Source organism: Tateyamaria sp. (genome assembly GCF_059783535.1).
In genome coordinates, this window is sequence record NZ_JBYNDP010000020.1 from 1 (window position 1) to 41,480 (window position 41,480).

Sequence of the window (41,480 nt, forward strand, 5' to 3'; positions counted from 1 at the left end):
AACCCGGCCAGATAACCGGGGCGGTAGGGGCGTAGCCGGCGCGGCTCAAAGTCATGCAGGATGCCGTCGCGGATCAAGGGTGTGATGTGAGGCGATGCGGGGACCAGCAGATCGTCAAATGTGATGCGTAGAGCACCCGAGGTTTTTCGCACAACGGTTCGCTTGTTCCTGCGTATCTTGTACTTGGCCCAATAGTTCACGGCCTCTTCGCTGTCGAAGGTCCAGAACGGCACATAGAGGCCAGCCACGCGGGCCTTGGCGACAACTGCTTTCAGATCAGATGGCGCAGCCCAACGTCGTGCAACCCAATCCACGGCCGCCACTTGGGCATCGCGTTCGGGCACGCGAAACGGGATCAACGCCTTGGTTTGATAGCCGGTGTCGCTGGTGGCGAGCACCACCGGCCCGTCACAATAGGCGCAGCGCTCGGATAGGGTCTGGGCAACAAAAATCACGTCCCCGCCGCAGGTTTCGCAATGATGGACACGGGTTTCGGCCAGCACGGGCGGGTCGTCCTCTGGCATACCTGGATCAAAATCGAACTCTTGTGCCGCGCTGTCATCATCTTCGGTTTCTAAGCCGTAGCGTGTGGCGCAACTTGTGCAGACCAGCGCCTGTTGCGCCGGGTCATAAACACATTGCCCCGCGCAATTGCTGCATTGCAGTTCAGACTGCGCGGCGCTGATGTCATCCATCAGTCGGACTCCATGATGGCCATGGCAATCTCAAGCAGGATTCGCAGGCGCAGCCAGCCGCGATCAATCGCCGCCTCAAGGTCTCCGTTTACCGCCCAGTCGCCAATGATGCTCGCAACGAACCACGTGGTCATCACCCAGAATGCAACCATAGACCACCCTCGGATCGATCGCAGCCAGCCAGCAGACCCATGCTTCAGCTCATGTTTGGCTTCGTAGACGGTGATTAGCTTGCGCATGGCAGGCGCGCCGATGGCTGTGGCACAGGCCAATAGTGCCAAAGCCGCGAGAGCAGGGGTGGCCAATTCCATCAGCATGAGGCACGGAATCCGGATTGCAAGGTGGGGTAATATAATACCTTAATTGCAAGCATATGGTTTTGCAAGATTAAAACTGCTTTCATGCCGTTGACGCAGGTTTGCCCTGCTGTATAACCACGCAATCTGAAATTCCACCCTTCAAGGGATTCACTCATATGAAAACCTATACCGCAACACCTGCGGACATCGACAAGAAATGGATCCTGATCGACGCCGAGGGCGTTGTTCTGGGCCGTCTTGCCTCGATCGTCGCCATGCGTCTGCGTGGCAAGCACAAGCCGTCGTTCACACCCCACATGGACTGTGGCGACAACGTGATCATCATCAACGCGGACAAGATCCAGCTGACCGGCAACAAGCGCCAGGAACATCACTACTGGCACACCGGCCACCCTGGTGGGATCAAGTCGCGCACCAAGGAACAGATCCTTGAAGGCGCACATCCCGAGCGCGTTGTGACCCTGGCCGTCAAGCGGATGCTGCCCGGCAACCGTCTGAGCCGCCAGATCATGACCAACCTGCGTGTCTATGCCGGGGCAGAGCACCCGCATGAAGCACAAAGCCCCGAAGTTCTGGATGTGAAGTCCATGAACAAGAAAAACACCCGGAGCGCATGAGCATGGCTGACGAAATCAACACACTCGAAGACCTGCAAGCCGTCGCTGGCGACGTTGCCCCGGTCGAAGTCGAAATGACCCCGCGCGAGCCCGTCCGTGACGAGTTCGGCCGTTCCTATGCCACCGGCAAACGGAAAGACGCGGTTGCCCGTGTCTGGATCAAGCCCGGTTCCGGCAAGGTTACCGTGAACGGCAAGGAGCTGAACACCTATTTTGCGCGCCCAGTGCTGCAGATGATCCTGCGCCAACCGTTCCAGGTTGCAGGTGTCGAAGATCAGTTCGACGTCACAGCCACCGTCAAGGGCGGGGGCCTGTCCGGTCAAGCGGGTGCGGTCAAGCACGGCATCTCGAAAGCCCTGCAGCTGTACGACCCCAGCCTGCGCGGCGCTTTGAAAGCCGCAGGCTTCCTGACGCGTGACAGCCGTGTGGTTGAACGTAAGAAATACGGTAAGGCCAAAGCGCGTAAGAGCTTCCAGTTCTCTAAGCGTTAAGCGCCATTTCATATTATCGAAAAGCCGCCCTTCCGTGGGGCGGCTTTTTTGTTTGGTGGCGTCCTGCTTTTGCTTTGCGCGTCTTGCCTCAGCAGTGCAGGTTTTTGTCGTCATTTCGAGGCGATGCCGTCCGGGCTTTACACAACTGGCTCCGTTCGCGAAGTTCGGCCTACAACCCAGAATTGGTTTTGTGAATACGGTACCCTGCCGTACGCTGACCTAACGTCATCTAAAAACTTTCTGGGAGGAAACACCATGGACAGGATTCGCTTTGGCATCTTTCTCGCCCCGTTTCACAAACCGGGGATCAATCCGACTCTTGCGTTGGAACAGGATCTTGAACTCGTTCAATGGCTCGACCGATGTGACTATGACGAGGTCTGGTTCGGTGAGCACCACTCTGCCGGGTCCGAGATTTCGGCCAGCCCCGAGATTATGATTGCGACAGCTGCGGCGCGTACACGGCGGATCAAGCTGGGCACTGGTGTTGTTTCTGTCAGCTATCACAATCCGCTTTGGGTGGCCGAAAAGATCGTGCAACTCGACCATCTGACGCGGGGCAGGGCCATGTTGGGCCTTGGGCCCGGATCACTGCCAACCGATGCGGCGATGATCGGATTGAGCCAAAAAGACACGCGCGGCCTTCTTGCCGATGGTCTTGACGTGATCACGCGACTGCTGCGCTCGGACGAGCCTGTCAACTTCGAGAATGATCGTTGGGTGCTCAAGGACGCACGTTTGCATCTGCGACCCTACTCTAATTTTGACCTTGCGACGGCCGCCGTAGCCTCACCGACAGGACCCAAACTGGCTGGTAAATACGGCACCGGGTTGATCTCGATCGGGGCGACAACAGCTGCCGGGTTTGATGCGTTGGCGCTGCATTGGGACGTGATTGAGGAAGAGGCCAAACACCATGGCCACACGCCTGACCGATCGAAATGGCGCTTGGTGGGGCTTTGCCACATTGCTGAAACAGCGGAACAGGCGCGGCGTGACGTGGAATATGGGATTGAACACTGGTTCAACTATTTCCAGGAAATTGCGGCATTCCCGCAGATGTCGATGCCTGGACAGAACGCCAAAGAGATGATCGACTTCATCAATGACAGCGGATTTGGCGCCATCGGGACACCGGAAATGTGCAAGGCGCAGATTGACCGTCTTTGGAAGCAGTCGAATGGTGGCTTTGGTGCGTATCTGACTCTTGCGCATAACTGGGCCAACTTCGAAGCAACCAAGAAGTCTTATGAACTGATTGCGCGCGAAGTGTTCCCACATTTCCAAGGCCAGCATTTGTCGACCATGAATGCGGCTGTGCGCGCTCAAAAAATGCGTCCCGAGTTGGCAGATATTCACATGAAGGCGGTTGAAACGGCACAAGCCACATACGCGGCAGAGAAAGAGGCGCGGCATACAAGCGAGCCTGCCGAATAGCCTGCACGACAGCGTTGCGCGCACTCCGAGTGTGGGCAACGCACTAGTTGTCAGGACGGATCAGGCCAAGGCCACGCAAATAGATCCCGATCCCCGTTTCCAGAAGATCCTCGGGCGGGAAGGGGGATGTCGTGCCGGGTGAATTGCGTGCAAACAACTCAACTACCCCATGGCTTAGCGCCCAGATATGGGCCGAGAACATGGATGCGGGGGGGCGTTTGTCCTCAGGAATATGCTGAGACAAATCTCCTGCTGCCTTTTCCAGAACAGCATTTGCGCGTGTCACGACATCAGCCAGCTCAGGCGTGCGGTTGGTCGAAATGCCACTCTCGAACATTGCAATGTAGTGACCGGGAAAACGGCGCGCAAAGGCAAGATAGGCGCGGCCTGTGGCTTCAAATGCAGCAAGGGCCGAGGGCTGACCGGATTGATAGGCATGATCCATCAGGTCTGCAAAGATGCCATAGCCCTGGCGCGCGCATTCCGCGATCAGGTCCTCACGCCCTTCGTAGTGGCGATAGACGGCGGCGGGCGTCACACCCGCCTGCTTGGCCGCTTCGGATAGGGTGAACCCGGTGGGGCCCTTTTCTTCGATCAGCTTCAACGCTGCTTCGATAAGGGCCTGACGCAGATTACCGTGATGGTACCCGCGTTTAGGCATCCCAGACATCCGGTCCGCCGCAAATCTCTTTTTCTATTTTTCCAATGGCTTGCGGGTCTTTGTTTGTGTAGTCGAGCCCATGCAGAACCGTGCGGATCGCATTGAGGCGTGCGCGTTTCTTGTCATCGGATCGTACGATTGTCCACGGGGCGTGACTGGTATGAGAGCGGTCTAGCGTTTCACGGATTGCATCTGTGTAGACGTCCCATTTCTTCAGCCCCTCAACATCAATCCAGCTGAGTTTCCATTGCTTCAGTGGATCCCGCTCTCGCGCGAGAATACGGCGCAACTGTTCGGCGCGGCAGACGTTCAGCCAGAATTTGAAGACGTGGATGCCCTCATCGACCAACATCTCTTCAAACGGATTGACCTGAACAAAAAAGTGCTGGCGCTGCTTGGTGGTGCAGAAGTCAAAAACCTTCTCGACCACAGCGCGGTTGTACCAGCTCCGGTCAAAGAACGCGATTTCGCCGCCTGCGGGCAACCGCCTGATGTAGCGTTGAAAATACCATTCAGAGGCTTCGGTCTCCGTGGGTTTGGATAGCGCCACAACATGGGCACCACGCGGATTCAGGTTTTCTCGGAACCGCTTGATCGTGCCGCCCTTACCGGCGGCGTCCCGGCCTTCAAAGACGCATGTGACGCGCGCGCCGGTGCTCGATACCCAGTTCTGCATCTTGACCAGTTCGATCTGCAGGGCATCCATTTCGCGCTCGTATGCCTTTTTGCCCATCCTTTCGTCGTGCGGATAAGTGGGCGTCAGGATGTCATCCTTGTCCGCTGTGCGGATCTTGTCCCGAATGTCATCGGGCGCACCGGTCTCGAAGAATTCGGTGATCGCGCCGTCGAAGGGAAGGCTCATGGTTCGAGACCCCAAGTTACTGCTCTTAACATGTAATATGGGCGAGAGAGGCGTCTAACGCAAACCCGCACGCTTTGCGACGCGGTCAATTGCTCTAATTACGTCGCTGGCATGTGTGTGATGCGGCATATGTCCCACACCGGGCAGGACTGTAAGGTTGGCGCTTGCAATCTGATCGGGCAGTTTGATCGAGTGCACGTCCAGCGGCACAATTGTATCGGCATCACCGTGCACGATTTCCACAGGTTCGATGATCTCTTCGTAACGCGCGGACAGGTCTACGACGTGCGGGCGCAACCAGTTCACCTGTCGCGTATTGGCACGCATGGTATTCCGGCGCAGGGTCATCGCTGACCCAACGTGATCCAGGTACCCGTCCGGTGCCTTCTGGGGCTTGAAGATGCCCGCAACAATCGTATCGACATAGGTTTGCGGCACGAATGCCGACAGGAGGGGGATGACCAAGGCGCCGCCCCATGCAGTGCCCCCAACGGTATAGGTCCAGTCGAGCGTTCCGGGCCATGGATTTGCGACACCAGCGACGGACACGATGCCTGCCAGGTCATCAAACTCGACCGCCCATGCCAGGGCGACGATGCCCCCAAAGGAATGGCCCAGAACGATCGGGTTCTCCACACCCAGTTTCCGTGTCGCGGCACGCAGCAGGCGCGCTTGTGTGATCGGGTCCTCGTGCGCGTTGGTCCAGACCCTTTCATATTGCGGTCCGGCGCGGTCACTCCAGCCCAGGCCAGGGCGATCAAGGATCGTTATCCTGTATCGGTCCTTGAGCAAATCGGCGAAGGCGAAGGTGAAATCGCGGGTGTTTCCCGAGGCTCCATGGATCAGCACGAGGTCCGGACCTTGGCCCATTTGTTCAGCGTGGACAGTCACGCCGTTCACGTCGATCAGTGTCCCTTGGGGCGGGTAGTGAACCGCTGCATTGCGTTCACGCTTCTGCGCGAGGACTTGCACCGTTCCAACGCCGACAATGGCCAGTACGGCTAAAACAACCAACATCGTTTTCATATCCTTACCCACGCAGATCGGTGCGGTCCTGGCCGATCCGGCTCATGTCATACGGGGTTGTGAGATAAATCTCGGACAGCCAATTGCCATACAGAAGATGCGCATGACTGCGCCAACGGTTGGTGGGCATCTGCGAGGGATCGTCGCCAGGGAAGTAGTCGACCGGCAGGGCAATCTGCGCGCCTTCAACCTGCACATTTTCCAGATCGCGATCATATTCCTGTTTCAGCGTGTCGCTGTCATACTCCAGGTGGTTCATGATATAGAGCGCGCGATGATCCGGATCTTCGATCAGGCAAGGGCCGGTGACGTCAGACCCCAATAGGATGGGCAAGCCGGCGGCGTCCACTTCCGGTGCACGCACCTCGGTCCAGCGGGACACGGGCACAATGCAATCGTCAGAGAACCCACGCAGATAGGGTGACGCCGGCGCCAGGTTGGTGTGCCGATAGGCCCCAAACAGCTTCGACCCCAGCAGGTGTTTGGGCACCCTGTGGAAGTGATGCAGCATGGCCATCCCGCCCCAACATACACCAAATGTGGAGTGCACATTGGTCTGGGTCCAATCCATGACCTCTTCCAACTCGGCCCAGTAATCCACGTCCTCGTAGTCCAGATGCTCAATGGGGGCACCGGTGATGATCAGCCCGTCAAACTTCTGATCCTTCACCTCCTGGAACGGGCGGTAAAAACTCTCCATATGCGCGGCGGCCGTGTTTTTTGCCTCGTGATCGGACATACGGATCAGTGACAGCTCGATCTGCAACGGTGTCGCCCCGATGAGGCGCGCGAATTGTGTCTCTGTCTGGATCTTCTTGGGCATCAGGTTCAGCAACCCAATCTTGAGAGGGCGAATATCCTGATGGCTTGCCAACTCTTCGTCCATCACCATAACGCCCTCGTTCGTCAGAACGTCATAGGCGGGCAGGGAGGATGGAAGTTTGATGGGCATTGTCTCTGTCTTTCACGTTGGTCGCGATCAGATAGCGGTTGCCGGCCCGGGTTTCCAGATGTGTAGGCATCGGTAAACAAACCTTGACATCGGCGTGACGTCCAACCCATGGTTGACGCTATTTTAAAAAGTTCGATTTCAGGAGGTCTGCGATGGCACGTTTTTGCCTGATTGCCCTTTGTTCAGTTGCATTGTCTGCCTGCAGCGCGCCGGATGCTGGCCCCGGGGTCAAGGCGTTCGGAGAAACTGTTGCTGCAGCATCCAAGTCCGCTGAACCGGAGATTGATAGTGCCGTCGCCCAACAAACACGTGCGGCTGTTGCCGCAGCGGCCCGCAGCGGGCGCGACATCTACGCCGCACCACTCGGCTGTCAGGATGTGGCGCTGTCACTTGATCTGAGCACTGTGCCGGATGATCAGGCGGTTGCGCCCTGTGATCTGAGGCCAAAGGTCACCCTGTCGAAAAAGAGAGGCGATGCGAAGTTTGCGCAAGAAGGGCTGCAAACCTTGCAGGACTATGCAGCCACACTGTCCGCAATTTCCGGGTCTTCGGTGGCCGGTGACGTGACCACCAACTTCAATGCCTTCAACAAAAGCCTGACCGAGTTTGCCGCAACAGTGAATGTGGCGCCCAAGAATGCACCCCTAAATGCTGACCAAGTTGGCGCATTGGGCAACCTGCTTGGAACGGCGGTTGAGGCGCGTCGACGCGCCATTCTGGAGCGTTTGGTCTCAACCGCGCATCCCGAAATCCGCACTATTGTTTATGAGTTGATCGCACATTTTGAGATCAAGGGTGATGATGACATGCTGGGTGCTTTCGACCGTTTGGATGCTGCCTATGGGCGCATGACGGACGTACAGGGTACATCCGTATATCTGCCGGCTGTGCGGGCGTATGAACAAGAGTTCAAGCGCTTCGAAAAGCAGAAGGCCAAGGCGCAGTCCGTCAAACTGCTGGCCATTTGGCGCCAGCACCAATTGTTGTTGGAGCAGGTGAAATCTCGACCGGATGCGTCCGAGATTGGCAAACTGGTCAAACAAGTTCAGGCCCTTAAAGGCTAAGTATTTGAATAGGTGATTTATGGGAAAAAATGTCATTGGAATGGCAACTTACGAAGAGTTGTTGATTGTAGGTCGCGCGGCATCGGCCGAGTTGGAAGAGCGCGCGGATGAAGAAACTGATCTGAGCCAGAAAAAGGCACTGCGGCGGACGGCCCGGGATATCCGAAGCGGCATGACCAAGCTGCGGCGCGCGCAGTATGTTGAGTTGACAACGCCGCGCCCCGGCGAGCCGTCCAGTGCGGGTGCCCGTCTACGTGCCGCGGTCAAGGCTGCCAAGGCGGACCTTCGAAAACTGGAGAAAGCGGCCAATGCGCTCAAGATCGCTGCGAATTGGCTGGATCGCGCGACGAAGCTCTTCCGGATCGTCGCCTAGCTGTTGCGCAGTTTGGAATTCAGCGCGTCTGCGATGAGATCGACAAAGTCGGCCTCGCCGGTCAGGTTGCCCACGCCGTCTGCGGTCACCGTCACGCCCCAGCGCGACATCGCTTCGTATCGTGGTTGGCGGTGTGCCAGCGCGCGGGCATAGGTCCAGCGGACAAAGGCATTGGGATCGACCTTGTCCTCGGCGTCGCCCGTTTCGGCAAGGTATTCTGACCAGCAGCCCAGCAGAAAGTCAGGCTGATACGCCATGGGTTTCGGCGCTTTATCAAAGCGGGCAATCAGAGCTGCGGTGTGCGCGTCGTCTCCTTTGATCCAGATCGGAAGCGCAACAGAGCTGAGCGTGGTCATCAAGGGGTCGTTGTCATCGCTGGGATCGACCCATTCGCAGATCGATCCGCCGGTGTCACAGATAAAATTGGGGTATCCATAAAGCTGCTGCGCTCGCTCAGCGAAATACCCGGTGTCGTTGAGTGCGGCGATTTCCGACTGGCGGAACTGCTCTTGCCGACGGCGGTACTCTGCGATGGGCAGGCCACCCTTGGATGGGTCTCCGGGCTTCCCAAGATAGGTGGAGACAGGGCTGAGGTTATGGAAGGTTATATTCGAGCCGATATAGATGCTGTCGGACATCAGAAGGTCGCGCAGAAACGGCACCTTCATTGCTTCCGCTTTGGCATTGTCGGTAATGCGCTCACCCATGTAGCGCGTGCCGATCCGGTAATCGATGGAGTAGTGGAACCAGTTCCCGCTGTCGCGCAATGTCGTGGACATGTGTGTCTTGCCCAGGCCGGACATGCCAAAAACAAGCACACGTCTCGACGGAGCGGCCCGCCAGCTGTCCGCATCGCGATAAAGCATTGTCGTCAAGGTCCCCGCGCCGTTTTCCGGTTTGGGTTGTCCTAGCTGCGAGGGGTGGGGCGGTCAACGCTCCTGCGTCGCAGAAGGGTGAGGATGCGACCATCGATGATGGCCAATCCAAGCGCCAGCAGCGCGAAACCGGCAAACGCGTTTGGGTTCAGCGTCTCGTCGCGCACTATTGAACCCAAGATGATTGCGACCGGCGGAATGACCAATGTGACCAGCATCAGATTGCCCGATCCTGCCATGGCCAGAACACGGTAATAGAGCAGATAGGCACCAGCCGTGGCGATGATCGCATAATAGGCAATGGCTAGAACCGTATCGGTTTGCAGGTTCAGGCTGATTGGCCCATCGACCAGCCAAGCCAAGGGAACTGTCAGAAGGCTGGATCCCGTCAACATACCGGCTGCCGCGACCTGCGGGCGCAGCCCACTCAGGAAGTGCCGCCCCCAAACGCTGGCCAATGCGTAACTGACCGTGCCAGCCACAATCGCCAATTGGGCAAGGCTGCGCAGATCGAAGGATTTGAAGTTCTCAAGTCCGATTGCGGTTGTCACCCCGAAAAACCCAAGGACAACACCAACTGCCTTGCGGGCACTGATCCGTTCATCCGCGAAGAAGAGCGCTGCCGCAATCACGCCAAAGATGGCCGTGGCCGCGTTCAGGATCGAGGTAAGACCGGTTTCAATATAAAGCTGCCCCCAGGCCATGAGGCCGAAGGGGATGACGTTGTTCAAAACACCCATGCCCAGAAACGTGACCCAGACGCGCGGATCGCGCGGCACAGGCAGGCGCATGGACCAGACCACAAGCCACAGCGCGCACATGGCCCAGAACGTGCGGTGTGCAATGCTGGTCAGTGGGGCAATCTCGTCTAAAGCGATGCGTATGGACAGAAATGATGCGCCCCAGATGAGACCAAGAAGCAATAGCTCGGACCATGCGCGTCCTGAGAGGGTTTTTTGTGGCGTCATGGACGTACCCTGTCAGCCCAAGTTGCTCTCCGCCACCCGGAACCTGCGCAAAGAAAAACCCGCCCGGAAGGGCGGGGTTTGGTCGTTTTTCAGAAATAGCCGTTAGAAGCTATACTGTATTCTCAGGCCCGCCGAAATGGCTGAGTCACCGGAAAAGGACCCGACGGGGATCCCGCCGACATTTGGAGTTGCGTTTCCAAAGTCTGTGTATCGAATACCGCCACTGATTTCGATTTGGTCGGTTGCCTGAAATGACGCGCCGACAGCCAGATACACTGCCCCGTTCGTGGAACCCAGCGGCGACACCAGATCATCCTCACCTTTTTGTTCCCAACCAACGGACAAGCTTCCCGCCCATTTGTCATTGAAACGCCGACCGACACCAATTGCGGCATCCCATGCATTCTCAAGGTCGGTCAAAGAGGCGTCGGGGTTGCCGGTCAGTTGCTGCAAAGCAGTAGGCGAAACCCTCGTAGCGCTGTAGTGGGAAAAGCGTACGTGCCCGAACACCAAGGTATTTGGTGCAACACCGCTTTGGAAATCCAAACGAACAGTTTCAGGCGTGGTAACCTGTGTGACGGATTCAACGCTGTCAGCACCTAAGCCAAATGGGAATGGCGCAGAGATTGCCGGGCCAGTTTCAGAGGTGTCCAGATCGTGGTCAATCTCGGAGTGGTAAGTAAGTGCAACGCGCAGCGCAATATCTGGGATTTCGAACGCAGCGCCAATCATGTAGCCAAGTGCGCTGTCATTGCTGAAACTCGCATTGTAGCCGCTCAACCCACCGTATCCGGACCCGCTTAGCGTCACGTTCGCGTTGACGCTCTGGTACACGAGACCGCCATGAGCAGAGAAGCGGTCGTTGAATTTGTACCGAGCAAAAGCAGTGATTGCATTCGAGTCCACTGTTGCCGCAGTGCCGCCCAGAACAGCCGACTCAGGGCCGTAAAGGATATCGGCGCCGTAGGGTTCGTCTACCATGAGGCCGAATGACAATCTGTCGTTCAGCTCGTACCTGATGGCAACGCCCCAAATAGTGAAGTCGTCACCGATGTTGCCTGTCTGAACGTTTGCGACATCCGTTCCCTCGATGCTCGGGTTGCCGAAACCCGCTGAGAACTGCAGTTTGTTTCCATCCTCGAAGATGAAGGCCGTTGGACGACCGGACCGGTCAAGGCCAACGGCGTGTGCGGATGCGGTGGACGCTAGAAGCGCCGCAACCGTCAAAAGACGGGTTTTCATACTATTTCCTCCCAAATGGCGCACAGAGTGGATGTCGAGTGGGTGCGCTTTGGTAGACTATAAGCCGTTTTCAAGGGGTGTGCGTCAATATTGACGCTAGGGCAGATGAGCGCTCGTGACGGAGCGTCATAAGTTTGTGACATTCGGGTCACATCGCTTTGGATTGCCGCGATTCGACCAGAATGTTCACGTAATTGCCTGCAAAGATGATGGCAGCGCCAACAAATACCCAAACATCAATGACTTCGCCATATGCGAGCATTCCGATCACGGCAATCGTGGGCAGGCGGATAAAGTCTATCGGCACCACGACCGTTGCTGGCGCGATCGACAATGCGTTGGTTAGGCAATAATGCGCCAACAGACCCGCACAGCCGATCAGAAACACCCAAGGCCCGGTTTGCAGGTCGGGCAGGGCAATGTCTCCGTCATAGCCAGCCATGGCGATGCCCATGACAAGCTGCATCGACGTGAGCCAGAACAGGATCGAGGTAATGCCTTCATGTCGGGTCAGGCGTTTGGTCAACATGATCGTCAGCGCAAAGAAGATGGCCGATGAGGCGGCGGTGATCACGCCTGCGTTGATTCCAGCCATGTCAGGCCGCGCGACAATAAGGATACCGATAAAGCCCATGATGGCTGCCAGTGCCCGCACCCGTGTCAGCCGCTCACCCAAGATCAGCGGGCTCAGCACGATCACCCAAATGGGCGAGGTGAATTCAAGCGCAAAGACCTGTGCGAGGGGGATGACTGTTACGGCATAGAACCACAGGTTCTGGCCGGTGAAATGCGCCACGTTGCGAAAGAGATGTGTGCCCAGGCGGTCCGTCTTGATGTTGCGCCACGCACCCGTCGCCACGGCGAACGCACAGACGACCACAACCCCGACGACACTGCGGTACATCATGATCTCGAACGTATCGAGGCTGTCAGAAACCTCGCGTCCGGCGACGGCCATGGTCGAAAAGGACGCGATGGACCCTGTCATCCAAAGCGCCGCCCTAAGAACCGGGCTCATGGCATGCCCTTGATGGTGTAGTCGCGGGCGATACCTGCGGTCTCCTTGGCCCAATCCGAGTTTGAGGCGCGGGATTGATGTGCCTCAAAGGCAGCGGGATCGGTGAATTCTTCCGAGACGGTCCAAACCAATGGATCGTCCGTGGGTAATACGTCAAATCGAATGCAGCCGGGTTCGACGCGGGTCAGGCGCACGTGCTCGGGCAATGCCGCACGTACGCGTGCCGCCTCCGCCTCTGTCGCACAGCGCAGAACCCCGTCCAGTGTCACTCCCATTCAATGGTGCCTGGAGGTTTGGAGGTAATGTCGTAGGTGACGCGGTTGATGCCCGGTACTTCGTTGATGATCCGGGTGGCGGTTTCGCCAAGGAAGTCGTGGCTGAACGGGTAGTAGTCGGCCGTCATCCCGTCGACAGATGTGACCGCACGCAGCGCGCACGCATAGTCATAGGTGCGTCCGTCGCCCATCACTCCAACGGTGCGGACGGGCAGAATGGCGCAGAACGCCTGCCAGATCTCATCATAAAGCCCGTGTTTGCGAATCTGGTCGATATAGACGGCGTCCGCTTCGCGCAGGATGTCTAGCTTGGCGCGCGTGATCTCTCCAGGGCAGCGGATGGCAAGGCCGGGACCGGGGAAGGGGTGGCGACCGATGAAGTGGTCAGGCAGACCCAGTTCGCGACCCAGGGCGCGTACTTCGTCCTTGAACAGTTCACGCAGCGGTTCGACCAGTTTCAGCCCCATCTTTTCCGGCAGACCGCCGACATTGTGGTGCGACTTGATCGTGACCGACGGACCGCCTGAGAAGCTGACGCTTTCGATGACGTCCGGGTAGAGCGTGCCTTGGGCCAGGAACTCGGCCCCCTCGATCTGGTCCGCGTATTTCTGGAACACGTCGATAAACAGGCGGCCAATGATCTTGCGCTTCGTCTCGGGATCGGACTGGCCTTCAAGTTCACCAAGAAACAGCTCTGTCTCATCCGCGTGTATGACCTGCAGGTTCATGTGGTCACGGAACATGCCAACGACCTCTTCGGCCTCGTTCTTGCGCAGAAGTCCGTGGTCAACAAACACGCAAGTGAGCTGATCGCCTACAGCCTCGTGGATTAACGCCGCAGCGACGGAGCTGTCGACGCCACCTGAAAGGGCGCAGATCACCTTCTTGTTGCCAACTTGCTCGCGAATACGCTGCATTGCTTCTTCGCGGTAGGCACCCATCGTCCAATCGCCGGTAAAGCCAGCAAGTCGTACGAAGTTTTCGTAAAGCTTTGCGCCCTTGGGCGTATGATGCACCTCGGGGTGGAACTGCACGGCGTAGAAATTGCGCGACGTGTCGGCTGTGATGGCATAGGGTGCATTGGGCGATGTGCCGTAGACCTCGAAACCCGGGGCAAGCTTGGACACATGGTCCCCATGGCTCATCCACACCTGTTCTTTGCCATCTCCGAACCAGCCGTCCAGCAGGTTAAGCTGCCCTTCCGGCGTGACAAATGCGCGGCCAAACTCTGCCGTGCCGCCGCCGCCAGAGATCTTGCCGCCTTCAACCAAACCACCCAGCTGGTGCATCATCACCTGCTGGCCGTAGCAGATGCCCAGAACCGGAATGCCCATGTCGAACAAAGCATCGGGCGCGCGGGGGGAGCCTTCGCGCGTGACACTGTCTGGACCGCCAGACAGAATGACCGCCTTTGGCGCCATTTTCTGAATGAGATCGGCGTCAACGTTCTGATAGGGGTGAATTTCGCAATAGACATCAAGCTCGCGCAAACGCCGTGCGATGAGTTGCGTCACCTGGCTGCCGAAGTCGATGATGAGGAGGCGGTCGTGGATCTGGTCGGTCATGTGCGTGCAATAGGCATGTGCGCGCAGGGTGGCAAGCGCAGGACAGGGGCTCTGACCCAGACCCCGAGGTATTTTTTGCCAGAAGAAGGGGGGATGTCGCTTTTTTCCCTTGATGGACGCTAACCGCGCGCCGTTGGGTTTGGGATAGGGTAATCACCTTGGCATCAATTCACATGAAAAGGGGATGCGGCATGGAACAGGCACCGACACGCAGACGGGGACGCGGCGGCGGGGGCGCTGCACGGCGTGCGGAGCGCAGTGCTGTATCCTTCGAAACTGCGAAATTCATCGAACGGAATATCCCGAATTTCGAGGTGTTGACGGAGGAGGCACTCGAAATTATCGAAAACAACGCTGAAAAGGTGTTGGAAGAGATTGGGGTGAACTTCCCAGACAATCCGGCCGCTTTGCAGCGTTGGCGCGATGCGGGCGCAGATGTCGATGGTGAACGGGTGCGCATCCCTTGCGGTCTGGCACGCAAGCTGTGCGAAACGGCACCGCCGTCCTACACCCAGCACGCCCGCAACCCGGCCCGCACGGTCGAGGTTGGGGGTAAGAACCTTGTCCTTGCCCCGGTCTATGGCCCACCTTTTGTTCGGGATGCCAGTGGCGGTCGGCGCTATGCGACGATGGAGGATTTCCGCAATTTCGTGAAGCTGGGCTACATGTCGAAATGGCTGCACCATTCGGGTGGCACGGTCTGTGAGCCCACGGATGTGGCGGTGAACAAGCGTCATTTGGACATGCTCCACGCGCACATGACGCTGTCGGACAAGCCCTATATGGGGTCGGTGACTGAGCCCAGCCGAGCCCGCGATTCGGTCGAGATGTCAGAGATTCTGTTCGGTAAAGACTTCGTGGCCGAGAACACGGTGATGACATCGCTTATCAACATCAACTCTCCCATGACCTTCGATGACGTGATGATGGGCGCGCTTGAGGTCTATGCGCAGGCAAATCAGGCCTGCATCATCTCGCCCTTCATCGTGGGCGGGGCCATGGCGCCGGTGTCTGTGGCGGGGACTCTCACACAGGTGCTGGCCGAGGTGCTGGCCGGCATAGCATATTCCCAGCTTTGCAGGGCAGGAGCACCCGTGATCATGGGGGCGTTTGTCACCTCGATCGACATGAATTCGGGTGCCCCCACCTTTGGCACGCCGGAGGCTTCGCACATCACATATGGCGCTGGGCAATTGGCGCGGCGGCTCGGGCTTCCCTTCCGGTCGGCGGGTTCTTTCTGCGGCTCGAAGCTGCCCGACGCACAGGCGGCTTATGAAACTGCGAATTCGCTGAATATGGGACTGCTGTCAGGCGTGAACTTCATGCTGCACTCATGTGGTTGGCTTGAGGGCGGGCTGGTCAGCTCTTACGAGAAATTCGTCATGGATGCAGATCAACTTGGGACGCTGCACCATCTGGCTGCCGGTGTGCAGGTGGATGAGAATGCGCAGGCGATGGACGCCATTCGTGAGGTGGGCCCGGGCGGGCACTACCTTGGCTGTGCCCATACGCAAGCGAACTTCAAGTCCGCGTTCTGGAAGTCAGACCTACTGGACTACAAGCCGTTCGAAACCTGGGAAGACGAGGGCGCGCGGGATACGGCCGCGCTGGCCACGCTTCGGGTGCAAAAGCTTCTGTCGGACTACCAGCAGCCTGCCATGGACCCTGCCATGCGCGAGGCGCTGGACGCCTATGTCGCCGAAAAAAAAGCAGCAGAGCCTGACGCCTTCATGTGATCAGATTGCCGGGTCGCTTTGCGCGGCCCGCAGCGTGCGGGCCTCGCCCACAATGGCGATCAGGATGTCGATGTGGCGCAGCAGACTGTAGGACGAATCGTCACTGATGCGCTGGGCATTCAGTTCGCCTTCGATCTCCATCAGGCGCATGAGTGCGGCGCCATGGCGTGGCAACTGTCCGTAGCCCAGAAGACGCGGCAGATGCGCGTTTCTGCGATAGTCTTCAGCTCCGATTCGTGCGGCGCGCATCAGCAGGCGTGGACGACGAAGTGCGCTGAGCATGGACAGAATATCTTGCATTTCCGGTCTCCTTGAGTGGTGTCGACCCGATCCCCGTCGGGTGAAAACAAGCGGAGCATTGCACAACCTGAGCGGGTGCTGCGTGCGTTCGGTTGAGCGCGCACGTTCGTTTAGCAACTGTTTATCTTTTGGAAACAATGCTGCGGATATCGATGAATGTTAACGATCCAGTAATCAGCGCAGCTCTAGGTTGTGTGGATGTTTTTGTGGATAACCCGATGCGAACAAAGACATTCGGGGCCCAAAAGGGAAGAAGGACGGAAAACAGCTATGCGCCACAGCGATGTACTCTGCTCGACGGACCTGAACCTGCCTGCCTGGGTTCCAGACGGGGCCGTACACTACCTTGCACACACCGAAGTCGGTTTGCCGATCCGCGAACTGGCGCGCAATTCGGGCTGTCATGCCTCGACCGTACTGCGCCAGATCCGGCGGTTTGAAACCCGTCGCGACGATCCTTTGGTGGATGCAGTGCTGCGCAAATTGGGGAAGTCTCTGGGGCGGAAACGTTCGTCGGCTGCACCTCAGCCCATGAAGGATGATCCGGAAATGCAAAATGCTCTTGCGCGGGACCACGGTCCAGACACCACCGTGATGACACAGGATTCTGTTCGTATTCTGCGGCGCCTCTGCGAAACGGGGGCAGTTCTGGCGGTCGCGGTTGATATGGAAAAAGCAGTCGTCGTACGCGACGGTGTGACCGGCAGCAGCACGCGCACCGCCGTGGTTGATCGCAAGATTGCCGAAGCGATGGCGCTTCAGGAATGGATCAGCGCGGAAAGCACGGGGCGGATTACGCGGTATCGCATCACTCCTGCAGGTCGCACGGCCCTTGCCGAGATGATGGGAGAGGTTGAAGACGCGCAACCGGGCTTTGCCGAGGCTGCAACCCCCTTTGCTGATCAGCACCGTCAATGGGGCGAGCGTACGGTGCGCGACACCGACACGGGCCAGCCACGCAAGGTGCGCTACAACCTCGCGGAATCGCCACTGACAGCCTTGGCGCGCCGCCGCGACAAGGCCGGGCAGCCTTTTCTTTCAGATGACCTCGTCACGGCGGGTGAGCGTCTGCGCGAGGATTTCGAACTTGCCCAGATGGGGCCTCGTGTGGCCCAGAACTGGGACCGATTCCTGACTGGCGGCGGGCGCGGTGGGTTCGCCATTGACAGCGGTGTCGGCAACGGACCGGAAGGGGCCCGCACGCGTGTTGCGGCCGCTCTGCGCGATCTCGGTCCCGGCTTGTCGGACGTTGTTCTGCGCTGTTGTTGCTACCTGGAAGGGCTCGAGAGTGCTGAAAAGCAACTTGGCTGGTCCGCTCGGTCCGGCAAGATCGTACTGCGCATCGCCCTTATGCGCCTGAAGCAGCACTACGATGAGACGATGGGACCAGGCGGCGGTTTGATCGGCTGAAAACCGCGCCTGTTCCGCCAAATGGCGCTGCGTCCTCCCCGCAGCGCCATTTTTTTGGTTTCTGTTCCCGTGTGACTCGCTGGCCTCGAAGGTACGGTTGGGCGCAGGACGGTGAGGTATGATGGCATCGTCAAAACTTTGAACGTATTTGCGGTGGAGGTTTTGAATGCATCAATCACCAAGGACGCTGTGTGCCTACGCTCGTGTGACAATGGTGATTTTGCTTGTCTTCCTCTGCGACGTGTCTGCCGCGCAGGCCGAGAGGCAGACATATTTTTCTGGCCTGATTGGCACCATGACCGAAAACAGATGGCATGACGCATTTGTCCCGGGGCGGGTGCAGTTTGCGGATTCGCACATTGTGGGCGGTGCGCTGGGATGGGATCGCCAAATCGGTGACAGCCGCTTCCGCTATGGGGTCGAGGCGCAGTTGGCCGTGCATTTTGGGCTTCAGGATCTGCTCGAGTTAACGGTGCCGGTTGTCCTGCGATATGTTCCGGAAGAGCAGACAGCGGTGCGTTCGATCGCCGCCGGTCTTGGGCTGTCGTACGCCTCGGAGGTTCCGCAGGTCGAGATCGACCGCAATGGCGCGTCTCAGCGCTTGTTTGTCCATTGGATGGCTGAGGTTGAGTTTGGCCTGTCTGACCCGAAAAAATCTGCGTTTGTCCGATTGCATCACCGCTCTGACGGATATGGCATATTCGAAGTTGACGCAGGATCGACGGGCTTTGTACTGGGCCTGCGACATCGCTTTTAAAGCGTGCCAAGCAACGCTTCTTTCGCACTATGTGCATAGCGGCCATGCGCCACGTGGTATTCAGCGGGAAACTCTTTATGTTAGAACAAGTTTAACGCTGAACCATTTGGCAGAGATCCATGCGCGACCTGAAAATCCCCGAACAGCGGCACCCGGAAAAAGCGCGGCGGCCTGATAACCCGCAGCCCAAGAAACCGGATTGGATCCGGGTCAAGGCACCGGTTAGCCAGGGATACAAAGACACGCACAAGATTATGCGTGACAACGGCCTTGTGACAGTCTGCGAAGAAGCAGGTTGTCCGAATGTCGGCGAGTGCTGGAGCCAAGGGCACGCGACCATGATGATTATGGGCGAGGTCTGTACCCGCGCCTGCACCTTCTGCAACATCGCGACGGGTAAGCCGCCCGAGGCGCTGGATGCGTTTGAACCCGGCCGTGTGGCACATGCGGTTGAAAAGCTGGGTCTGAACCACGTGGTCGTCACCTCCGTCGACCGTGATGACATCGAAGACGGCGGAGCAGATCATTTTGCCCAGACGATCCGCGCCATCCGTCATCGCAGCCCAGACACGACCATCGAAATTCTGACGCCGGATTTCATTCGCTGCGATCCGTCGGTGCTAGAAGTGGTGGTCGAAGCACGGCCTGACGTCTTCAATCATAACCTTGAAACGGTGCCGGGCCTGTACCCGGAGGTGCGCCCAGGCGCGCGCTATTTCCACAGTCTGCGCTTGCTGCAACGGGTCAAAGAACTGGACCCGTCCATGTTCACAAAGTCGGGGATCATGGTGGGGCTGGGTGAAGACCGGCAATCGGTCATCCAGGTGATGGAAGACATGCGCGCCGCCGATATCGACTTCCTGACCATCGGCCAGTACCTGCAGCCAACCCCAAAACACCACCGCGTGGACCGCTTCGTGCATCCGGACGAATTCGCGTCCTACGAAAAGGCGGCCTATGGCAAAGGGTTCCTGATGGTGTCTGCAACGCCGCTGACCCGTTCATCCTACCACGCAGGCGATGATTTTGCGCGCTTGCGCGCGGCTCGGCAGGCCAAACTCGCCTGACGCTCAGTACTTCGTAGGCACACCCGTCAGGTGAAGCGCACCTTCCCGATATAGGGCAGGTTGCGGTTGCGTTGCGCGTAGTCGATCCCGTACCCCACGACAAATTCATCTGGGATTTCGAAACCGGTCCAGTCCGCCTTCACCTCAACCTCGCGCTTGCTTGGCTTGTCGAGCAGGGCAATGGTGCGCAGCTTTGACGGCTTGCGTCCTTTCAGCAGGCGGATCACATGCTGCATGGTATAGCCGGTGTCGACAATGTCCTCGACAACCAGCACATCACGCCCTTCAATTGCGCCGCGCAAGTCCTTGAGAATGCGTACTTCTCGACTGCTTTCCATCCCGTCACCATAGGATGACGCTTCCAGGAAATCGACTTCGATGGGCAAGTCCAGTTCGCGCACCAGATCGGCAATGAACACGAAGGATCCGCGCAAGAGCCCAACAACCACCAGCTTGTCGGTGCCCGCAAACTCGGCCTGTATCTCACCACAAAGCGCTTCGATCCGTGCGGCAATCGCCTTGGCCGAGATCATTCTGTCTATGACATATGGCCGCTCTGACATGCGCTTCCCCTTGATTTTGCATGACAACCGCGACACATCCCTGCGCAACGCTCGTCCAAGGTCACCTTTACCGCAATGCCCACCCATTCCGAAACCCGCTTCCTGCCTTACACCGCACAACAGATGTACGATCTCGTGGCAGATGTGGGTGAATATCCTCAGTTCCTGCCGTGGTGCGCCGCAGCGCGCGTGCGGACCGTCACACCGCAAGGGGACAGCCAGGTGATGGATGCGGATCTTGTCATAAGTTTCAAGGTGTTCCGCGAGCGTTTTGGGTCCCGGGTCGTGCTGCATCCCGGCGAAAAGAAGATTGATACGGAATACCTTGATGGTCCCTTTCGCTACATGAAATCAAACTGGGCATTCTCGGACACCGAAGGCGGGTGCGATGTGTCGTTCTTCGTGGACTTCGAATTCAAGAACGCGATCCTCCAGGGGATCATTGGCGTGGTGTTCAACGAGGCGATGCAGCGCATTGTCAGGGCGTTCGAACGGCGCGCGGCCGAGCTTTATGGATAGCGCCGGCCTGGTTGAACCCGGTCCTTCGGGGAGGATGGCTTGAAACAGGGAAACATGGACATCACGGCGCTGCTTCTGGCCTATGCGCTGGCTGACCCGCCTGACGATGCGCGGGCCGTGATGTGCCTGTCCCTTTTGGATTGGGCCGCTTGTGGCATGGCTGGGCATCGCGATGGGGCGTTTGATGCTTGGGCTGCAACACTGGACACGGATGGGCCTGCCACACGGCTTGATGGGCGTGGTGGTGCGGTGGCGGAGGCCGCGCTTGTCAACGGCACATTGTCCCATGCGCTGGACTATGACGACACCCATTTTGCGCATATCGGCCATCCTTCCGTTGCGGTGATCCCGGCGGCGCTTGCCGTGGCGCAGATGCAGGGCGCACGGCTGAATGACATGGTCGATGCAGCGCTTGTCGGGGCCGAGGCGTCGGTTGCAACCGGGCTATGGTTGGGGCGGGGGCACTATCAGGTCGGATTTCATCAGACCGCCACGGCAGGGGCCTTTGGTGCGACGATCGCAGCGGTGCGGCTTCTTGGCCTGGATGGCGAAAAGATGCGGCAAGCGCCTGGTCTATGCTCGACAATGGCGTCCGGTTTGAAGTCCCAATTCGGGACAATGGGCAAACCGCTGAATGCAGGTCTTGCGGCACGCACAGGAGTCGAGGCGGCGCTATGGGCGCAAGCGGGCATGACCGCGGCCCCTGACGGTTTGGCAGGCACGCTTGGTTTTGGCGACACGCATCACGGGGAAGGGGCTGAGGTGCGGTTCGCGTGGCGCATGGGCGCTGTCAGCCACAAGTTTCATGCCTGTTGCCATGGGCTGCACGCCACTCTCGAAGCTGTTCGTGACGTCCCGCTGTGTGGTGCGTCGCGGGTTGAGGTGCATACCCACCCAAGGTGGATGACCGTCTGCAACCAAGCAGCACCCGATACCGGTCTCGGGGCCAAGTTTTCCTATGCTCATGTTCTGGCCATGGCAGCGCATGGCATGGACACGGGCAACATCAGCGCCTTCACCGACGCTTGCGCGCAAAATCCTCAACTTGGCTCATGGCGTGGTCGCGTGACCGTGTCGCCTGCCGATGACCTGACAGAGATGCAGGCGCGTGTGATCGTGGATGGGGTGGAGTGTTTCCATGACCTCGACATCCCTCTCCCGTTTGAGACCCGTGCCACCCGTATCCACAAAAAAGCCCGCGCGCTTGTGGGCGCACGGGCGGATCAGATAGTGCAGGCCATCCAGACGGATGACCTGCCAGCTTTCACTCAGCTGCTGACGTCGTAGGCACGCTCGCCATGCACGGCGAGGTCGAGGCCGTTGACCTCCGTTTCCTCATCCACGCGCAGCGGTGTGATGGCGCGCACCACAAAGATCAGCACAACCGTCACCACAAGCGTGAAGACACCGACAATGACCAGCGATCCCAGCTGTGCAGCCCAGCTGCCCGCGCCAAAGACGGCGATCATGATGGTGCCAAAAATGCCGCCGACACCGTGAACGGCGAACACGTCCAGCGTATCGTCGATCTTCAACACGTTACGGATCATGTTCACGGCTTCCTGACAGAGAATGCCCGCAACCGCACCGATAATCATTGCCTCGACGGGACCGACGAATCCGGATGCCGGTGTGATCGACGCAAGACCTGCAATGGTCCCTGTGACCATCCCAACCAGGGATGCTTTACCGAACTTGATCCGTTCCCACAGCGCCCAAGTCAACGAAGCCATCGCGGCCGAGATATGGGTTACGGTCAGCGCCATGGCGGCACCACCGTCAGCGGCCAGTTGCGACCCGCCATTGAAGCCGAACCAGCCGACCCACAGCAGGGCCGCCCCCATCATCACCATGCCCGGGTTGTGTGGCGGTGTGGTCTGGTTCTTGCGTGCGCCGAGGAACACGGCGAGCACGAGGGCCGCGATGCCGGCGGTTTCGTGCACCACGATGCCACCGGCAAAGTCCTTGACCCCAACCTCGCCAAAGATGCCGCCATCTGCCAGCATACCGCCGCCCCAAACCCAGTGCACGACCGGCGCATAGCACAACAGCATCCACAGGGCCGAGAACAACAGGACAAAGCCAAAGCCGATACGCTCGACATAGGCACCCACGATCAGGGCGGGTGTTATGATGGCAAATGTCATCTGGAAGGCAAAGAACAGCACCTCGGGCAGGGTGCCCGACAGGCTGTCAGCATCCACACCGCTAAGCAGCAGCTTGCCCAGGCCACCCCAGTAACCGGATCCGCCCTCGCCAAATGCGATGGAGTAACCGGCCACAAACCAAAGAATGCTCATCAGGCAGGCAATGGCATAGCAGTGCATGAAAACGCTCAGCACGTTGCGGGCGCGCACAAGGCCCCCGTAGAATAGCGCAAGGCCCGGCAACGTCATCAGCAGCACCAGTGCGGTTGCCACGATGATCCAGGCGGTATCGGCTCCGTTCATTGTCCCCTCCGGAATTTTTGTATGCGGGGTCCTCTGGCCGACAGCGCCTGCGGAAAAAAGAGGCGCGTGGGGTCAGGTCTGCTGATTTTAGGGGCATTTGTGAGAGTGCAAACATTTTGTGCGGCTTTCTGGCGAATTCGCACAAAAATAGGGCAAAGAGAAAAGTGGCGCCTAGGTCGGTATTAATGCGACTTTTAAAAGCCCAAGCGCATGGTCGCGGGCCGCGATCCGCACCTTGTCGCGCCCTTGCGCGCCGAACTCTACCGTTTCTGTGCGGACGCCACTAGCACCGGCGATGCCGAAACACACACGCCCTTCGGGTTTGAACTCTGATCCGCCCGGTCCTGCGATTCCAGTGATCGAAACAGCGAGCTGAACGGGCGCATGTTTCAAAGCACCCTCTGCCATTTCGGCCGCAACCTCTTCGCTGACAGCGCCGTGGGCTTCAAGAGTTGCTGCCGCTACACCCAACATGTCCATCTTTGCCTGGTTGGTGTAAGTGACAAACGCACGCTCGACCACGGCAGACGACCCCGGAATGTCGGTCAACGCAGCCGAGACCAAGCCACCGGTACAACTCTCTGCCGTGGCAATCATAACGCCATGATCTTTCGCTAATTCAAGGACTTCGGCGGCAAGGCTCATGCCATCAGAACCCTGTGCGCGAGGGCCGCCAACGCCAGCACGCCAATAGCCGCAAACACACCGGCAATCACGTCATCCAGCATGACGCCAAGCGCATCACCACGCCGATCGGCCCAGCCGACAAGCCACGGCTTCCAGATGTCGAACAGGCGGAACAACACAAAGGCGGCAATCCAACCAGGCCACATCACAAGTACGTCCAAACCACGATCCCACGCCGCGTAGCTCAGCGGAAACAGGGCGATCCACTGGCCGACCACTTCGTCCGCCACGATCTCGGAAGGATCATGGTCGCCACCGCCCGATGTCATCTGTGCAGTGGCCCACCAAGCGGCAACAAAATAGACGGCTGTGGCGGCAGCAAGCAGCGGGAAGCCACCCAGTTGATGCAACAACCAAGCCAGCGGCAATGCGACAAGGGACCCCCAAGTGCCGGGGGCGGGCCGCATATAGCCCACGAAACATGCCGTGCCCAAAATCCGTGCAATCATGTCTTGATCAACGCTGCTGTGGCGATGCAGGCAATGCCTTCACCACGCCCGGTGAAGCCCAAACGTTCGGACGTGGTCGCCTTGACCGACACGCGGTCAATGTCGAGGTCCATGATCTCGGCCATTACGGCGCGCATCTTTGCCGCATGTGGCCCGACCTTCGGCTCTTCGCAGATCAAGGTGCAGTCGACATTCGATATCTCGAACCCCATCTCGCGGGCCATACCCACCGCATGGCGCAGGAATATGTCGCTCGCAGCGCCTTTCCACTGCGGATCGCTGGGGGGAAAGTGCTGACCAATATCACCGCGCGCCAAGGCGCCATAGATTGCATCGGTCACAGTGTGCATACCGACATCGGCATCAGAGTGACCGACAAGGCCGCGATCATGCGGCACCTGTACGCCGCACAACGTTACATGATCACCGGGGCCAAAGGCATGCACATCGAATCCATTGCCAAGTCTAATGTCCATCGCGCCCTCGCAAGATCCGTTCAGCCCGCTCAAAGTCCGCTGGGTGTGTGATTTTTAGATTGTCCTCGTCACCCGGCACAATGGCAATTGCCAAACCGTGGGCGCGGGCCACCTCCACGTCATCCGCAGCACCGCCCGGATGGGCCGCGTGCGCCGCGCGGATGGCGTCAAGGTGAAAGCCTTGTGGGGTCTGTGCCCGGTACAAGCCGTCGCGGTTCTGCGTGCCGGTCACCCGACCTTCAGCGCCCGTCCACAACGCATCCGTGACGGGCAGGGCCGGTGCAGCACCGACACTGTCCTCAAGTGCATCCAGAACGGCCGATATGGTCCGGGCGGTGACCAATGGACGCGCCACATCATGGATCAAAACGACATCCGCGTCCTCTACCACTGCCAATCCCTTGTCGACTGAAGCGGCCCGATCCGCACCGCCATACACAACTGTTATGTCCTTGCTCGCAATCTGCGCGACACGCGTATCATCATCCGGATGCACAACCATAACGACCTTAGAAACCCGCGAGTGACCGGCAAAGGCATCCAGCGTGTGGGCCACAATCGGTCGCCCCCCAAGGTGCTGCCACTGTTTGGGCAAATCCCCTCCGGCGCGCGTTCCGCGTCCGGCAGCGACGATCACGGCGGCGGCGCGCTTCATTCTTGGGTTCTCCAATTCATACTTGATCTCTAGGCCGTGCGGTGCGGCCTGTCCATGACCAGAAGTTCTGCCTAAATTTTGGGCAACACACTACCCTTGCGCACGGAAACAGCGTTGCAGTGATTGAGAAAACCCCGCATGTGAAATACCAGACAGTATCGCACAAGGATTAGGCAAACCGGATGGCCACTGGCCCCCTCGACATGACAGCCCCCGTGATGTTGGCCCCAATGGCCGGAATCACCGATCTTCCATTCCGGTCTCTCGTGGCCCGGTTTGGGGCCGGTATGGTGGTGTCTGAAATGGTGGCCAGCCACGACATGCTCAATGCGCGTCCGGGCAGTCGGGAAAAAGCCGAACTGGGTTTGGGCGCAGCCGGAACCGCCGTCCAACTGGCTGGGCGCGAAGCTGCGCCAATGGCCGAAGCGGCGCGTATGGTCGCCGGGCAGGGTGCACGCGTCATCGACATCAACATGGGGTGTCCGGCCAAGAAGGTGGTGAACGGGTATTCCGGTTCCGCCCTGATGCGTGACCCGGATCACGCGTTGACGCTGATCGAGGCGGTTGTGAATGCGGTCGATATTCCGGTGACCCTCAAAACCCGCTTGGGCTGGGACGACGCCTTGATGAATGCGCCAGAGATTGCCGCGCGGGCCGAAGCTGCGGGCATCCGGCAAATCGTGATCCATGGCCGCACACGGTGCCAATTCTACAAAGGCAGCGCCAATTGGGCTGCAATCCGCGCGGTGGTCGATGCCGTAAACATCCCCGTGATTGCCAATGGTGATATCGTGGGTGCCGCCACGGCGACACAGGCTTTGGTCCAGTCTGGCGCACATGGCGTGATGATCGGGCGGGGTGCACAGGGCAAACCGTGGCTGTTGGCCGAGGTTGCCCATGCGCTTTACGGCGCAACTGCACCGGATGTGCCAAAAGGGGACGCCTTCGCCGAGATGGTGATGGCTCATTATGACGACATGCTGCGCTTCTACGGCGACCTCTTGGGTCTTCGCGTGGCCCGCAAGCATCTGGGCTGGTTCATGGACACCGCTGGCACGCCGACGGATCTGCGCCGCGCGGTTCTGACGGCCAAGACGCCCAAGGCGACGATGGACTTGCTGCCCCGTGCGCTGTGTCCTGAAACAGGGATGGCAGCAGCATGACCGGGGCAGGGGATCTCTGGGCCTCGTTGCCAGTGCCGGTCATCATCATCGGGCCGCAGGATGACATTGTCGACATCAACTCGGCCGCCGAAGGGTTCTTCAATGCGTCGGCCAAGACCATGAAGGGCCTGCCGCTGTGGGATGAGCTGGCCGTGGATGCGCCGTTGGAAGAAAGCCTGGCACGGGCGCGCAAGAACGGCACGCCGCTTTTCGTCAACGATGTGGATGTGGGCCACGGAGGTCGCGCACCCCTGCAATGCGCGCTGCAAATCGCCCCCCTCATCGACGCGCCCGATCACATGGTGCTGATGATCTCTCCCCGCGAGCTTTCGGGGCGGATGACGCAGAACCATTCGGTCAAGTCCGCCGCCAAGTCTGCCATCGGCATGGCCGAAATGCTGGCCCATGAAATCAAGAACCCGCTAGCTGGTATCACCGGGGCCGCCCAACTGCTCAGTATGAACCTCAAACCAGAGGATCTGGAACTGACCGACCTGATTGTCGAAGAGGGGCGGCGCATCGTGAAGCTGCTTGAACAGGTCGAGCAATTTGGAAATCTCTCTCCTCCCGATCTCAAGCCCGTGAACATCCACGACGTGCTGGACCGCGCGCGGCGGTCTGCACTGCTGGGTTTCGGCGCCCAAATGAAGATCATCGAGGACTACGACCCTTCGCTGCCCTTGGCCTACGGCGATCCGGACAAGCTGCTGCAAGTCGTGCTGAACCTGCTCAAGAATGCGTCCGAGGCTGCCGGCGACGGCGGCGGCACAATCCGCTTGCACAGCTATTTCGAACATTCGTACCGCCTGCGCCGTGCCGATGGCTCCGGTCAGTCACTGCCGCTGCAAGTCGAGATCATCGATGACGGACCGGGCCTGCCGGACGCCATCGCCGCCGATATCTTCGACCCCTTCGTGTCGGGTAAGGAAAACGGCACCGGGCTTGGCCTCGCGCTCGTGTCCAAGATCATCTCGGATCACGGCGGTTGGATTTCTGTCACCTCCGTGCCCGGCAAGACAGTGTTTCGCCTGTCCCTGCCGCGCGCCCCCAAATCGGCCCAGCCGGGCCCTGACCAAACAAAGGACTAGCATATGGATGGCACCGTTCTTGTCGCTGATGACGACCGCACGATCCGCACCGTTCTGACCCAGGCGCTGACCCGCGCCGGGTGCAAGGTGCACGCGACCTCCAGCCTGACCACGCTGATGCGCTGGGTGGGCGAGGGCAAGGGCGACGTTGTGATCTCGGACGTGATGATGCCGGACGGAAATGGCCTCGAAATGCTGCCCAAGATCAGCGAGGATCGCCCAGGCTTGCCGGTCATCGTGATCAGCGCGCAAAACACCATCATGACGGCGATCCAGGCAGCTGAGGCCGAGGCCTATGATTATCTGCCCAAGCCGTTTGATCTGCCGGACCTGATGAAGCGCACGGCAAAAGCGCTCGAACAAAAGGCCCACGCACCCGCACGGGAAGAAGACAACGACCGCCCGGACGAATTGCCGCTTGTTGGACGCACGGCGATTATGCAGGCGCTGTATCGAGTTGTGGCGCGGGTGATGAACACGGACCTGCCGGTGCTGATCTGGGGCGAAAGCGGCACGGGAAAATCGCTGATCGCACGGGCCATCCATGACTTCTCTGATCGGCGTACGCTTCCGTTTGTCACGGTCACCGCGGCTGAGCTGCAAGACCTCGAAGGACCCGCACGTGTTCTGGCGCGCGTCAAGGGCGGCACATTGCTGATCGATGAAATCGGCGACATCCCCGAGGAAATACAAGCCCGCATCGTGCGCATGATGGACACGCCCGGCGAATATGTCCCGCGCTTCCTTGCCACCTCACAAACGGATCTTACAGCGGCGATGGAGGCTGGGCAGGTGCGCAAAGACCTGTACTACCGCCTGTCCGGGGCCACACTGAACGTCCCGGCGCTGCGCGAACGGGTCGATGACATCCCGCTGCTGGCAGAACACTTCCTGGTCCGGGGCGAGAAAACCGGACAGCAACGCCGCGTGCTCTCTGACGCCGCGGCCGAGATTTTCCGCACCTATTCCTGGCCCGGCAACGTGCGCCAATTGGAAAATGCGGTCCGCCGGCTGGGTCTGACCAGTCGCGCCCTCGAAATCTCGGCCTCCGAGGTCGAACAGGTGCTTGGCAGCCAACCAGAACTGGAACCCATCCGCAGCGCGGGCGACACAGAAAAGCTGGGCGCGTCGGTTGGTCGGCACCTCAAACGGTATTTCGACCTGCACGGCAACATGCTGCCGCCCCCGGGACTGTACCAACGCATCCTGCGCGAGGTTGAGGCGCCGCTGATCGAAATTGCCCTCGACGCGACAGGCGGGAACCAGGCGAAATGCGCGGATCTGCTGGGCATCAATCGAAATACTTTGCGCAAGAAAATTACAGATCTTGATATTGAGGTGACACGCCGCCGCAAGTTGATGTAATACTGCCACACAACCCGTGGCCGATGGGGCGCACTTGTCCCCCGGATCACTGGATATGGCGGTACGGCACCGAAGGTGCCACATCATCGAGGTCGGGCCACGTGGCATCCGGAACACGCACCAGCTGGTGGTTGACGCTGGGCCGTCTGCGGCGACGCAGACGGGTGCGCAATGCGGCGACCTTGGGTCTTGTGCTTCTTGGTCCCGTCCTCGCCCTTGCGACAGTTCTTGTTCTTGGACCGCTGGATCAGGGTCAGGGTGCAAATGCCCTGTCTTTGCGGCTCGTTCTGCTTGCTGACCTGGTTTATGTCCTCCTTCTGGGCGCTTTGGTCCTGTCGCAAATTGCCCGTCTCATTGCGGCGCGGCGTGCGAAATCGGCGGGCTCGCGACTACACCTCCGGCTTGCCGGTGTTTTTGCGGTGCTGGCCCTTATCCCAACCGTAACGGTGGCCGTGTTCGCGGGCCTGACTGTGAACATCGGCCTTGAAGGGTGGTTCTCTGACCGGGTCAGCCGCGTGGTCGGGGCATCGCTTGCCGCCGCCGAAGCATACGAATCGGAACAGCGAACTGACCTGATCACGGACGCGCGGGCGCTTGGACGTTACATCGACACGGTGCGCGGCGCGCAGGTGGTCGGCGACCGCGAAGTGCTGAGCGAAGGGCAGGTGCAGGTGCAACGCGGTCTGCGCGAAGCGTTCCTCGTCGATGGCACGGGCGAGCTGCGGGCACGCGGGGATCGGTCCTATCTCTTTAACTTCGAACGCCCAACTGCCGATCAGATTTCGCAATCCATTGATACGGGTGGGTTGGTCATTCAAGACTGGACCAATAACGAGTTCCGCGCACTTGTTCCGTTGGCGAGCTACGTGGACCGCTTCCTTTATGTCAGCCGCGAGGTCGACGGCGAAATCCTGTCGCTGCTCGACGAGACAAAGGAAACCGTTCGGCTTTATCAGCAGTTGGAAAGCGAACGGGGCACGGTGCTGTTCCAATTTGGCCTTTTGTATCTTGGCTTTGCGGTCATCCTGATTCTGGCGGCGATCTGGCTGGGGCTGTGGTTCGCTGAACGTCTCTCCGGCCCGGTTGGACGTCTGACAGGTGCGGCACAGCGGGTTGGGGCCGGGGACCTCGACGTGCAGGTCCGCGAGGAAGAAGGCGACGACGAAATCGCCATGCTGGGCCGCTACTTCAACCAGATGACCCGGCAGCTCAAAGGTCAACGCCACACATTGCTGGCCAACACCGAACAGATCGAACGCCGGCGGCGCCTGTTCGATTCCGTACTCAGCTCAGTCACATCTGGCGTGGTTGGCGTCGATGCCGGCGGTCGGGTGACCTTTGTGAACCGTTCAGGTGCTCAGCTTCTGAACTGGCAAGAGGGGCGCGAAGCGGTGCCGCTGGCGGTGGCCGTGCCCGAGTTTGCCGCACTCTTTGCGCTGCTCAAGGCCGGCCCACAAGAGGTGGCGACAGGAGAGGTCAAGGTGACGCGCGGCGGTCATCTCGAAAACCTGCTGGTCCGAATGGCCACACGTCGCAGCATCGAAGGGGAATTGGAAGGCTACGTGGTTGCTTTTGACGACGTGACCGACCTTGTATCGGCGCAGCGCATGGCGGCGTGGGGCGATGTCGCCCGCCGCATCGCGCACGAGATCAAGAATCCTCTGACACCAATCCAACTCAGCGCCGAGCGGATCAAACGCAAGTTCAGCCCCAAGGTGGGCGAAGAGAGCGATAGCCTCGAACAGATGACAGATGTGATCGTGCGGCAAACGGGGGACTTGCGGCGCATCGTCGATGAATTCTCGAAATTTGCCCGCATGCCCGAACCGGATCGCAAAAGCCATGACCTGACCCAACTGGTGCAGGATGCCGTGGTGCTACAGCAATCCGGGCAACCGGGTGTGAAGATTGTGGCCGATCTGCCCAACGTTGCCATCCACGCCGAAGTTGACGCCACGATGATTTCCCAGGCGCTGACAAATCTCGTGAAGAACGGTGGGGAAGCCATTGAAAGTTTGCAAAGAAATGGAATTCCCGATGGGCATGAACCTCGCATAGAGGTCGCCATGAAAACGGGTCCCGCCGGGGCGGTGATCACCATTTCTGACAACGGCATTGGCCTCCCCGAAGACCGCGCACGCCTGTTTGAGCCCTATGTGACGACGCGGGACGAAGGCACCGGCCTTGGCCTGCCTATCGTTAAGAAGATCATCGAAGAGCACGGGGGCACATTGACCCTCGAAGACGCGGCCCCGTTTGAGGGCCAGACCCATAGCGGAGCCATGGCCGTAATCACGCTGCCTGTCGTGGTATCCGCACCAGCAGTTGAGGAAGAGGAAGCAGTATGAGTGACATTCTGATTGTGGACGACGAGCGGGACATCCGGGAGCTGATATCGGACATCCTCAAGGACGAAGGGTTTTCGACCCGGCTGGCGGGCAACTCCGATGATGCCATGGCCGAGATTGAGTCAGAGGAACCTGCGCTGATGATCCTCGACATCTGGCTCAAGGACAGCCGAATGGACGGCATCGATATCCTCAAGGCGGTCAAGCGGGACAATCCTGGCGTTCCGGTGGTCATCATTTCGGGCCACGGCAACATCGAGATCGCGGTGGCCGCGATCAAGCAGGGCGCCTACGACTTCATCGAAAAGCCGTTTAACATAGACCAGTTGCTGGTTGTCATCCGCCGCGCCATGGAAACTTCGCGTCTGCGCCGTGAAAACCAGAGCCTAAAGCGTCCAGAACTTGCACAGACCAAGATGATTGGCGCGTCGGCCAGTTTCAGGGCGCTGATTTCGCAACTGGACAAGGTGACTAAGTCCAACGGCCGCGTGATGCTGACGGGCCCTGCCGGGTCCGGCAAGGAGGTCGCTGCGCGCTACATCCATGCCAATTCGAACCGGTCTGATGCCCCCTTTGTCACCGTGAATTGTGCGGGCGTTGCGCCTGAAACGATGGAAGAGGTTTTGTTCGGCAAGGAGGGCGGCGAGCGTGGTGTTGAGCCGGGTCTGCTGGAGCAAGCGCATGGCGGCGTGATCTACTTCGATGAAGTAGCGGACATGCCTATCGGCACGCAGTCCAAGATCCTGCGTGTGCTTGTGGACCAGCAGTTCCAGCGGGTGGGCGGCACTGACAAGGTGCGCGTGGATTTGCGCGTGATCTCGTCCACCAACCGAAATCTTGAAGAAGCCATAGCGGCCGAGACCTTCCGGCAGGAGTTGTATCACCGCTTGAACGTGGTGCCGATTGCGGTGCCGAGCCTTGAAGAACGGCGTGAGGATATTCCAGTTCTGGCCGAGCACTTCATCGACGAATGCAACACCGCACAGGGCCTGCCCAAGCGCGACCTGAGCGAAGATGCCGCCGCTTTGATGCAGACGATGATTTGGCCCGGCAACGTGCGGCAGCTCAAGAACATGGTTGAGCGGGTCTTGATCCTTGGCGACGGAACCGGACCCATTGATGCCAAGGAACTGCCCGGTTCGGAGGAGCCTGCCGGTGAAGAGGGCCGCGTGGTTCTGTCCGGTGCCCTTGCAACCTTGCCGCTGCGGGAGGCGCGGGAAGCGTTTGAACGGGAGTATCTGCTGACCCAGATCAACCGCTTTGGTGGCAACATCAGCCGGACAGCAAACTTTGTTGGCATGGAACGCTCGGCCTTGCACCGCAAGCTGAAGTCACTTGGGGTTGTGACCTCGTCCAAGGCGGGTCATCTGGATGAGGAAGAGGCGCAGGTAAGCTCAGCCGCAGCCGAAGCGAAAAATTCTGTCCCCGCGGGGACAGATTTGTAAAACGCAGCAAAATCAATTGCTTGAGAATCGCAAAGGTTAAATCGCGTTAACCTTTGCGCACATCCAGTTGGGCCAGAACGTCCAGTCCCTGCATGTTCAGGAAGTGCAGGATGTCGATGAACACCCAGTTCTCTGCCAGCTTGTCTCCGTCACGACGGTAGAAATCGACAACCCGCATGTCCGCCTTTCTGCCCGAGGGCGGCAGGCCCAGATATGGGCCTGTGCATTCCATCGTGAGGTTAGGCCAGCCGAAGAATCCGCCGTAGTTCCCTTCGGCCATGCGACAGATGTGGCCGTTAAAAGTGCGATCCCCGAGCTGCGTGCGGAACGGGCGCTGATGTTGTTCGATATAACGATCGATCGTGTAGGTGGCGCCGATGCCCGTTGGTCCCCACCAGATCATGTCATCGTGCCAGTCGCGGGCCAGCTCGTCTTGGGGGAGGGGCGGATTTTCCGTCGTGTTGGCCCGTGTGATCGCGTCCATCATTGCGTGGATGCGGTCGAGCGTTGCCTGACCGACAGCTGGATCATGATCGTCAAACAACAGGCCGTCATGTGTCATCGGTCCGGGCTGAACCAGTTGGGCGCCAGTCATGCCGGGCAGGGGGTACTGACCCGCTTGCGCCATCAGATGCAACAGATCGACAAACAATGCCTGTTCGACAATCCGATCCCCCTCGACACGCGAAAACTCGGCATAGCGCACCATGGCGATCTTGCGTGTGGGCTGGATGCCGAGGAAGGGCGCATCGAATAGCCCCATGAGATGGCCCATCGAGGCAACCCAGGTGTCGCCACCTTCGTCGAGATGGTTGTGCCCGGCAAAGAAGATGTCCTGGCGCCTCTGCACACGGGACAAAGCCGTCAGAAAAGGGGACCAGAACGTGTCCGCGACCGCTTGGGGGCCATGCTGTTCATGGAAGGGATGCATGCCGCGCCAAAACGTGTCGGGCAGGAAGTGCTGCGAAAGTGCGGTTGCGCAACATCCGGGTTCGGCGCGCCCGAGGGCGGCGTGATGGGCCAGCACGACGGCTTTGGCCCGGGCGAGATCAGTGGTCATGATTATCCTTGGGTAACGATGCGGAACCGGCCATCGCCGGTCCGAATGGCGCAGCTGCGGGCATTGAGCCGGGGCAGGATGGTTGATGGCCCGGGTGGGGCGGCATTTGCAACACCTTGGGTGCATTGTGGTATTTCGACGGGTCGGTAGCCAAGATCACCCATGCACTGCGCCTTGACCCGCGCGCGCAGGTTGGCATTGGTGTCAACGGTATAGACGTCTCCGGGTATCCAGTAGCCCCGGCTGTAGCAATGCCCGTCCTTGTTACAGACCCGGCGCGGCACGTAAATCGGCGCGCCTTGACGGACCTGGTTTGCAACAGGTGCATCGCGTAAGGCGCGCACGTCGCAATTGGTGTTGTCCCGCTCGAACTGGGCAAAGCTGACGCCTTCCGCATAGTAGGTCGACAGCGGCAAGCAAGCGGACAGAGCCAAAGGGGCAAGAAGAGTGACGATGGCGCGCATGTCTCGATTTTGCCTAAGCCTGTCGGATTTGACAATTCGTGAATGCCCTGTTGGCTGACTTTGCGCAAGCGTTGACCGCCTGCGCCCTCTCTGTCATGCAAAGAGGCTGAATGTGCCGCGATGCGGCGCGTCAAAACGGGGACATGGATGAAGGTCATCATCTGCGGGGCTGGCCAGGTGGGGTGGCAGATTGCACGCCACCTTTCGGGTGAGCGCAACGATGTCACGGTGGTCGACAATGACCCCGATCTGGTGCGTCGGGCCACTGACACATTGGATGTGCAGGGGGTGGCGGGCTTTGCCAGCTATCCGGACGTTCTGGAACGTGCCGGGGCGCGGGATGCCGATATGGTCATCGCCGCGACCTATTCAGATGAAGTGAACATGGTCACCTGCCAGGTGGCGCATTCCGTTTTCGGGGTAAACCGCAAGATTGCGCGCCTGCGCAGCCAGTCCTATCTGACCGCCATCTATTCCGATCTGTATCGCCGCGATCACATGCCGATTGACGTGGTGATTTCGCCGGAGCGGGAAGTAGCGGCCGCCGCCTTGCAGCGCCTGAGCGCGCCAGCTGCGTTCGACACCGAACTGTTCATTGACGGGCAGGCCCAGCTTTTGGGCATCGCGTTGGACGCCGATTGCCCGGTGTTGAACACGCCTTTGCGCCAGCTGACCGATCTGTTTTCGACCTTGCGCGTTGTCGTTGTTGGCGTGCGGCGGGACGGGGTGCTGTTTGCCCCTGAAGCGTCGGACCAATTGTTTGAGGGCGACGAAGCCTATGTCTTTGCCCATGTGGATGACGTGCCGCGCACCATGGAAGTGTTTGGCAAGACCATGCGCAAACAGGAACGTGTGGTTCTTGTGGGTGGGGGCAATGTTGGCCTGACCGTGGCCAGCGCCCTTGAACAGCGTGCAAGTCGTGTGCGCGCCAAGGTGATCGAGCGCAATCGTCGTTGTGCGGAATTGGCCGCCGAGGCCTTGGAACGCACCATCGTGCTGAACGGCGACGGTCTGGACGTGACCCTGTTGGCCGAGGCGGGTGTGTCGCGCGCAGATGCCATGCTGGCCGTGACCGATGACGACAAGACCAACATGTTGGCCGCCGTGCGGGCCAAGGCCGAGGGCTGCCCCTATGCCATCGCCTTGATCAACGACCCCACTCTGGTGCCGATGATGGGGCCCCTTGGCATTGACGCGTATATCAATCCGCGTGCCACAACCGTGTCATCCATCCTGCGTCACATCCGGCATGGGCGCGTGCGGTCGGTCTATTCCATTGGGGATGCGGATGCCGAGGTAATCGAGGCGGAAGTGCTTTCGACCTCACCTCTGGCGGGCCAGAAGATCAACGAGATTGATTTCCCCGAGGGGGTTCTGGTCGGGGCCGTGCGCAAGGGCGATGATGTGATCCGACCCGTGGGCAGCACCCGCATCGACGAGGGCGACGTGATCGCCCTCTTTGCGCTGGCGACCGACGTGCCAGAGGTGGAGCGCCTGATGCAGGTGTCCATCGACTTTTTCTGATGCAGGGACGCACGCAGCCGCGGCAACCGTTCTGGGCCTCTGTATTGCGGCTGCCGCTGTTTTTGCTGCTGATTGGCGTGTTCTCAGCCGCGATGCTGGTGCCCGCCGTCTATGGCGGCATCGTGCGTGATTTGGTGGCAGCGCGGGCTTTCTTGTACTCGGGCCTTTTGGGGTTGGTGACTTTTGCGCTGATTGGCTTGGCCCATGCCGGCCGCGATCCACGCCATGGCACGCTGGGTCCGCTTCTGTCTCTGATGAGTGCCTTTGTCATTCTGCCGGTTGTTCTTGCCGTGCCTTTCTACGAGGGGCTGCGCACCACCACGTTTCTGAATGCCTATGTCGAGATGGTGAGCGCAATCACCACGACCGGAGCGACCATGTTCGACGACCCGGAGCGGTTGAATGGCACGCTGCATCTGTGGCGTTCGATTGTTGGCTGGTTGGGTGGATTGATGATGTGGGTGGCGGCGTCGGCCATTCTGGCGCCGCTGAATCTTGGTGGATTCGAGGTGACGGCACGCGCCGAACCGGGGCGCAGCGCCAGCCGCGACATTGGTATGACGGGCCCTGAAGTGCGGGAGCGCTTGTCCAAGGTGTCTGCTGTGCTGATCCCGATTTATGCCGGGCTGACCATGCTGCTTTGGGTGCTTCTGGCCGTGGGTGGCGATACCGGGCTGGTCGCCTTGTGTCATGCGATGGCGATCCTGGCGACGTCCGGGATTTCTCCCGTCGGCGGGCTGGTCGGTGGCGGCTCGGGCATGGCGGGGGAGGCGGTGATGCTGCTGTTCATGCTGTTTGCCCTGTCGCGTCTGACCTTTTCAACGGACACGACCACGGCGGAGTCCGGTGGGCTTGTACAGGATCCGGAGTTTCGCATCGGTGTTGCCGTTGTCATCGCGGTGCCTGTTTTCCTGTTTCTGCGCCATTTCCTGGGGGCCTTCGACGTTGCTGCGGAACGTGATGTGACCGACGCTGCGCGGGCGCTGTGGGGAAGTGCATTCACCGTGCTGTCCTTCTTGACCACGACCGGCTTTGCCTCAGCGAATTGGGTGGATGCGCAGGCGTGGTCAGGGTTGGAAACCCCGGGCTTGCTGCTGATGGGGCTGGCCCTGATTGGCGGGGGCGTCGCCACCACCGCCGGGGGCGTCAAGCTGTTGCGCGTCTTTGCACTTTATCGCAACGGCGTGCGCGAGATGGAACGGTTGGTGCATCCGTCATCTGTCAGCAGCGCGGGGCCGCGCGCGCGACGGCTGCAAAAGGATGGAGCGTTTATCGCGTGGATCTTCTTCATGCTTTTTGCGCTCACTCTCGCTTTGATCACCATCTTGCTGACCCTGACGGGCGTCGCGTTTGATACCGCGCTTGTCCTTGCGGTGTCGGGCTTGTCGACCACGGGACCCCTTTTGGGAGTGGCTGCCGATGCGCCGATTGCACTGATCGAGTTGAACAATGCGGCCAAGGCAATCTTTACCGCCGCCATGGTGTTGGGGCGCCTGGAGACGCTTGCCATCATCGCCCTTTTCACACCGGATTTATGGCGTGGGTAGGCGGGCCTTTGCGGTAGGTCCGTAACGGACTGTTTTTTGGGCTGGAATCTTCCCAAGCCCCAAGACATACTCCGTCCGGAGGGACGGTCTGATCCGCAGGCCTAGCAAGAAAAAAAGGGTTAACCGACATGGCTTCGGACCGACAGAATTTACAAGATGCATTTCTGAATCACGTGCGCAAAACCAAGGTGCCCGTGACAATCTTCCTGATCAATGGTGTGAAATTGCAGGGGGTTATCACGTGGTTCGACAACTTCTGCGTCCTGTTGCGCCGGGATGGACAAAGCCAGCTTGTCTACAAACACGCCATCTCGACCATCATGCCGAGCCAGCCCATCAGCCTGTATGAGGGCGAAGACGCTTCTTGATGGGTGAGCAGCCGGAGTTCACCCGTGCTTGGGTGCTCCACCCCGATATCAAATCCAATCCGGACCGACGCGAAGCGAAATTTGCGCTGGCCGAAGCCGTGTCTTTGGCCCATGCGTTGCCCGAACTTGAAGTGGTGGGCAGTGAAATCGTGCCTCTGCCGCGTGTGCGTGCGGGCCTTTTGTTCGGGTCGGGCAAGATCGAGGAACTGGCCGAGCGTATCAAGGACGCCGACGTTGAGCTTGTCTTGATCGACGGGCCGGTGACACCCGTGCAACAGCGCAATCTTGAGAAGGCGTGGAAGGTCAAGTTGCTCGACCGGACCAGCTTGATCCTGGAGATTTTCAGTGACCGTGCCGCCACCCGCGAAGGTGTGCTGCAGGTGGAGATGGCGGCGCTCAGTTACCAACGCACGCGCCTTGTCCGCGCCTGGACCCACCTGGAGCGTCAGCGCGGCGGGCTTGGGTTTGTTGGTGGTCCTGGTGAGACACAGATCGAAGCCGACCGACGCGCCATTGATACACAGCTTGTCCGCTTGAGGCGGCAACTGGACAAGGTCGTCAAAACGCGGACCCTGCACCGGGCAGCACGGGCCAAGGTGCCATATCCAATCGTCGCCCTTGTGGGCTATACAAACGCCGGCAAATCCACCTTGTTCAACCGGCTGACAGGTGCGGATGTGATGGCGAAGGACATGCTCTTTGCCACGTTGGACCCGACCATGCGCCGGGTGGAACTGGAAGATGGCCCCGAGGTGATCCTGTCGGACACGGTGGGCTTCATTTCTGATCTGCCGACCGAGCTGGTGGCGTCCTTCCGCGCCACGCTGGAAGAGGTGCTGGCGGCAGACATCATCCTGCATGTGCGCGACATCTCGCACCCGGAAACCGAGGCGCAGGCCGAGGACGTGCGCACCATCCTTGCCGATCTGGGCGTCGGTGAGGGGCGCGAGATGGTTGAGGTCTGGAACAAGATTGATCTGTTACCAGATGAGGAAGCCGAAGCCGTGCGTGCACGTGCGGACCGTGACGAAGGCGTGTTTGCCATGTCGGCCATCACGGGCGAGGGCATCGATGCGCTGCTGGCAGATGTGGCCGAGACGTTAAAAGGCGCTGTGATCGAAGAGACGGTATTGCTGCCCTACGCTGACGGCCGCAAACGGGCGTGGCTGTTCGAGCTGGACGTGGTCGAGGCCGAGCGACAGGGCGAGGAGGGGTTCGAGTTTGACGTGCGGTGGACGGCCACTCAAAAGGCCCGGTTTGAAGGTTTATGAGCCGTCAGCAATCGGGCTGGCGCTGCCATCTGAACACCGAAGCGGCCGCGTAATCACAAAAGACGATCCTGATCCCTAATGGCAGGTTTACCGGCGGATTGTCTATCCAGGCCCACGTGTCGTTAAAGGTGGTGTCGGCAAGCGTGGCGGCTCTGAATTCAGCGCCGCTGATGTTTGCGCCGTCAAGGCGTGCGCCCTGCATCTGCGCACCGGCAAGCCGTGCAGCGGTCAGGTCTGTCTGTCTGAGATCTGCTCCGGTCAGCACAGCCCCCGAAAATGTGGCCCCGGCTAGGTCGGCGTCTCGGAGCGTTCCGCCTGATAAATCGACGCCATCGAGGCGCGTCCAGCGCAAGAACGCGCGTTGCAGATCCGCCTCGCGCATCTGAGCCATCGACAGGTCACGCTTGCTCAGGTTCACATTCGTCAGTTGCGCATTCTCGAAATTGAAGAGGCCCACCGAGATATCGTTCAGCGCGAGCGTTTCCAGGAGCTGTCCCCTTTCAGGGCTCAGGTTGGGAAAGGTGAACTGGCGGCGCAAGCGATCATCGAAGTCCAGTTCTGATTCCCGGGAAACCGCGATCCGGTAGGGGGTGTTGCGCAGGGCAAAGGAGGTGACGCGCGCCTGTAGGTCAACGGGCAGGTGGAAGCGCGTGATACCCTGCTCTGTGTCCCGTTCCCAACAATCGGCAAAGGGAGGTGCTTCGCAAGCCGGTCCTTCGATGTGCGGAGCGGCTCGCAGCGCTTCGAACAGGTTTGCCATGTCCGCGGCTAGAGCCGCGCGCCGTGTCCCTTCGAGCAGCACGCTTTCGGTCACATTGGCGTCGGTCTGCAAGGTAATGCGCTGGTTCTGTTCGTAGAGCAGAAACAGCGTCGCAGCGCCGACAAGGCCACCGACAATTGTGACCGTAACGTTGAAGGAGAATTGCAGTGCTTCACGCCGGGCCAGCCATAGCCCGAGATTGACAAGGGCGGCACGCCGACGATCCTCGGCTGTGGGGTTATCCACACCATCAGGTGATGTGAAGTGATCGACCAGTCCGGTCACGATTTCGGTGTTTGTCATGCGTTCCGACGTGCCTAACGTTCTGCGCGCCCATCGGTGCAGCAGAGCGTTGGCAGCCCACACTGTGACAAGTACGAGTATTAGTAAGGCCCCAACCAAGACAGCTATTAAAGTGCCTGAGCGCGCCATCATTTGCGCGGTGAAACCGTTGGGTAAGAAGGCGTGCAGCGCAAAGCCCGCGAACAGGGCAACGACACAAAGAAGAAAGGTTGAAAGACGGCCCATACAATGCTTCTGAAAAGAATGTACGCAGCTTACGTGCGAAGCAGGTATAGGGGCAACTGTTCAAACCCGTCGTGACTCTCCTGGCAAGAGGTCGCCCAACCTCCAGTCGCCAATTTGCACACGGATCAGGCGCAATGTGGGAAGCCCGATATGGGCTGTCATTCGCCGTACTTGCCGGTTGCGTCCTTCGGTGAGTGTGAGTTCCAGCCAACTGTCGGGTACGGACTTGCGCGCGCGGATCGGTGGGTTGCGGTCCCAGATGTCTGGAGCAGGAATGGCGCGCGCCTTGGCGGATTTTGTCGGGCCGTCCTTGAGCGTGATCCCTTGGCGCAGGTGGTTGAGGGCGTCGTCGGTGATCTTGCCTTCGACCTGCGCCCAGTAGGTCTTGGGTGCCTTGTATTTCGGGTGCGCGATCTTGGCCTGCAGTTTGCCGTCGCTGGTCAGCACCATCAGCCCTTCGCTATCCCGGTCCAGTCGGCCTGCCGGGTAGACGTCGGGCACGTCGATATAGTTGGAGAGCGTGAGGCGGGGGGATTCGTCGGTCCCTTTGTCGGTGAATTGCGACAGGACGCCGAACGGTTTGTTGAAGAGGATCGTCGTCACGCGCGGTGCCTCAGCCCGGGAGGATTGTGATAGAGGTGCCATTGGGCACAAGTGACCAGATTTCGCGCATCTCGGTATTCGTGACGGCGATGCATCCATTTGTCCAATCCCAAGCGAGGTGAAGACGCCCCAGCCACCCCCAGCCGTTCAGAATTCCGTGGATCATGATATTGCCACCAGGACTTTCATTGCGTGCGGCGGCGGCTTGTGCGTCTTTGGCATTTGGGTACGAGATGTGCGGGCTCAGATGCGCTATGGACTGGTCGTTGCGCCAGTCAATGACATATGTGCCTTCTGGTGTGCGTTCATCTCCCTCACGCTGTTTGTGCCCAGTCGGCGCGCTGCCCAAGGAGACATCGTAGGCGGCAATTTCCACGTCACTTCGAAGCAGGATGAGCCGGCGCGCGGCCTTGTCGACGACGACCGTGTCGGCGGT

The 41,480-nt window shown here is 59.5% G+C and carries 43 protein-coding genes and 1 pseudogene; 20 read left to right on the plus strand and 24 right to left on the minus strand.

What is annotated here, in order from left to right:
• A pseudogene (locus tag AC6RA8_RS06265) lies at positions 1-695 on the minus strand (hypothetical protein); the annotation flags it as partial.
• Complete coding sequence (locus AC6RA8_RS06270) at positions 695-1,006, minus strand: hypothetical protein (RefSeq protein ID WP_500351305.1); 312 nt, start codon at positions 1,004-1,006, stop codon at positions 695-697. The gene AC6RA8_RS06270 and the pseudogene AC6RA8_RS06265, both read right to left, overlap by 1 nt.
• Positions 1,007-1,170: 164 nt before the next feature.
• Between AC6RA8_RS06270 and rplM the strand changes: the two genes are divergently transcribed.
• The 3 genes from rplM (at position 1,171) to AC6RA8_RS06285 (ending at position 3,560) form a co-directional block, all read left to right on the plus strand.
• Entirely contained in the window at positions 1,171-1,632 is a 462-nt protein-coding gene (gene rplM, locus AC6RA8_RS06275; RefSeq protein ID WP_189370545.1) for a 50S ribosomal protein L13, read from the plus strand.
• 2 nt (positions 1,633-1,634) lie between these two features.
• Complete coding sequence (rpsI, locus tag AC6RA8_RS06280) at positions 1,635-2,123, plus strand: 30S ribosomal protein S9 (protein WP_500351306.1); 489 nt, start codon at positions 1,635-1,637, stop codon at positions 2,121-2,123.
• A gap of 255 nt (positions 2,124-2,378) precedes the next feature.
• Positions 2,379-3,560 (plus strand): LLM class flavin-dependent oxidoreductase, encoded by a 1,182-nt coding sequence (locus AC6RA8_RS06285; protein ID WP_500351308.1) that lies wholly within the window; start codon positions 2,379-2,381, stop codon positions 3,558-3,560.
• Between the two features lie 43 nt (positions 3,561-3,603).
• Here AC6RA8_RS06285 and AC6RA8_RS06290 read toward each other — a convergent pair whose 3' ends face one another.
• From AC6RA8_RS06290 to AC6RA8_RS06305, 4 genes are read right to left on the minus strand one after another with little or no spacing between them, the layout of a single operon-like run.
• A complete protein-coding gene (locus AC6RA8_RS06290; protein ID WP_500351370.1) occupies positions 3,604-4,221 on the minus strand; it encodes a TetR/AcrR family transcriptional regulator in 618 nt (205 codons plus the stop codon).
• Positions 4,214-5,083 (minus strand): polyphosphate kinase 2, encoded by an 870-nt coding sequence (gene ppk2, locus AC6RA8_RS06295; protein WP_500351309.1) that lies wholly within the window; start codon positions 5,081-5,083, stop codon positions 4,214-4,216. Before ppk2 ends, AC6RA8_RS06290 begins: the two co-directional genes overlap by 8 nt.
• 54 nt (positions 5,084-5,137) lie before the next feature.
• Positions 5,138-6,109 carry an alpha/beta fold hydrolase gene (locus tag AC6RA8_RS06300; RefSeq protein WP_500351310.1) on the minus strand — a complete coding sequence of 324 codons (972 nt, stop codon included), beginning with the start codon at positions 6,107-6,109 and terminating at the stop codon, positions 5,138-5,140.
• Between the two features lie 4 nt (positions 6,110-6,113).
• Positions 6,114-7,061: a homoserine O-succinyltransferase gene (locus tag AC6RA8_RS06305; protein WP_500351312.1), complete on the minus strand. Its 948-nt coding sequence runs from the start codon at positions 7,059-7,061 to the stop codon at positions 6,114-6,116.
• A gap of 152 nt (positions 7,062-7,213) precedes the next feature.
• On the opposite strand from AC6RA8_RS06305, the gene AC6RA8_RS06310 reads away from it, so the two are divergent.
• Together AC6RA8_RS06310 and AC6RA8_RS06315 are read left to right on the plus strand one after the other, a co-directional pair.
• The gene (locus AC6RA8_RS06310; protein ID WP_500351313.1) at positions 7,214-8,125 is read left to right on the plus strand and encodes a hypothetical protein; all 912 of its coding nucleotides are present in this window, start codon (positions 7,214-7,216) and stop codon (positions 8,123-8,125) included.
• Between the two features lie 40 nt (positions 8,126-8,165).
• On the plus strand, positions 8,166-8,498 hold the full coding sequence (locus AC6RA8_RS06315; protein WP_500351315.1) for a hypothetical protein: 333 nt from the start codon (positions 8,166-8,168) through the stop codon (positions 8,496-8,498).
• Here the strand turns inward: AC6RA8_RS06315 and AC6RA8_RS06320 are convergent.
• The 6 genes from AC6RA8_RS06320 to guaA all read right to left on the minus strand — a co-directional run bounded on the left by AC6RA8_RS06320 (position 8,495) and on the right by guaA (position 14,441).
• Positions 8,495-9,364: an ATPase gene (locus tag AC6RA8_RS06320; protein WP_500351372.1), complete on the minus strand. Its 870-nt coding sequence runs from the start codon at positions 9,362-9,364 to the stop codon at positions 8,495-8,497. The two genes, AC6RA8_RS06315 and AC6RA8_RS06320, sit on opposite strands and share 4 nt — an antisense overlap.
• A gap of 41 nt (positions 9,365-9,405) precedes the next feature.
• Complete coding sequence (locus AC6RA8_RS06325; RefSeq protein ID WP_500351317.1) at positions 9,406-10,341, minus strand: DMT family transporter; 936 nt, start codon at positions 10,339-10,341, stop codon at positions 9,406-9,408.
• Positions 10,342-10,443: 102 nt separating this feature from the next.
• Positions 10,444-11,583 (minus strand): OmpP1/FadL family transporter, encoded by a 1,140-nt coding sequence (locus tag AC6RA8_RS06330; protein WP_500351319.1) that lies wholly within the window; start codon positions 11,581-11,583, stop codon positions 10,444-10,446.
• A gap of 148 nt (positions 11,584-11,731) precedes the next feature.
• Positions 11,732-12,601: a DMT family transporter gene (locus AC6RA8_RS06335; RefSeq protein WP_500351321.1), complete on the minus strand. Its 870-nt coding sequence runs from the start codon at positions 12,599-12,601 to the stop codon at positions 11,732-11,734.
• Positions 12,598-12,876, minus strand: a complete 279-nt coding sequence (locus AC6RA8_RS06340; protein ID WP_500351323.1) for a putative quinol monooxygenase — start codon at positions 12,874-12,876, stop codon at positions 12,598-12,600. The genes AC6RA8_RS06335 and AC6RA8_RS06340 overlap by 4 nt, the downstream gene beginning before the upstream one ends.
• Positions 12,867-14,441: a glutamine-hydrolyzing GMP synthase gene (gene guaA, locus AC6RA8_RS06345; protein ID WP_500351325.1), complete on the minus strand. Its 1,575-nt coding sequence runs from the start codon at positions 14,439-14,441 to the stop codon at positions 12,867-12,869. Before guaA ends, AC6RA8_RS06340 begins: the two co-directional genes overlap by 10 nt.
• Before the next feature lie 191 nt (positions 14,442-14,632).
• On the opposite strand from guaA, the gene AC6RA8_RS06350 reads away from it, so the two are divergent.
• A complete protein-coding gene (locus AC6RA8_RS06350) occupies positions 14,633-16,177 on the plus strand; it encodes a trimethylamine methyltransferase family protein (protein WP_500351327.1) in 1,545 nt (514 codons plus the stop codon).
• On the opposite strand, the gene AC6RA8_RS06355 is transcribed toward AC6RA8_RS06350, so the two are convergent.
• Positions 16,178-16,477: a DUF6477 family protein gene (locus tag AC6RA8_RS06355; RefSeq protein WP_500351329.1), complete on the minus strand. Its 300-nt coding sequence runs from the start codon at positions 16,475-16,477 to the stop codon at positions 16,178-16,180.
• A gap of 270 nt (positions 16,478-16,747) precedes the next feature.
• On the opposite strand from AC6RA8_RS06355, the gene AC6RA8_RS06360 reads away from it, so the two are divergent.
• The 3 genes from AC6RA8_RS06360 (at position 16,748) to lipA (ending at position 19,711) form a co-directional block, all read left to right on the plus strand.
• On the plus strand, positions 16,748-17,887 hold the full coding sequence (locus AC6RA8_RS06360) for a DUF6456 domain-containing protein (RefSeq protein ID WP_500351331.1): 1,140 nt from the start codon (positions 16,748-16,750) through the stop codon (positions 17,885-17,887).
• Positions 17,888-18,053: 166 nt separating this feature from the next.
• Positions 18,054-18,644, plus strand: coding sequence for a hypothetical protein (locus AC6RA8_RS06365; RefSeq protein WP_500351333.1), 591 nt, complete (start codon positions 18,054-18,056; stop codon positions 18,642-18,644).
• Between the two features lie 119 nt (positions 18,645-18,763).
• Positions 18,764-19,711: a lipoyl synthase gene (lipA, locus tag AC6RA8_RS06370; protein WP_500351335.1), complete on the plus strand. Its 948-nt coding sequence runs from the start codon at positions 18,764-18,766 to the stop codon at positions 19,709-19,711.
• 26 nt (positions 19,712-19,737) lie between these two features.
• Here the strand turns inward: lipA and hpt are convergent, their stop codons facing one another.
• Positions 19,738-20,274, minus strand: a complete 537-nt coding sequence (gene hpt / locus AC6RA8_RS06375) for a hypoxanthine phosphoribosyltransferase (RefSeq protein ID WP_500351337.1) — start codon at positions 20,272-20,274, stop codon at positions 19,738-19,740.
• Between the two features lie 75 nt (positions 20,275-20,349).
• Between hpt and AC6RA8_RS06380 the strand changes: the two genes are divergently transcribed.
• On the plus strand, positions 20,350-20,793 hold the full coding sequence (locus AC6RA8_RS06380) for a type II toxin-antitoxin system RatA family toxin (RefSeq protein ID WP_500351339.1): 444 nt from the start codon (positions 20,350-20,352) through the stop codon (positions 20,791-20,793).
• Positions 20,794-20,832: 39 nt separating this feature from the next.
• Positions 20,833-22,080 (plus strand): MmgE/PrpD family protein, encoded by a 1,248-nt coding sequence (locus tag AC6RA8_RS06385; RefSeq protein ID WP_500351341.1) that lies wholly within the window; start codon positions 20,833-20,835, stop codon positions 22,078-22,080.
• On the opposite strand, the gene AC6RA8_RS06390 is transcribed toward AC6RA8_RS06385, so the two are convergent.
• The 5 genes from AC6RA8_RS06390 to ispD form a co-directional block, all read right to left on the minus strand.
• Positions 22,062-23,243 (minus strand): ammonium transporter, encoded by a 1,182-nt coding sequence (locus AC6RA8_RS06390; protein WP_500351343.1) that lies wholly within the window; start codon positions 23,241-23,243, stop codon positions 22,062-22,064. The two genes, AC6RA8_RS06385 and AC6RA8_RS06390, sit on opposite strands and share 19 nt — an antisense overlap.
• Before the next feature lie 171 nt (positions 23,244-23,414).
• The gene (locus tag AC6RA8_RS06395) at positions 23,415-23,888 is read right to left on the minus strand and encodes a CinA family protein (RefSeq protein WP_500351345.1); all 474 of its coding nucleotides are present in this window, start codon (positions 23,886-23,888) and stop codon (positions 23,415-23,417) included.
• Positions 23,885-24,379: a phosphatidylglycerophosphatase A family protein gene (locus AC6RA8_RS06400; protein WP_500351346.1), complete on the minus strand. Its 495-nt coding sequence runs from the start codon at positions 24,377-24,379 to the stop codon at positions 23,885-23,887. The genes AC6RA8_RS06395 and AC6RA8_RS06400 overlap by 4 nt, the downstream gene beginning before the upstream one ends.
• Positions 24,376-24,855 (minus strand): 2-C-methyl-D-erythritol 2,4-cyclodiphosphate synthase, encoded by a 480-nt coding sequence (gene ispF, locus AC6RA8_RS06405; protein WP_500351348.1) that lies wholly within the window; start codon positions 24,853-24,855, stop codon positions 24,376-24,378. The genes AC6RA8_RS06400 and ispF overlap by 4 nt, the downstream gene beginning before the upstream one ends.
• On the minus strand, positions 24,845-25,510 hold the full coding sequence (ispD, locus tag AC6RA8_RS06410) for a 2-C-methyl-D-erythritol 4-phosphate cytidylyltransferase (RefSeq protein WP_500351349.1): 666 nt from the start codon (positions 25,508-25,510) through the stop codon (positions 24,845-24,847). The genes ispF and ispD overlap by 11 nt, the downstream gene beginning before the upstream one ends.
• Before the next feature lie 182 nt (positions 25,511-25,692).
• On the opposite strand from ispD, the gene dusB reads away from it, so the two are divergent.
• The 5 genes from dusB (at position 25,693) to ntrX (ending at position 32,919) form a co-directional block, all read left to right on the plus strand.
• A complete protein-coding gene (gene dusB, locus AC6RA8_RS06415; RefSeq protein ID WP_500351351.1) occupies positions 25,693-26,673 on the plus strand; it encodes a tRNA dihydrouridine synthase DusB in 981 nt (326 codons plus the stop codon).
• Positions 26,670-27,761, plus strand: coding sequence for a two-component system sensor histidine kinase NtrB (locus AC6RA8_RS06420; protein WP_500351353.1), 1,092 nt, complete (start codon positions 26,670-26,672; stop codon positions 27,759-27,761). Before dusB ends, AC6RA8_RS06420 begins: the two co-directional genes overlap by 4 nt.
• 3 nt (positions 27,762-27,764) lie before the next feature.
• Positions 27,765-29,126 (plus strand): response regulator, encoded by a 1,362-nt coding sequence (locus tag AC6RA8_RS06425; protein ID WP_500351355.1) that lies wholly within the window; start codon positions 27,765-27,767, stop codon positions 29,124-29,126.
• Positions 29,127-29,257: 131 nt separating this feature from the next.
• Positions 29,258-31,474 carry a sensor histidine kinase NtrY-like gene (locus AC6RA8_RS06430; RefSeq protein WP_500351374.1) on the plus strand — a complete coding sequence of 739 codons (2,217 nt, stop codon included), beginning with the start codon at positions 29,258-29,260 and terminating at the stop codon, positions 31,472-31,474.
• The gene (ntrX, locus tag AC6RA8_RS06435) at positions 31,471-32,919 is read left to right on the plus strand and encodes a nitrogen assimilation response regulator NtrX (RefSeq protein WP_500351356.1); all 1,449 of its coding nucleotides are present in this window, start codon (positions 31,471-31,473) and stop codon (positions 32,917-32,919) included. The genes AC6RA8_RS06430 and ntrX overlap by 4 nt, the downstream gene beginning before the upstream one ends.
• 46 nt (positions 32,920-32,965) lie before the next feature.
• On the opposite strand, the gene AC6RA8_RS06440 is transcribed toward ntrX, so the two are convergent.
• Together AC6RA8_RS06440 and AC6RA8_RS06445 are read right to left on the minus strand one after the other, a co-directional pair.
• A complete protein-coding gene (locus tag AC6RA8_RS06440; RefSeq protein ID WP_500351357.1) occupies positions 32,966-33,979 on the minus strand; it encodes an ester cyclase in 1,014 nt (337 codons plus the stop codon).
• A gap of 2 nt (positions 33,980-33,981) precedes the next feature.
• Positions 33,982-34,443, minus strand: a complete 462-nt coding sequence (locus tag AC6RA8_RS06445) for a hypothetical protein (protein ID WP_500351358.1) — start codon at positions 34,441-34,443, stop codon at positions 33,982-33,984.
• Positions 34,444-34,590: 147 nt separating this feature from the next.
• On the opposite strand from AC6RA8_RS06445, the gene trkA reads away from it, so the two are divergent.
• The 4 genes from trkA (at position 34,591) to hflX (ending at position 39,153) form a co-directional block, all read left to right on the plus strand.
• A complete protein-coding gene (gene trkA / locus AC6RA8_RS06450; protein ID WP_189370577.1) occupies positions 34,591-35,967 on the plus strand; it encodes a Trk system potassium transporter TrkA in 1,377 nt (458 codons plus the stop codon).
• The gene (locus AC6RA8_RS06455) at positions 35,967-37,514 is read left to right on the plus strand and encodes a TrkH family potassium uptake protein (protein WP_500351360.1); all 1,548 of its coding nucleotides are present in this window, start codon (positions 35,967-35,969) and stop codon (positions 37,512-37,514) included. Before trkA ends, AC6RA8_RS06455 begins: the two co-directional genes overlap by 1 nt.
• Positions 37,515-37,642: 128 nt before the next feature.
• On the plus strand, positions 37,643-37,882 hold the full coding sequence (gene hfq, locus AC6RA8_RS06460; RefSeq protein WP_007119530.1) for an RNA chaperone Hfq: 240 nt from the start codon (positions 37,643-37,645) through the stop codon (positions 37,880-37,882).
• Positions 37,882-39,153, plus strand: coding sequence for a GTPase HflX (gene hflX, locus AC6RA8_RS06465; protein WP_500351362.1), 1,272 nt, complete (start codon positions 37,882-37,884; stop codon positions 39,151-39,153). The genes hfq and hflX overlap by 1 nt, the downstream gene beginning before the upstream one ends.
• A 4-nt stretch (positions 39,154-39,157) precedes the next feature.
• Here hflX and AC6RA8_RS06470 read toward each other — a convergent pair whose 3' ends face one another.
• The 3 genes from AC6RA8_RS06470 to AC6RA8_RS06480 all read right to left on the minus strand — a co-directional run.
• A complete protein-coding gene (locus AC6RA8_RS06470; RefSeq protein ID WP_500351364.1) occupies positions 39,158-40,216 on the minus strand; it encodes a pentapeptide repeat-containing protein in 1,059 nt (352 codons plus the stop codon).
• A gap of 285 nt (positions 40,217-40,501) precedes the next feature.
• On the minus strand, positions 40,502-41,044 hold the full coding sequence (locus AC6RA8_RS06475) for a pseudouridine synthase (RefSeq protein ID WP_500351366.1): 543 nt from the start codon (positions 41,042-41,044) through the stop codon (positions 40,502-40,504).
• 10 nt (positions 41,045-41,054) lie between these two features.
• Positions 41,055-41,480 (minus strand): L,D-transpeptidase family protein (locus AC6RA8_RS06480; RefSeq protein WP_500351368.1); only part of this gene is annotated, 426 nt, incomplete at its 5' end.

Bases quoted from the DNA above. Each gene is read 5' to 3' on its own strand.
- AC6RA8_RS06350 (WP_500351327.1), top strand. From the start codon at position 14,633: ATGGAACAGGCACCGACACGCAGACGGGGACGCGGCGGCGGGGGCGCT.
- AC6RA8_RS06445 (WP_500351358.1), bottom strand. From the start codon at position 34,443: ATGCGCGCCATCGTCACTCTTCTTGCCCCTTTGGCTCTGTCCGCTTGC.
- AC6RA8_RS06340 (WP_500351323.1), bottom strand. From the start codon at position 12,876: ATGGGAGTGACACTGGACGGGGTTCTGCGCTGTGCGACAGAGGCGGAG.
- AC6RA8_RS06400 (WP_500351346.1), bottom strand. From the start codon at position 24,379: ATGATTGCACGGATTTTGGGCACGGCATGTTTCGTGGGCTATATGCGG.
- dusB (WP_500351351.1), top strand. From the start codon at position 25,693: ATGGCCACTGGCCCCCTCGACATGACAGCCCCCGTGATGTTGGCCCCA.
- AC6RA8_RS06420 (WP_500351353.1), top strand. From the start codon at position 26,670: ATGACCGGGGCAGGGGATCTCTGGGCCTCGTTGCCAGTGCCGGTCATC.
- ppk2 (WP_500351309.1), bottom strand. From the start codon at position 5,083: ATGAGCCTTCCCTTCGACGGCGCGATCACCGAATTCTTCGAGACCGGT.
- AC6RA8_RS06380 (WP_500351339.1), top strand. From the start codon at position 20,350: ATGCCCACCCATTCCGAAACCCGCTTCCTGCCTTACACCGCACAACAG.
- AC6RA8_RS06270 (WP_500351305.1), bottom strand. From the start codon at position 1,006: ATGGAATTGGCCACCCCTGCTCTCGCGGCTTTGGCACTATTGGCCTGT.
- guaA (WP_500351325.1), bottom strand. From the start codon at position 14,441: ATGACCGACCAGATCCACGACCGCCTCCTCATCATCGACTTCGGCAGC.
- AC6RA8_RS06440 (WP_500351357.1), bottom strand. From the start codon at position 33,979: ATGACCACTGATCTCGCCCGGGCCAAAGCCGTCGTGCTGGCCCATCAC.
- AC6RA8_RS06390 (WP_500351343.1), bottom strand. From the start codon at position 23,243: ATGAACGGAGCCGATACCGCCTGGATCATCGTGGCAACCGCACTGGTG.
- ispD (WP_500351349.1), bottom strand. From the start codon at position 25,510: ATGAAGCGCGCCGCCGCCGTGATCGTCGCTGCCGGACGCGGAACGCGC.
- AC6RA8_RS06335 (WP_500351321.1), bottom strand. From the start codon at position 12,601: ATGAGCCCGGTTCTTAGGGCGGCGCTTTGGATGACAGGGTCCATCGCG.
- rplM (WP_189370545.1), top strand. From the start codon at position 1,171: ATGAAAACCTATACCGCAACACCTGCGGACATCGACAAGAAATGGATC.
- AC6RA8_RS06470 (WP_500351364.1), bottom strand. From the start codon at position 40,216: ATGACAAACACCGAAATCGTGACCGGACTGGTCGATCACTTCACATCA.
- AC6RA8_RS06365 (WP_500351333.1), top strand. From the start codon at position 18,054: ATGCATCAATCACCAAGGACGCTGTGTGCCTACGCTCGTGTGACAATG.
- AC6RA8_RS06395 (WP_500351345.1), bottom strand. From the start codon at position 23,888: ATGAGCCTTGCCGCCGAAGTCCTTGAATTAGCGAAAGATCATGGCGTT.
- AC6RA8_RS06425 (WP_500351355.1), top strand. From the start codon at position 27,765: ATGGATGGCACCGTTCTTGTCGCTGATGACGACCGCACGATCCGCACC.
- AC6RA8_RS06355 (WP_500351329.1), bottom strand. From the start codon at position 16,477: ATGCAAGATATTCTGTCCATGCTCAGCGCACTTCGTCGTCCACGCCTG.
- AC6RA8_RS06285 (WP_500351308.1), top strand. From the start codon at position 2,379: ATGGACAGGATTCGCTTTGGCATCTTTCTCGCCCCGTTTCACAAACCG.
- trkA (WP_189370577.1), top strand. From the start codon at position 34,591: ATGAAGGTCATCATCTGCGGGGCTGGCCAGGTGGGGTGGCAGATTGCA.
- AC6RA8_RS06315 (WP_500351315.1), top strand. From the start codon at position 8,166: ATGGCAACTTACGAAGAGTTGTTGATTGTAGGTCGCGCGGCATCGGCC.
- hpt (WP_500351337.1), bottom strand. From the start codon at position 20,274: ATGTCAGAGCGGCCATATGTCATAGACAGAATGATCTCGGCCAAGGCG.
- AC6RA8_RS06330 (WP_500351319.1), bottom strand. From the start codon at position 11,583: ATGAAAACCCGTCTTTTGACGGTTGCGGCGCTTCTAGCGTCCACCGCA.
- ispF (WP_500351348.1), bottom strand. From the start codon at position 24,855: ATGGACATTAGACTTGGCAATGGATTCGATGTGCATGCCTTTGGCCCC.
- AC6RA8_RS06320 (WP_500351372.1), bottom strand. From the start codon at position 9,364: ATGCTTTATCGCGATGCGGACAGCTGGCGGGCCGCTCCGTCGAGACGT.
- AC6RA8_RS06455 (WP_500351360.1), top strand. From the start codon at position 35,967: ATGCAGGGACGCACGCAGCCGCGGCAACCGTTCTGGGCCTCTGTATTG.
- AC6RA8_RS06310 (WP_500351313.1), top strand. From the start codon at position 7,214: ATGGCACGTTTTTGCCTGATTGCCCTTTGTTCAGTTGCATTGTCTGCC.
- AC6RA8_RS06325 (WP_500351317.1), bottom strand. From the start codon at position 10,341: ATGACGCCACAAAAAACCCTCTCAGGACGCGCATGGTCCGAGCTATTG.
- AC6RA8_RS06305 (WP_500351312.1), bottom strand. From the start codon at position 7,061: ATGCCCATCAAACTTCCATCCTCCCTGCCCGCCTATGACGTTCTGACG.
- lipA (WP_500351335.1), top strand. From the start codon at position 18,764: ATGCGCGACCTGAAAATCCCCGAACAGCGGCACCCGGAAAAAGCGCGG.
- AC6RA8_RS06290 (WP_500351370.1), bottom strand. From the start codon at position 4,221: ATGCCTAAACGCGGGTACCATCACGGTAATCTGCGTCAGGCCCTTATC.
- ntrX (WP_500351356.1), top strand. From the start codon at position 31,471: ATGAGTGACATTCTGATTGTGGACGACGAGCGGGACATCCGGGAGCTG.
- AC6RA8_RS06360 (WP_500351331.1), top strand. From the start codon at position 16,748: ATGCGCCACAGCGATGTACTCTGCTCGACGGACCTGAACCTGCCTGCC.
- AC6RA8_RS06300 (WP_500351310.1), bottom strand. From the start codon at position 6,109: ATGAAAACGATGTTGGTTGTTTTAGCCGTACTGGCCATTGTCGGCGTT.
- hflX (WP_500351362.1), top strand. From the start codon at position 37,882: ATGGGTGAGCAGCCGGAGTTCACCCGTGCTTGGGTGCTCCACCCCGAT.
- hfq (WP_007119530.1), top strand. From the start codon at position 37,643: ATGGCTTCGGACCGACAGAATTTACAAGATGCATTTCTGAATCACGTG.
- rpsI (WP_500351306.1), top strand. From the start codon at position 1,635: ATGGCTGACGAAATCAACACACTCGAAGACCTGCAAGCCGTCGCTGGC.